Here is a 57671-nt window from a genome sequence, read left to right as displayed (position 1 = left end):
TTACGCCCAACGATATGCAGCATGCCGCTGGCCCTGAAGCGTATGGTGACGTTCTCGTCCGGCTCAGGTAGACGCACATTGCCCGAATGGCTTAACGCAACGACACCGGCATTCAACGGTAGCGTTAATGCTTTTTCCGGCGACGGCCAGTCAAGCACAACGTCAGCCAGCGACGGCACAGATTTCACCCACCAGAGTTGCTCTTTATAGCGCCTGACGTCATAACCATTCAGGTGTATACACGGTGCGGCATCTTCCCGCGCCTGTGCAACTTCTTCCCAGATACGGTTGAGCATCGCCCGGGACGGCATAACCGCACGGTGGGAAGCCAGCCAGCGACGAATCAGAGCAGCCCGACGCACGGGGTTCATCACTTTCAACGGCGCAATGTTCAGGGCACCGTCAGCGGTAATCAGCGTATTCAGCTCCCCGCTCAGCAACTCATCCAGCAAGCTTTCCTGTTCAGCACAAAGCATGGCACTTCTGGCCACCGCTTCGGAAAAATGGGCCCAGCGCTCACTCAGCAGCGGTAAGACGCGCAGGCGCAGGAAGTTACGGTCGTAACTGTCGTCCTGATTGCTTTCGTCTTCAATCCAGCGCAGATGATGTTGCTGCGCCCAGGCTTCCAGTGATGCGCGCGTCTCACCCAGTAGCGGGCGGATGAGCTCTGTTTCAGCAAAACCAGCACGCTCAGGCATGGCGGATAAACCCGCAGGCCCGCTGCCCCGCTTGAGCGCCAGTAAAAACGTCTCGCACTGGTCGTCCAGATGCTGCGCGGTGACCAACGCTTCTCCAGGCTGTAACGCGCCGGAAAACGCGGCGTAGCGGGCTTTGCGCGCCTGCGCCTCAATACCCAGCCCTTCATCCTCAAGCGTGACGCGTTCAACGATTAGCGGGATCGCCCACCCTGAGCACACCGCTTCGCAGTGCGCCACCCACTCGTCGGCATGGGGGCTTAAGCCGTGATGGATATGCATCGCCCGCAGCTGGACGTCAGGCTCACGGTCGCGCCAGAGCTTAAGACGGTGCAGCAAAACGGTGGAATCCAGGCCACCGCTGAACCCCACCAGCAGCTGGCGGTAGGGTGAAACGGCGTGCGCGATAGCGGGTAAGGTCATAGGAAATTACACATAAAAAATGCCCGAACTGAACGGGCATTATCACACATGACGGCGATTACTGCTGATAAAGCTCCAGCGGCAGACCGTCCGGATCGTTGAAAAAAGTGAAACGTTTATCGGTGAAGGGATCGATGCGAATTGCTTCACAGGCCACGCCGTGGGCTTCCAGATGCTTTACCGCGCTGGCCAGGTTATCGACGCTGAAGGCCAGGTGGCGCAGGCCGCAGGCTTCCGGGCGCGAAGGACGCGCTGGCGGGAAAGGAAAAGAGAACAGTTCAATCACATATTGTCCGTTTAACGCCAGATCGCCTTTCCAGGAATCGCGCTCCTCGCGGTAGGCCTCGCTCAACAGCGTAAAGCCGAGAATGTCGCAGTAAAAGGCCTTACTTTTCGCGTAATCGGTGGCAATGATCGCAATATGATGAACAGCTTTTAAACCCAGCATAGTTTCTCCTTTTTATGGTGCCCTGAACGTTACAACCGACAACCCGGCCCTGGCAAGCGGCCCCTTTTATTTTAGGACTCTCACCCAGTACACACCGTTATCATCGCGTTTCGCACCGTGAATATCCGTCTCAAAGCCCGGATAGTGGCGCCCTATCGAACAGAGCATCAGCAGGAAATCGAGCACCGCCCGGCTCTCCTCGGTGATCATCTCGCCCGGCATCAGCAGCGGTACGCCCGGCGGATAAGGCAGGATCATGTTGGCTGATACCCGCCCGACCAGGTTCTCCAGTTCAATGGTTTCAACCTCCCCTTTCACCTGGCGTTGCCACGCCCTGTGCGGCGTGAGCTTCATTTCAGGCAGAACATCAAATGCCTGCAGCATCAGGCGCGGCAGATCGTGCTGGCGGATCAGCCTGTGGATCCCCTGGGCCAGATCCTGAATACGCATATTGCGGTAGAAGTCAGGATCTTCCGCGTAGAGATCCGGCAGCATGTTCTTCACCCGCAGGTTAAGATCGTATGCGCGCTTAAACTCCATCAGTCCGCGCAGCAGCCCCATCGCGCGGGTTTTATCGATCCCGATACTGAACAGGAACAGCAAATTATAGGGGCCGGTTTTCTCCACCACCACGCCGCGTTCATCAAGGAACTTCGCCACCAGCGCAGCCGGGATCCCTTCCTCACCCATCACACCCTGCTCATCCATACCCGGCGTCAGGATCGTCACCTTAACCGGATCGAGGAACATGTGGTCCGCATCAGCATCACGAAAACCGTGCCAGCTCTCCCCCGGCGCGACGGGCCAGCATTCTGCTTCATCAATCTCTTCCGGCTGCCAGATATCAAAGAACCAGCCGTCCGCTTCATCTTTAAGTCGCTGAACCTCTTTTCGGAAATGCAGCGCCCGCTCCACCGATCGGTTGATCAGGCGTTTACCCGGATTACCGCGCAGCATCGCCGCCGCCGTTTCGATGGACGCCACCAGCGGGTAGCTGGGCGACGTGGTCGTGTGCATCATGAAGGCTTCGTTGAAGGTGTCCTCGTCGTATTCGCCCTTGATGTGAATGAGAGACGCCTGGGAAAACGCGGCCAGCATTTTGTGCGTCGACTGCGTCTCGAAGAACACCTTGCCCGGCACCCGCTCGCCGCTCATCCCACTTTTACCCGAGTAAATCGGGTGGAAATTGGTGTAAGGCACCCACGCGGAGTCAAAGTGAATCGACGGCACGTCCAGCGTCTGCTTGATCCAGTTCGTGTTGTAAAGCAGCCCGTCATAGGTGGAGTTGGTGATCACCGCATGCACAGGCCAGCTTGCCTCGGGGATCGCCGCGATCTTATTTTCAATGGCTTCATGCGCGAACTCACGGCGAGGAATGCCGCCGAGGATCCCCAGCGCATTACGCGTGGGAGACAGCCAGAGCGGCACGACGTCACTCATCATCAGCAAATGCGCCAGTGATTTATGGCAGTTTCGGTCAATCAGCAACGTGCTACCGGCAGGCGCGGCATACATCCCGACGATCTTGTTCGACGTCGAGGTTCCGTTGGTCACCATGTAGCTCTGCTCGGCACCAAAGGTCCGGGCGATGTACTCTTCGGCTTCCAGATGCGGGCCGGTATGATCCAGCAGCGAGCCCAGCTCGGTCACTGAAATCGACACGTCCGCCTTCAGCGTATTGCCGCCAAAGAAATCGTAGAACAGGCACCCTACCGGGCTTTTTTGATAGGCCGTTCCCGCCATGTGGCCTGGCGTACAGAAGGTGTACTTCCCTTCATTCACATAGGTGAACAGCGCACGCGTAAACGGCGGGGTGATGTTATCCAGATATTCACCGGTGTACTGCTGAATGCGGGTCGCAATGTCCTCAGCCACGCCGAGCGCGTATTCGAAGAACCACAGCGCCATACGCATATCATGGGCGCTGACGTCCATGGTCGAGTGAGTGTTGATAAAGGCGTACAGCGGAAGATATTCGTTGAGCTTATTGATCTCGCTGCACAACTCCATGTCGTATTCGTCCCAGTCGAATATCACGCCACAGATGCGCGGATTGTGTTCGATGAATTTCAGCAGGTCGGCGCTGTTTTGCGGCCAGATTAGCTGATATCCGCGTGCTTTAAGGGCTTGCTCCAGCTCCTTGATGGGTTCGTCTTTATAAAAGACGCCGTGTGGCCCCATGATGGCAATGATGTTCATGGTTTACCTCCTTGAAAAACATCAGATAAGCATAGTTAAGGTAAACGGCAGGTATAAAAAAAGCCGCAACAATGTGCGGCTTTTAGGATAATTGTGAGGCTTACGCGTAACCGTAGGTCATCAGACGCTGATAACGACGGTTGAGCAGATCTTCTGTGCTCAGCACGTCCAGATCCGCCAGATCTGCCAGCAGCTGCGCTTTCAGGGAAGCAGCCATCACTTCCGGCTTACGGTGCGCGCCACCCAGCGGTTCAGGGATAACGGTGTCGATCAGCTTCAGCTCTTTCAGACGTGGGGCAATGATGCCCATCGCTTCCGCAGCCAGCGGCGCTTTATCGGCACTTTTCCACAGAATGGAGGCACAGCCTTCCGGAGAGATAACGGAATAGGTGCTGTACTGCAGCATATTCACTTTATCGCCCACGCCAATTGCCAGCGCACCGCCGGAACCACCTTCACCGATAACGGTACAGATGACCGGCACTTTCAGGCGAGACATCTCACGCAGGTTGCGTGCGATGGCTTCAGACTGACCGCGCTCTTCTGCGCCAACACCCGGGTAAGCACCCGGTGTGTCGATGAAGGTGATGATTGGCATATTGAAACGCTCAGCCATCTCCATCAGACGCAGGGCCTTACGGTAGCCTTCTGGTGCTGGCATACCGAAGTTACGACGGATCTTCTCTTTGGTTTCACGGCCTTTCTGGTGACCAATGATCATCACCGGACGTCCATCCAGACGCGCGATACCGCCGACGATAGCTTTATCGTCAGCGTATGCGCGGTCGCCTGCCAGTTCGTCAAATTCGTCAAACGCCAGGCGGACATAATCCAGGGTGTACGGACGCTGTGGATGACGCGCCAGCTGGGCGATCTGCCATGCGCCGAGATCGGCAAAGATTTTGCGCGTCAGTTCTACGCTTTTTTCACGCAGACGATGCACTTCTTCGTCGATGTTAATATCCAGTTTTTCATCCTGACGGCTTACGGCTGTCAGAGAATCGATTTTCGCTTCCAGCTCTGCAATCGGCTGTTCGAAATCAAGGAAATTCAGACTCATAGTATTCCTGTATTAGTCAAACTCCAGTTCCACCTGCTCCGAACCAATGAGGCCACGGAGATCGTTCAGTAAACGATCGCTCGGAGAGACACGCCACGTTGCACCAAAGCGCAACCGCGCACGTGCATCCGCCCTCTGATAGTAGAGATGTACTGGAATGGTCCCCGAGCGGTGGGGTTCCAGAGACTGACGGAGTCGGTTTAAAAGCTGGTCATCAATTTGCCTGTCCGTCAGCGAGATAGCAAGCCCGCGAGCATATTTTTCCCGGGCTTCGTCAATGTCCATCACTTCGCGGGCGGTCATTTTAAGCCCCCCGCTGAAGTCATCAAAGCTGACCTGTCCGCTGACGATAAGTATGCGGTCTTTTTCCAGCAATTGCTGGTATTTATCCAGCGCGTCGGTGAACAACATCACCTCCAGACGCCCGGAACGGTCATCCAGGGTACAGATGCCGATACGATTGCCGCGCTTGGTGACCATTACCCTTGCAGCAATCACGAGCCCCGCAGCCGTGGTGATTTTACCACGTTCTGTCGGATGCATGTCTTTAAGCCTGTGGCCGCCGACATAGCGCTCAATTTCTTTCAGATACTGGTTGATCGGGTGTCCCGTCAGGTACAGGCCTAACGTCTCACGCTCCCCATCCAGCACCACCTGTTCTGGCCACGGCTGGCAGTTGGAATAGGACTGCTCGATCTGCTCTGGCTCTTCCGCCAGCACGCCGAACATATCCGCCTGGCCAATGGCTTCCGCTTTAGCATGCTGATCGGCCGCTTTCAGCGCATCGCCGAGCGAGTTCATCAGCGCGGCGCGGTGTGGCCCCAGCCGGTCAAACGCACCGGACATGATCAGTTTTTCCAGCACGCGGCGGTTCAGTTTTTTGGTATCGGTGCGGGCGCACAGGTCGAACAGCTCGCGGAAATAGCCGCCGTTGTTACGCGCTTCGATGATCGCCTCGATCGGCCCCTCACCCACGCCCTTGATCGCGCCGATCCCATAGACGATTTCCCCGTCATCGTTGACGTGGAAATGGTACAGGCCAGAGTTAATATCCGGCGGCAGGATCTTCAGCCCCATGCGCCAGCACTCGTCCACCAGGCCAACCACCTTTTCGGTGTTGTCCATATCGGCGGTCATTACCGCCGCCATAAACTCAGCGGGATAGTGGGCCTTGAGCCACAGCGTTTGATACGACACCAAAGCATAAGCGGCGGAGTGGGATTTGTTAAATCCGTACCCGGCGAATTTCTCCACCAGGTCGAAGATTTTCATCGCCAGTTCGCCATCGACGCCGTTTTTCTTCGCCCCATCTTCAAAGATAGAACGCTGCTTGGCCATCTCTTCCGGCTTTTTCTTACCCATCGCACGACGCAACATATCTGCGCCGCCAAGGGTGTAACCAGAAAGCACCTGGGCGATCTGCATGACCTGTTCCTGATACAGGATGATGCCGTAGGTTGGCTCCAGTACCGGCTTCAGGCTTTCATGCTGCCACTGCACATCCGGATAGGAAATCTCTTCGCGCCCGTGCTTACGGTCGATAAAGTTATCTACCATCCCCGACTGCAACGGGCCCGGACGGAACAGGGCCACCAGCGCGATCATATCTTCGAAGCAGTCTGGTTGCAGACGCTTTATCAAATCTTTCATGCCGCGGGATTCAAGCTGGAAGACGGCTGTCGTCTCGGAGCGTTGCAGCATGTCGAAACTTTTCTTGTCATCAAGCGGGATAGCCGCAATATCCAGCGGCGGCTCGCCGTTCTTCTCACGGCGGGCGTTGATCATCTCCAGCGCCCAGTTGATGATGGTCAGCGTACGCAAACCAAGGAAGTCGAACTTCACAAGCCCGGCGTATTCAACGTCGTTCTTGTCGAACTGGGTGACCGGATGCTGGCCCGCTTCATCGCAGTACAGCGGCGCGAAGTCGGTGATTTTGGTCGGGGCAATAACCACGCCCCCCGCATGCTTACCGGCGTTACGCGTGACGCCCTCCAGCTTGCGCGCCATGTCGATCAGCGCTTTCACCTCTTCGTCGGCTTCGTAGATTTCCGGCAGCTGAGGTTCAGCTTCAAAGGCTTTCGCCAGAGTCATGCCCGGATCGGGCGGCACCAGCTTAGAGATTCGATCGACAAAACCGTAGGGGTGGCCCAGAACGCGGCCCACGTCGCGGATAACCGCTTTCGCCGCCATCGTACCGAAGGTAATGATCTGTGAAACCGCATCACGACCGTACATATCGGCCACGTGCTCAATCACCTGGTCGCGTTTTTCCATGCAGAAGTCGACGTCGAAGTCGGGCATGGAGACACGTTCCGGGTTAAGGAAACGTTCGAACAGCAGGTCGAATTCCAGCGGATCGAGGTCGGTGATTTTCAGCGCATACGCCACCAGCGAGCCGGCACCTGAACCACGGCCCGGGCCAACCGGTACGCCGTTATCCTTCGACCACTGGATGAACTCCATTACGATCAGGAAGTAGCCAGGGAACCCCATCTGGTTGATCACCTGGAGTTCAATATCCAGACGCTCGTCATATTCAGGACGCTTCTCTTTACGGACCGCTTCATCCGGGAAGAGGAATTCCAGACGCTCTTCAAGGCCCTCTTTCGATTTCATGACCAGGAAATCTTCCGTGGTCATGTCGCCCGTCGGGAACTGCGGCAGGAAATATTCGCCGAGACGCACGGTGACGTTGCAGCGCTTGGCAATCTCTACGCTATTTTCCAGCGCTTCCGGGATGTCGGAGAAGAGCTCACACATTTCCTCTTCGCTGCGCATGTACTGCTGCGATGAGTAGTTGCGAGGACGTTTCGGATCGTCGAGGGTGAAGCCGTCGTGGATAGCGACGCGAATTTCATGCGCGTCAAAATCGCCCGGCTCAAGAAAGCGCACATCGTTGGTGGCCACTACAGGCAGGCCACGCGCTTCCGCCAGGGCGACGGCCGCATGCAGATAGCTCTCTTCATCCGCACGCCCGGTACGGATTAGCTCCAGGTAATAGCGATCCGGGAAATGCTCTTCGTAGAACGAGACGCACTGATCCACCAGCGCGTTGTTCCCGCGCAGCAGACATTTGCCGACATCCCCCATACGACCACCGGAGATCAGCAGCAGACCTTCGTTCAGCTCCGCCAGCCAGTCGCGGTCAATCCATGGACCCAGCGCGCCGTAGCCGCGCTGGTAGGCTTTTGAGATCAGCAGAGTGAGGTTCTGATAGCCCGTGTTATTCATGGCTAACACGGAAATTTGCGTCATCTCATCGCCGAGCAGGTCGCTCTGCACGTGGAAATCCGCGCCGACGATGGGCTTTAATCCTGCGCCATGCGCCGTTCCGTAGAACTTCACCAGGCCACACAGGTTGGTAAAATCGGTGATCGCCAGCGCAGGCATGCCAAGCGAGGCCGCCTTCTTTACCAGCGGCCCGGTCTTTGCCAGCCCATCGATCATGGAGTAGTCGCTATGCACCCGCAGGTGTACGAAACGTGGTTCAGCCATCTTCAGATCCCGCGTTACTTAATTGCTTGCGTCTTGATTCAGGACACCAGTCCCAGCGCGCGTTTCACCGGGCCAAAGCTGCGCCGATGATGTTCAGTTGCGCCATGTTCAGCCAGCTTTTCCAGATGGAAAGCCGTTGGATATCCCTTGTGCTGGGCGAAACCATACGCGGGATAAGTGAGGTCCAGCGCGGCCATTTCGGCATCGCGCGTCACTTTGGCAATGATTGACGCCGCACTGATTTCTGCGACGCGGCTATCGCCTTTAACAACAGCCATTGATGGCATCGGCAGCGTCGGGCAACGGTTACCGTCGATCAGCACATACTCAGGCACAATCTTCAGGCCCGCAACGGCACGCTGCATCGCCAGCATGGTGGCGTGCAGAATGTTCAGATTGTCGATCTCATCCGGCTCTGCGCGCCCGAGACTCCAGGCCAGCGCCTTCTCTTTAATTTCATCGAACAGCGCCAGGCGGCGCTTTTCGCTCAGTTTTTTCGAGTCGTTCAGGCCAGGGATCGGGCGGGCTGGATCGAGGATCACTGCCGCGGTCACAACGGCACCCACTAACGGACCACGACCGACTTCATCCACACCGGCAACGAGGTGGGTATGGGGATAAATAAATTCCATCATTGTGCTAACTCCAGCACCGCATCGGCCGCCTGCTCATCAGCATTACAGCGGATCAGTTGATGCAGTTCACGGAAAGTATCATGCATCTGGTGGCTGGTTTTACCGTTGGCCAGCAGCGGCAGTAATGCATCAGCCAGTGCCTGCGGCTGGCATTCATCCTGCAAGAGTTCTTTCACCAGCTCGCGACCTGCAAGCAGGTTTGGCAGGGATACGTAGTCTGTTTTTACCAGACGTTTTGCCAGCCAGAAGGTAAACGGTTTCATGCGATAACCGACCACCATTGGGCATTTTGCCAGCATACACTCCAGCGCAGCCGTGCCGGAAGCCAGCAGTGCGGCATCGCTCGCAAACATAGCTTGCCGCCCTTTCCCGTCCAGCAGGCGGACGTGAAGATCCGGGGCAACCTCGGCTTTGATACGCTCAAACTGCTCGCGGCGTTTGGCATTCACCAGCGGCACGACCACTTCAAGGTCTGGGTACGTCTTGCGGAGAATTTGCGCCGTTTTCAGGAAATCGGCACTTAGCATTTCAACTTCCGCACCCCGGCTCCCTGGCAGCAGCGCCAGACAGTGCACATCATGCGGGATGCCCAGTTCGTCACGCGCCGCATTTTTATCAGGGTCCAGCGGCATGGCATCCGCCATGGTATGACCGATAAAACGGCACGGGACATTAAACCTGTCGTAAAACGCTTTTTCGAAAGGCAGAAAAGCCAGCACCAGATTGGTCGACCGTCCGATTTTGAAAACGCGTTTCTGTCGCCACGCCCACACGGACGGGCTGACGTAATGGATAGTTTTGATCCCCTGCTTTTTCAGGTTCCCTTCAAGGGTAATATTGAAATCAGGTGCATCAATGCCGACAAAGACATCGGGCTTGAGGTCGGTAAAGCGGCGGGTAAGATCGGCGCGAATATGCAGCAGGCGACGCAGGCGGCCCAGCACCTCGACGATGCCCATCACAGCCAGCTCTTCCATTTCATACCAGGCTTCACAGCCTTCGGCCTGCATCAGCGGCCCAGCCACGCCCACAAAGCGGGCATTGGGTACACGGGCTTTAAGCGCGCGGATAAGACCTGCACCAAGAATATCGCCGGAGGTTTCTCCGGCGACCAGGGCGATAGTAAGCGGACGACTGTCGACCATTAACGAATCAGACCACGGGTTGAACGTTCAAAGAATTCCATGAACGTTTTCACTTCAGGGTGCTTATTCGCCAGCTCGGCAATTTCCGGCTTCGCCTCTTCCAGCGTTTTACCGCTACGGTACAGCAATTTGTACGCATTGCGGATCGCGGTAATCGCTTCGCGGCTAAAGCCACGACGCTTAAGGCCTTCAATGTTCACGCCAAACGGCGTGGCATGGTTGCCCTGCGCAATCACAAACGGTGGGACGTCCTGCGCCACACCGGAGCACCCGCCGACCATCACGTGTGCACCGATGATGCAGAACTGATGGACTGCGGTCATGCCGCCAATAATTGCGAAATCATCGACCGATACGTGCCCCGCCAGCGTTGCGTTGTTGGCGAGAATACAGCGGCTACCCACGGTACAGTCGTGCGCAATATGCGCATTAACCATAAACAGGTTGTCGCTGCCCACCTTCGTCAATCCACCGCCTTGCGTTGTACCACGATGAATGGTGACGCTTTCGCGAATGCGGTTACGATCGCCGATTTCCACGCGGGTCGGTTCGCCAGCATACTTAAGATCCTGGTTAACTTCGCCGATGGAGGCGAACTGATAGATCTCATTGTTGCAGCCAATGGTGGTATGACCATTCACGACAACGTGAGATTTCAGTACTGTACCCTCACCAATTTCGACATGGGGTCCAACAATACAAAACGGGCCAATGTGGACGTTTGCGCCAATGATGGCACCCGTTTCCACAATGGCGGTAGGATGAATAAAGGCGGATTTATCAATCACGTATCAGGCCTCCCGGCTACGCGCACACATCATTGTCGCTTCGCAAACAACTTTGCCGTCAACCATAGCTACGCCTTTGAAGCGAGTCAGGCCGCGACGCGTTTTTTCAAAAGTGACTTCCATGATCATTTGATCACCAGGCACGACCGGACGCTTGAAGCGCGCTTCATCGATACCCGCGAAGTAATAGAGTTCACCCGGCTCCAGTTTACCTACGCTTTTAAACGCCAGAATACCGGTAGCCTGTGCCATCGCTTCCAGGATCAACACACCCGGGAAGATAGGTTTACCAGGGAAGTGCCCCTGGAAGAATGGCTCGTTAACGGAGACATTTTTCACTGCGCGCAGAAAACGACCTTCTTCAAAATCCAGCACACGGTCTACCAGTAAAAACGGGTAGCGGTGCGGCAGAAGTTCTAAAATCTCTTCAATATGCAGAGTATGAGTGTCAGTAGTCAAAATACTCTTCCTGTCAAATGTACTAAGTAGCAATAATAACACGGCCTGCCGGTTTATAAACAAAGCCGACAGGCCGGGAAATTTAGCGTTAAACGGATGAACGCTTAGTCTTGTTGATCGATTTTGCGCTCAATCGCTTTGAGTCGCTTGCTCATATCATCAATATTCATCACCAGTGCAGCTGTTTTACGCCATACCTTGTTCGGTTGCAGCGGGATACCGGAGGAATAAACGCCGGGCTCAGTGATGGGACGCATCACCATACCCATCCCCGTCACCGTGACTTTGTCGCATATTTCCATATGGCCATTGATCACGCTGGCACCGCCTATCATGCAGTAACGGCCTATTTTCAGGCTGCCTGCCATGATAACACCACCCGCAACTGCGGTATTGTCGCCAATCACAACGTTATGTGCAATCTGGCACTGGTTGTCTATGATAACACCGTTACCAATAATGGTGTCGTCAAGTGCACCACGGTCAATGGTTGTGCAAGCGCCGATCTCAACGCGATCGCCGATAATCACGCGACCCAGCTGCGGGATCTTAACCCAGTTACCCCGATCGTTGGCGTAACCGAATCCGTCAGAACCAATCACCGTGCTGGACTGTACGAGGCAATTCTCGCCAATCTCAACCTCATGGTAGACAGAAACATTGGCCCACAGACGAGTCCCTGCGCCAATTTTCGTATTTTTTCCAACAAAGCAGCCTGGCCCAATCACCACGTTATCACCCAGCACAACGCCGGATTCGATAACGGCGTTTGCGCCGACTGCCACGTTGTTACCCAGCTGAGCCGTTGGATCAATCGCAGCGCTGGCTGCAATGTTCTGCGCCGGCTGCGGCGTGGTATCAAGAATTTGGGCCATGCGTGCATAGGTCAGGTAGGGATTTTTCACTACCAGTGCAGCGTTAGTGGCAAACGGAAGATCGTCCTGCGTCAGAACAACGGCAGACGCCTGGCACTGAGCCAGGTGTTCACGGTACTTAGGGCTTACCATGAAGGTAATAGTGCCTGCTTTAGCAGATTGCATGGACGCAACAGCGGTGATGACGATATCGCCATCACCGTGTAATTCTGCATCCAACTGCTGAGCTAAATCAGCCAGTCGAATTGAAGGCATTACTTATTTAACCTGTTTCAGAACATCAGCGGTGATGTCTTTAACATCGCTGCTGTTGAATGCAACGGCGTTCGCATCAACAACCAGATCGATGCTCTGATCGGCTGCTACTGCTTTAACGGCAGACTGAATACGCGTCACCAGCTTGCCACGCTCTTCGTTAGAACGACGCTGACGATCCTGCTCGAAAGCCTGCGCTTTCTGAGAGAAGGTCTGGCGCTGAGACATGACGTCTTTTTCCAGTTTGCTGCGCTCGCTCGCTTTCATGGTAGAACCATCACGCTGTAAACGCTGCATCTTGGACTGAAGATCACCTTCCATACGTTGCAGTTCGCTCGCACGGCCTTTGAATTCGTTTTCCAGCGTTGCAGAAACGCCCGTTTTCTGTGCAACCTGCTGGAACAAATTACCCATGTTGACGATTGCAATTTTGTCCGCTGCCTGAGCAGAAGTTGCCATCGCTAAACCGAGACCTGCAGCTAATAACCACTTTTTCACAATTAACTCCTTACCATCCCATTGGCACCCGAGGGGTGCCGTTCTTTGCGTGGCAAGGCGACCGTTTTACCGATCGCCGGTTGTCAGCGCTACACTGCCAACGCATTCCATTGCAGCGGATTATTACCAGGTTTTACCAATGTTAAACTGGAACTGCTCCGCTTTGTCTCCATCGTATTTCTTGAACGGCTGGGCGTAGGAGAAGACCAACGGCCCCAGCGGTGACATCCATTGTAATGCGATACCTGCGGACATGCGAATGTTGCCCGGATCGCTGTAGTCCGGAACGCCCGCTGCACGCATCTGGGCGGTATTCTCCCAGTTGGTATCCCACACCGTACCTGCATCCATAAAGAAGGAGGTACGGACAGAGTTCGCGTACTTATCACTGATAAACGGCGTCGGCGTGATGAACTCGAGGCTCGCCACGGCCATGGCGTTACCGCCTACCGCATCATCAGAGCTACAGACTTGTTTTGAATCGCGGCTTGCGCAGTTATCTTCGTCATTACCGCCGTAGTAAACCGCTTTCGGACCAATGTTATTGGACTGGAAGCCACGAACGGTGCTTGAACCACCGGCGTAGAAGTTCTCATAGAACGGCAGCTCTTTGCTTCCGATACCGTCACCATAGCCCCAGCGGGTACGACCCAGTACGACCCACTTGTGGTCGTCATCAATTGGGAAGTAGGACGCCGTATCCAGCGTGACCTTGTAGAACTCGTTATCCGATCCCGGGATCGTCACCTTACCGTTCAGGTTAACGCGTGAACCTTCCGTCGGGAAGTAGCCACGGTCAAGACGGTTGTAGGTCCAACCGTAGTTGAAGGTGAAGTCATCCGCGGCGAAACCGTTGTCATCGCTGGACGTACTTGCAGACTGACCGATGGAGTCCAGGTAACGCCACATCGCCACCTGCGGTTGCATGTTAGACAGGTCGTTATGCACGTACCCTAAACCTGCACGCAGGGTGTTGTATTCGTTAACCGGGAAGCCGAGCGTACCATCCAGACCGTAACTCTTGTTGGTATACGAGGAGAGGTCCGCGTCGTCCGCTTTAAAGTCGTTATAGAAGATACGACCACCCAGGCTTACACCGTCCACGGTGAAGTATGGGTTGGTAACGGAGAACTCAGAGTAGGTCTGGTAGTCGTTTTTCGTCCCGTTGATACCGACAGAGTAACCCGTACCCAGCCAGTTATCCTGCTGAACGCCGACCTGGAAGCTCACGCCACTTTCAGTACCGTAACCAATACCGAAGTTGAAACTACCGGTATTACGTTCTTTAACTTTATAAACAACATCCACCTGATCTGGACGACCTGGTACACGCTGAGTATCGGTATCGACCGTTTCGAAGTAGCCCAGACGGTTCAGACGCTCTTTACCCTGGTCGACCAGATCGCTTCCCAGCCATGCCCCTTCCATCTGGCGCATTTCACGGCGCAGAACGGAGTCTTTAGAGGTATCGTTACCCTCGAAGCGGATTTTACGCACGTAGAAACGGTTGCCCGCATCAACGTTAACGTGAAGCTTAACAGTCTTATCCGCGTCGTTAATTTCCGGCTGCGTTTGCACACGCGGATACGCATAACCATAACGGCCGAGCAGCTTCTTAATGCTGTCTTCCATTTTGGTGACTTTAGATCCGCTATACAGATCGCCCGGCTGAATTTTGGTCAGAGATTCAATTTCAGCAGAATGTCCTGCCAGGTTGCCGCTGACTTCAACACCTGAAAGCGTGTATTTATCGCCTTCTGTGATGTTAACGGTAATGTAGATACCTTTCTTGTCCGGAGTCAGACTCACCTGAGTTGAATCGATGTTGAAACGGGCGTAACCGCGATCCAGATAGTAGCTGCGCAGGGTTTCAAGGTCACCCGCCAGTTTCTGTTTCTGGTATTTACGATCGCCTACCACGTTCCACCACGGCACTTCGTCACGCAGCTGGAAGTTGGAGATCAATTCGTCGGTGCTGAACGCGTGGTTACCCACGATGTTGATCTGCTGGATCTTCGCAGAAACACCTTCCTGGAAGACCAGTTTCAGGTCAACACGGTTACGTGGCAGCGGTGTAACAACCGCTTTAACGCTCGCGCTGTATTTACCGACGCTGTAATAGAAATCTTCCAGACCTTTTTCAATGTCTGCAAGGGTTGTGCGGTCCAGAGATTCCCCCACACGAACACCCGATGCCTCAAGGTTCTGCTTGAGCATGTCATCTTTCACCGACTTGTTGCCGGAGAAAGTGATGCTGGCAATCGTTGGACGTTCTTTTACCTGAACCACCAGCGTATCACCATCGCGCAGGACGCGGACGTCCTCAAAGTTGCCAGTGGCAAACAGAGCACGGATGGTGTTACTGATATCTTCATCATTAACCGTATCGCCGGGGCGCACAGGCATACTGAGGAGGGCCGCACCAACGGCGACACGCTGAAGGCCTTCGAAATGAATATCTTTCACTACGAACCCGTCAGCACCGTATACGGTCGCGCTGCTAAACAGCAGCGACGCTATGAGCAACTTTTTCATCGCCATCGTTATTATGCGTTCTTCCTAACTAACTCTCTTACAACCGAGAGAAATCATTGAAAAGTGCAAGCCCCATTAACAGCACCAGCAAAATCGAGCCAATGCGATAACTAAAGTCTTGAACTCGCTCGGATACCGGTCCGCCTTTTAGCTTTTCAATCGCTAAAAACAGCAGATGGCCCCCATCTAATACGGGAAGCGGGAACAGGTTGATTATCCCCAGGTTCACGCTAATCAGCGCAAGGAACATGAGATAGTAAATCACCCCGAACTCCGCTGACATCCCAGCCCCCTGAGCAATCGAAATTGGCCCACTGAGGTTGTTCAGTTTCACATCACCGGTTATCAATTTCCCCAACATGTTGACCGTAAGCTTCATCAGCTGCCATGTTTTATCCGTGGCCTCAACGATGGCGCTAAACGGCCCATACTGGCGTATTGTCTTGTACTCATCTGGCAGTGGGATCACTTTCGGCACAACGCCGGCAAACCCTTCCGCCTTACCGCCGCCCGATTTGGTATCCGGGGTGAGGGTCAGTGAGAGCGAACTCCCCTGCCTTTCCACTTCCAGCGCGAGCGGCTTGCCTGGATTATCGCGCACCAGAGTAACAAAGGTCATCCATTGTGTTAATGGCTGACCATCGACTTTAACGATCCTGTCACCCGCTTGTAAACCTGCTTTACTCGCTGCCGAATTAGACTGTACTTCGGCTAACACCGGCTCGATCTGCGCGCTGCGCGGGCGAATCCCCAATGTAGCGACTGGATCCTCTTTGTCTGGCTCAAAGCGCCAGGGGCGTAAATCCAGCACTTTTTCCTGCCGCTGGTCGGAACCAAAAGGCGATACGCTGACGGTTGTCTGCTCATCACCGATTTTCGCAACCAGTTGTAACCTCACGGCATCCCAATCAGGGGTTTCGATACCATCAATCGCTTTAAGTTCCATTCCCGGTGTAATTTGCGCCGTTGCCGCAATGGAACCCGTGGTGATTTCACCCACAACCGGGCGTACGCCAGGCACGCCGATAATAAACACCAGCCAGTAGGCGAAGATAGCGAAGATGAAATTGGCTACCGGTCCGGCAGCGATGATGGCAGCACGTTGGCCAACAGTTTTATTGTTGAACGCGCTATGTCGAAGTTCCGGGGCGACAGGCTCAACGCGTTCGTCGAGCATTTTGACATAGCCGCCCAGGGGGATCAGAGCAATGACAAACTCGGTGCCATGCTTATCGGTGCGCTTCCAGAGCGATTTGCCAAAGCCAATCGAGAATCGCTCTACCCGCACACCACAGCGCCGGGCAACCCAGAAATGGCCAAATTCATGCACGGTAATCAGTACACCCAATGCAACAATGAACGCCGCCAGATTCCAGAGAATGCTCAGCATAAAACCTTCCGTTATATCGTCCCAAACACCAGTAAAAGCAGGCAAGCAAATACGGGAACAGCCGCGGTAAGGCTGTCAATGCGATCCAGTATTCCGCCATGTCCTGGAATCAGGTGACCACTGTCCTTAATCCCTGCTTCACGCTTAAACATGCTCTCGGTTAAATCACCCAGTACCGATGCCAGCGCCGCGAAAATCGAACATATCAGCAGCGTGGAGGGGGCAACCTCAAGATTCGCCCAGACGCCATAGCCCCAGGAGATAATCGCTGCCGTAAACAGGCCGCCGATGAAACCTTGCCAGGTTTTGCCCGGAGAAACCTTTGGCGCCAGTTTATGTTTGCCAAACAGTTTACCAAACATATAGGCTCCGGAGTCAGCCCCCCAGACGAGAATCATCACATAAAGCAGCCATATTGCGCCGCTGTAGTGGTTTTCGTCATAGTGCCAGGCGCGCAGCGCAACCATACCCCAGAAGAACGGAACAATCGTGAGCAGACCAAAAATAAGGCGCAACACTTTAGAGTTACGCCAGATCGCCGCAGAGCCCGGGTAGAAAAGCACTAAAACAAGCGCAGCAATCCACCAGGCCAGCGATATCCATAAGGATCCGGCAACCAGCGGCTGGTGAACATCGTGATGATATTCAGGCAAGGTATACAGCATCAGGGCCAGTAAAAAACCACAGAGTACCGCCAGCCATACCCGCTGAGTGCGCGAGGTAAAGCCGCTAAGCTGCCCCCATTCCCACGCGGCGAGCATACACACCACCAACGTAACAATAGCGAATCCCACCGGAGGCAGTAAAAACAGCGCTGCGATAACGACGGGTATTAATACAAAAGCGGAAATCAGGCGATACTTCAGCAAAAGCTACCCCCATCAGGCGTTATCGCCACCAGGCTCGGTGCCGCCGAAACGACGCTCTCGATTGGCAAAGGCATGCAGCGCACCTTCAAAGTCTTGTTCATCAAAATCTGGCCAAAGAACATCCGTAAAGTAAAGTTCAGCGTAGGCAATTTGCCACAGCAAAAAGTTACTTATGCGATGCTCCCCCCCTGTCCTTATAACCAAATCCACGGGAGCCAGTTCATTCATGCAGATTTGCTGACTCAGCGCCTCTTCATCAATCTGGTCGGGTCTTAACAGCCCTTCCTGAACCTGCTCAGCCAAATGCCGAACCCCCTGGATAATATCCCAGCGTCCGCCGTAATTCGCCGCGATATTGAGCGTCAGGCCGGTATTATTTTCCGTCAGCGCTTCAGCTTTGCGAATCCGTTCCTGCAAACGTGAGTTAAAACGACTGGTTTCGCCAATAATACGCAAGCGGACGTTGTGGCGGTGCAGGCTTTTTACTTCACTATCGAGCGCCCACACGAACAGTTCCATCAACGCAGTCACTTCTTGCGCAGGTCGATTCCAGTTTTCACTGCTAAAAGCATAGAGCGTTAACGCATCAATGCCGTTATTGGCGGCAAAAGAAACGGCGCGGCGAACAGATTTCGCCCCGGCTTTATGCCCAAAGGCTCGTATCTTCCCTTGTCTTTTCGCCCAGCGGCCATTGCCATCCATGATGATTGCAACATGGCGACAGCCATGTGCTGGCAAGTTTTCGCTTATTGGTTGATTCGCAGACAACATAACGCGTTTTTAGTCCCTGAAAGGATTTAACGGTACACAGGAATACTGAAGCCTATACATAAAAAAGCCGTGTCATACCACGGCTTACCTGACCACTTAAAGCCAAATACCTGCGATCAGGTGGCGCAGACTATATCACTGAAGCCCAACGCTAACAAATAGCACGACGACTAGTGCTTGCTTTATCACCAGCTTGCGAGACGTGTCACCTGTTTACGCGCAACAATACGTGCCTGTTCATCCACGGCCAGCACCTCTTCCACACTCTGCGGCTCACGCAAATCCATCATCTCCAGCACGGATAAATTCAACGCGGCGATATCAGTAAAGCGGATCTGCTGATTCAGGAATGCTTCAACGGTCACTTCATTGGCGGCATTAAGCGCCGTTGTCGCCGCCTGCCCCTGATCGAAGGCCGTCATCGCCAGTTTCAGGCAGGGATAACGGTCGTAATCAGGCTCGCTAAACGTCAGTGAACTCAGCTTGCAAAAATCGAGAGGCTTAACGCCCGATTTTACGCGGTTTGGCCACGCCATCGTATGAGCAATAGGCGTACGCATATCCGGCTCGCCCAACTGGGCCAGCACGCTGCCGTCCTGATAGCGCACCATAGAGTGAATCACCGACTGCGGGTGGATCAGCACTTCCATCTGTTTCGCCGACGCATTGAACAGCCAGCGAGCTTCAATGTATTCCAGACCTTTATTCATCATGGTGGCCGAATCGACGGAGATCTTACGCCCCATTGACCAATTCGGATGACGACACGCCTGATCCGGCGTCATTGCGCTCAATTCAGACAGTGGCGTTTCACGGAACGGGCCACCAGACCCGGTAAGCAGAATCGACACAACGCCATTCTGCTCCAGGTCAGCGTACCCCAGGTTTTGTTGAAAAGGTTGGGGTAAACTCTGAAAAATCGCGTTGTGCTCGCTATCGACCGGCAAAAGACGCGCCCCACGCTGTTTTACCGCCTCCATAAAGAGGCGTCCGCAGGTGACCAGCGACTCTTTATTTGCAAGCAGAACATCTTTTCCCGCATCAATAGCGGCAAGCGTCGGCAGAAGACCCGCCGCCCCGACGATTGCCGCCATTACCTGATCAACTTCATCAAGCGAGGCTATATCGCAAGCCGCCTGTTGCCCGCTGAGCACTTCGGTACGACAGCCCTTCTCCTGCAACAGCGCTTTCACCTGGCGGGCGCTCTCTTCATCATCCATCACCGCAAAACGAGGGGTAAACTCCATGCACTGTTCGACCATTCGCTGCACGTTTTTTCCGGCCACAAGTGCGGTCACGGTGTAGCTGTCGGGATTATGACGTACGACGTCGAGAGTGCTGCAACCGATAGAGCCGGTCGAGCCGAGGAGAGTGAGATGCTTCATGAGATGCCCAAAAGTTAGACCAGATAAAAGCAAAACGCCGCCAGCAAGACTCAATGTCCTTCTGAACGGCGTTTATCAGTGTATAGCGAAAATCAGAACTGCATCAGTTCCGCTTCTTTTTCTGCCAGCGCCGCATCAATTTTCTTGATCGCCGCGTCGGTCATTTTCTGAATATCGTCCTGAGAACGACGATCGTCGTCTTCGCTGATCTCTTTTTCTTTCAGCAGGGCTTTCACTTTATCGTTCGCATCGCGACGCACGTTACGCACGGAAACGCGACCCTGCTCTGCTTCACCGCGAACGACTTTGATCAGGTCTTTACGACGCTCTTCCGTCAGCGGAGGCAGTGGAACACGAATATCCGCGCCCGCTGAGCTTGGGTTCAGGCCCAGGTCAGAAGCCATGATCGCTTTTTCAACGGCCGGGCTCATTGAGCGATCGAACACGTTGATTTTCAGGGTACGGGTATCTTCTACCGTCACGCTCGCCAGTTGACGCAGTGGCGTAGGCGTACCGTAGTATTCTACGATGATGCCATCCAGCAGGCTTGGGGAAGCACGGCCAGTACGGATTTTGCTGATTTGGTTTTTGAACGCTTCTACGCATTTGTCCATGCGTACTTCAGCATCTTTTCTGATGTCGTTAATCACGATACGAATCCTTGAAAACTTGTCTCAGGCAGACTATCCGCCAGCACAGCGCTACAGGTGTGCTAAGTATAGTCGCGTTTAATTCATGACAGCGCCAAAGGCGCGTCCAGGTAAGATACCACTACAAAGTAAAGCGGAATCTTACCTGTATTTATCGCCGACGGAAATTATTCCGTGATCAAAGTGCCTTCTTTTTCGCCCATCACGACGCGACGCAGCGCGCCAGGCTTGTTCATGTTGAAAACACGGATCGGCAGTTTATGGTCGCGAGCCAGCGTGAAGGCGGCAAGATCCATCACTTTCAGCTCTTTATCCAGCACTTCGCTGTAGCTCAGCTGATCGTACATGGTCGCGGAAGGATCTTTTGCCGGGTCGGCAGTAAACACGCCATCTACTTTGGTCGCTTTCAGCACCACATCGGCTTCGATTTCGATACCGCGCAGGCAGGCTGCGGAATCGGTGGTAAAGAACGGGTTACCCGTACCGGCGGAGAGGATCACCACGCGGTTGTTGCGCAGCAGGCTGATAGCCTCTGCCCAGCTGTAGTTATCGCATACGCCATTCAAAGGAATAGCGGACATCAGGCGAGCGTTCACATAGGCGCGATGAAGCGCATCACGCATCGCCAGGCCATTCATCACGGTTGCCAGCATCCCCATGTGGTCGCCCACTACGCGGTTCATCCCCGCTTTCGCCAGACCAGCACCACGGAAAAGGTTGCCACCGCCAATGACCACGCCAACCTGAATACCCAGTTCGACCAGTTCTTTGATTTCCTGTGCCATGCGATCAAGGATGCTTGCGTCAATACCGAAGCCTTCCGATCCTTGCAGCGCTTCGCCACTCAGCTTAAGCAGAATGCGTTTGTACACGGGTTTTGCATTGGTAGCCATGTTTCTTTCCTGAGACTGTCAACGATTAAGATGGGGTTAATTCTGGCGACATGATATGTCGCAAATCAGCACAGCGATACTGGAGCCTGTCTGATTTCGTGAGACGGGTGACAAAAAGAAGCCGCCCTCAGGCGGCTCCTTTTCAATCATTAAGACTGCTTGGACATGGCAGCAACTTCTGCTGCGAAGTCAGTCTCAACTTTCTCGATGCCTTCACCCACTTCGAAGCGGATGAAGCCAGTCACGTCAGCGTTGTGCTCTTTCAGCAGCTGAGCAACAGACTTGCTTGGATCCATTACGAAAGGCTGGCCAGTCAGAGAAACTTCGCCGGTGAATTTCTTCATGCGGCCTTCAACCATTTTCTCTGCGATTTCTTTTGGCTTACCAGACTGCATCGCGATGTCCAGCTGAACCTGGTACTCTTTCTCTACCACTTCAGCAGACACGTCTTCTGGCTTAACGAATTCTGGTTTGCTTGCAGCGATGTGCATTGCCAGCTGTTTAACCAGCTCTTCGTCAGCGCCTTTAGCCGCAACCAGAACACCGATACGCGCGCCGTGCTGGTAAGAGCCCAGAACATCGCCTTCCAGGGAAGAAACGCGACGGATGTTGATGTTCTCACCGATTTTAGCAACCAGCGCAACACGCTCTTCTTCGAACTGTGCTTTCAGCACTTCAACGTCAGTGATTTTGCCTGCAACCGCTGCGTCCAGAACTTTGTTAGCAAATGCCTGGAAACCAGCATCTTTAGCAACGAAGTCAGTCTGGCAGTTAACTTCCAGAATGATGCCGTAGTTGCCGTCGATTTTGGTGATGATCACGCCGTCAGCAGCAACGTTGCCTGCTTTCTTAGCTGCTTTGATCGCACCGGATTTACGCATGTTTTCGATTGCCAGCTCGATGTCGCCGTTCGCTTCGGTCAGCGCTTTTTTGCAATCCATCATGCCTGCGCCAGTACGCTCACGCAGCTCTTTTACCAGGGATGCGGTAATTTCAGCCATTCTTAAATCCTCGGGAGATGTGAACTGCCCGGCCGGGAGCCAAACAGTATAAATTGAAAAAAGGGGCCGATAATGGGCCCCTATTCATACACGGTACTAATAAGGGGTAAAACCTTATTATTCAGCTTCTACGAAGCTTTCTTCCGCCTGAGAAGCCAGATCCTGGGAACGGCCTTCACGAACGGTAGCAGCTACAGCGCTCAGGTACAGGCTAACAGCACGGATTGCGTCGTCGTTACCCGGGATAACGAAGTCAACACCGTCCGGATCGGAGTTGGTATCAACGATAGCGAATACCGGGATACCCAGGTTGTTAGCTTCTTTGATTGCGATGTGCTCGTGGTCTGCATCGATTACGAACAGCGCGTCTGGCAGGCCGCCCATATCTTTGATACCGCCCAGGCTGTTTTCCAGCTTGTCCAGTTCACGAGTGCGCATCAGCGCTTCTTTTTTAGTCAGCTTATCGAAAGTACCGTCCTGAGACTGGGTTTCCAGATCTTTCAGGCGCTTGATGGACTGACGAACAGTTTTCCAGTTGGTCAGCATGCCGCCCAACCAGCGATGGTTCACGAAGAACTGGTCGCAGCTGTTAGCAGCATCTTTCACAGCTTCGCTTGCAGCGCGCTTAGTACCAACGAACAGAATCTTACCTTTACGGGAAGAGATCTTGCTCAGCTCAGCCAGGGCTTCGTTGAACATTGGTACAGTCTTCTCAAGGTTGATGATGTGAACTTTGTTACGTGCGCCGAAGATGAAAGGCTTCATTTTCGGGTTCCAGTAACGGGTCTGGTGACCGAAGTGAACACCAGCCTTGAGCATGTCGCGCATGGAAACAGTTGCCATGTTTAAAACCTCTATATTGAAAGTTGGGGTTATGCCTCCACGTATCCCATATTACCGACCCCGAAGGGCACCCCGGAATATGTGCCGATACGTGTGTGTTGTTACACAAAGTGAGATTTGTCGCTCCCGTCCAGCCTGTGTATCTGAGATGGATCGGAAGTCCGGCGCGCTTTATATCACAAAACACGGCCAGAAACCAATAATTGTTGGCGGAGTGTGCTGTTAATGATTCTCAATTTGGCACGGGGTGCGCCTGACTGATACCATTGACAACACTTACACTAGTATTGTCGAAAAAATCGACACCGATGGACAGATTACATGGCTATCTCTATTAAGACACCTGAAGAAATTGAAAAGATGCGCGTCGCCGGTCGTCTGGCCGCTGACGTGCTGGAAATGATCGAACCGTTTGTGAAACCGGGCGTCAGCACTGGCGAACTGGATCGCATCTGTAACGACTATATCGTCAACGAGCAGCACGCGGTCTCCGCCTGCCTTGGCTATCACGGTTTTCCAAAATCCGTCTGCATCTCTATTAATGAAGTGGTTTGCCACGGCATTCCGGATGACGAGAAGCTGCTGAAAGATGGCGACATCGTCAACATCGACGTGACCGTCATTAAAGACGACTACCACGGTGACACCTCTAAGATGTTCATCGTTGGCAAGCCAACGATTCTGGGCGAGCGCCTGTGTAAAGTCACCCAGGACAGCCTCTACCTGGCGCTGAAAATGGTGAAGCCAGGCATCCGCCTGCGCACCATCGGCGCCGCAATCCAGAAGTTTGTGGAAGCGGAAGGTTTCTCCGTGGTGCGTGAATATTGCGGTCACGGTATTGGTCGTGTGTTCCATGAAGAACCGCAAGTTCTGCACTATGATGCAGACGACGGTGGCGTAGTGCTGCAAAAGGGCATGACCTTCACTATTGAGCCAATGGTCAACGCGGGCGATTACCGCATCCGTACCATGAAAGATGGCTGGACGGTAAAAACCAAAGACAGAAGCTTGTCTGCCCAGTACGAGCATACTATTGTGGTTACAGACAACGGCTGCGAAATTATGACGTTGCGCAAGGATGACACCATCCCGGCGATACTGACGAACATTGAGTGATAAGAAGCCGGCGAATGCCGGCTTTTTTAATGGCGATAGCTTTTTCTTATGGGTGGCGCACGATGAGTAATCTCTTACCCGAACAGTATGCTAACACAGCACTTCCCACCCTCCCCGACCAGCCTGATAACCCGGGCGTCTGGCCACCGCATGAGCTGACCTGCGCACATATCAAATCCCATATGGCGGTTTTCCATCGCTGGCTGGGTAGCGCATTTGATGCAGGCGTCTCAGCCGAACAGCTCATTGAAGCGCGCACCGAATTTATCGACCAGCTCCTGCAACGTCTGTGGATCGACTACGGTTTCGGGCAGGTGAGCGACGTCGCGCTGGTTGCTGTCGGCGGATATGGCCGGGGTGAACTGCATCCGCTCTCTGATATCGACCTGCTAATCTTAAGCCGTAAAAAACTGCCGGACGATCGGGCGCAGAAAATCGGTGAGCTGTTGACCCTGCTCTGGGACGTGAAGCTGGAAGTGGGTCACAGCGTGCGCACGCTGGAAGAGTGTCTGCTGGAAGGGTTATCTGACCTGACCGTCGCTACCAATTTAATTGAAACCCGCCTGCTGATTGGCGACGTGGCGCTGTTCCTCGAACTGCAAAAGCACATCTTTAGCGACGGCTTCTGGCCTTCAGAAAAATTCTTCGCCGCGAAAGTCGAAGAACAAAACCAGCGCCACCAGCGCTATCACGGCACCAGCTATAATCTCGAACCGGATATTAAAAGCAGCCCCGGTGGCCTGCGCGATATCCACACGCTGCAATGGGTCGCCCGTCGCCATTTTGGGGCCACCTCGCTGGACGAAATGGTCGGTTTTGGTTTTCTGACCGAAGCCGAACGTAACGAACTCAACGAGTGCCTGCATCTGCTCTGGCGCATCCGTTTTGCGCTGCACCTGGAGGTCACCCGCTACGATAACCGCCTGCTGTTTGACCGGCAGCTTAGCGTGGCGCAGCGCCTGAATTACCAGGGCGAGGGCAACGAGCCGGTCGAGCAAATGATGAAGGATTTCTTCCGCGTCACTCGCCGCGTCTCTGAGCTGAACCAGATGCTGTTACAGCTGTTCGATGAGGCGATCCTCGCGCTGCCGGCAGACGAAAAACCGCGTCCGATTGATGACGAATTTCAGCTGCGCGGCACGCTGATCGATCTTCGCGACGAAACGCTGTTCATCCGCGAGCCGGAAGCGATCCTGCGAATGTTCTATACCATGGTGCGCAACAGCACGATCACCGGGATCTACTCCACTACCCTTCGCCATTTACGCCATGCGCGGCGTCATCTGAAGCAGCCGCTGTGTTACATCCCGGAGGCGCGCTCGCTATTCCTGAGCATGCTTCGTCATCCGGGCGCCGTCAGCCGCGGTCTGCTGCCGATGCACCGACACAGCGTATTGTGGGCCTATATGCCACAGTGGTCGCATATTGTCGGGCAGATGCAGTTCGACCTGTTTCACGCCTATACGGTGGATGAGCACACGATCCGCGTCATGCTCAAGCTGGAAAGTTTTGCCAGAGAAGAGACGCGATCCCGCCATCCGCTGTGCGTTGATTTGTGGCCGCGCCTCTCTCACCCGGAACTGATCCTGATCGCCGCCCTGTTCCATGATATCGCCAAAGGTCGCGGCGGCGACCACTCCGTACTCGGTGCCCAGGACGTGCTGAAATTTGCCGAGCTGCACGGCCTGAACTCACGTGAGACGCAGCTTATTGCCTGGCTGGTTCGCCATCATCTGCTGATGTCGGTTACCGCTCAGCGTCGTGATATTCAGGACCCGGAAGTGATCAAGCAGTTCGCCGAGGAAGTGCAAACGGAGAACCGCCTGCGCTACCTGGTCTGCCTGACGGTAGCCGATATCTGCGCTACCAACGAAACCCTGTGGAACAGCTGGAAGCAGAGCCTGCTGCGCGAACTGTACTTCGCCACCGAAAAACAGCTGCGTCGCGGGATGCAGAACACCCCGGATATGCGCGAGCGCGTGCGCCACCACCAGTTGCAGGCGCTTGCCCTGTTGCGCATGGATAACATTAACGAAGAGGCACTACATCAGATTTGGGCGCGCTGTCGCGCCAACTACTTTGTGCGCCACAGCCCAAACCAGCTTGCCTGGCACGCCCGGCATCTGCTGAAGCACGACCTGACGAAACCAATGATTCTGCTCAGCCCGCAGGCCACGCGTGGCGGAACGGAGATCTTTATCTGGAGCCCGGACCGGCCTTATTTGTTTGCGGCGGTCTGCGCCGAACTGGACAGGCGTAACCTGAGCGTTCACGACGCGCAGATTTTTACCACCCGCGACGGCATGGCGATGGACACCTTTATTGTACTGGAGCCGGATGGCAGCCCGCTGTCGTCGGACAGGCATGAGGGGATACGCTTTGGCCTCGAGCAGGCGATTACGCAGCGCAGCTGGCAACCTCCGCAGCCGCGACGTCAGCCAGCAAAACTGCGCCACTTTACCGTCGATACCGAGGTCAATTTCCTGCCGACCCATACCGACCGTAAATCGTTCCTTGAGCTGATTGCGCTCGACCAGCCAGGGCTGCTCGCCCGCGTCGGCCAGGTATTTGCCGATCTGGGAATTTCGCTTCACGGCGCCCGAATTACAACCATTGGCGAACGAGTAGAAGATTTATTTATAATCGCGACGGCCGACCGGCGTGCCCTTAATAATGACCTGCAACTTGAAGTGCAACAACGGTTGACAGCAGCCCTCAATCCAAACGATAAAGGGTGACGTGTTTTTTAGTGAAATGGAAAGAGTAAACAATGCAGCAGTTACAGAACGTTATTGAGTCCGCTTTTGAGCGTCGCGCCGACATCACTCCGGCAAATGTGGATACCGTGACCCGTGAAGCGGTAAACCAGGTTATTTCCCTGCTGGATTCCGGCGCGCTGCGCGTGGCAGAAAAAATCGACGGTCAGTGGGTTACTCATCAATGGCTGAAGAAAGCTGTGCTGCTCTCTTTCCGTATCAACGATAACCAGGTTATCGACGGAGCAGAAAGCCGCTACTTCGATAAAGTGCCAATGAAATTTGCGGATTACGACGAAGCGCGCTTCCAGAAAGAGGGCTTCCGCGTAGTACCACCGGCAGCCGTTCGTCAGGGGGCATTCATCGCACGCAACACCGTGCTGATGCCATCCTACGTGAACATCGGCGCCTACGTTGACGAAGGCACCATGGTGGACACCTGGGCTACCGTCGGCTCCTGCGCGCAGATCGGTAAAAATGTTCACCTGTCCGGCGGCGTCGGCATTGGTGGCGTTCTGGAGCCACTTCAGGCTAACCCAACCATCATCGAAGACAACTGCTTCATCGGCGCACGTTCCGAAGTGGTTGAAGGCGTGATCGTCGAAGAAGGTTCTGTGATCTCCATGGGCGTGTACATTGGCCAGAGCACCCGTATTTACGATCGCGAAACCGGTGAAATTCACTACGGCCGCGTTCCAGCCGGTTCCGTTGTGGTTTCCGGCAACCTGCCGTCTAAAGATGGCAAATACAGCCTGTACTGCGCGGTCATCGTGAAAAAAGTGGATGCGAAAACGCGCGGTAAAGTGGGCATCAATGAACTGCTGCGCACCATCGATTAATCGGGTATAACAAAAAGCGGGGGCAACCCCGCTTTTTTTATATCCGAAGGTGGCGAAAATAGATTTTTTCGTTAATTATTCATAGGTTATGTTGAGATCAAGGGTACCGCTATGTACGATAATCTGAAAAGTCTGGGCATTACCAATCCTGATGAAATTGATCGTTATAGTCTCCGCCAGGAAGCCAATAACGATATTTTGAAAATCTATTTTCACAAGGACAAAGGAGAGTTCTTCGCCAAAAGCGTGAAATTTAAATACCCACGCCAGCGTAAGACCGTTGTCGCTGACGGTATCGGTCAGGGATATAAAGAAGTACAGGAAATCAGCCCTAACCTGCGCTACGTTATCGACGAACTCGATCAAATCTGCCAGCGCGATCGCAGCGAAGTCGATCTGAAACGTAAGATCCTTGACGACCTGCGTCACCTGGAAAGTGTTGTTACCCATAAGATCAGCGAAATTGAAGCTGATCTTGAGAAATTGACGCGTAACAAATGAGCCGTTTTATTGCCCGGTGGCGCTTCGCTTCCCGGGCCTACGAACGCATGTAGTCAGGGTAAAGCGAAGCCGCCACCCGGCAAACAGCATCATCTTTGTTCATCCAGCTGCAACGCCACATACAGCAGTAGCCGGTCGTCAAAATTCCCTAAATCCAGCCCCGTCAGTTCCGAGATCCGGTTTAACCTATACTCCAGCGTATTACGGTGAATAAACAGCGCTTTTGACGTTGCCAGCGGCTGCACGTTATGCCGGAACCACGCCTGCAACGTGCGGCGCAGCAGCCCGTTGTTGTCCATCGCTTTCAGACGCACAAGCGGGCGCGCCAGCTCGTTGGCCTGCCAGCCACCGCGCAAACTGTCGAGCAGGACCGGCAGCATCAGATCCTGATAGAAATAACTGCGGCTCTCCGGCATGCGCTGTTTACCCACCATCATGGTGGTGCGCGCCGTTCGCCATGAACGGGCGATACTTCCCGGCCCGGTAAAGTAATTTCCCAGCGCGACGCGAAAACGGAGCTGTCCGTTCTCCTTCATGCGCTCGATGAGCAGCTCAACGCGGCGACGATGATCTTCCGCGTCCCAGCGACCAAACTGATTAAGCGCAGGCTTGAGCACCACCATTTCCGTCAAAGAGACGATTGCCACCAGGTTGTTACGCTCCGGCGTCGCCAGCATATTTTGCAGCTGCTGTAGCTCCACCATGGCGCTGTCCACGCCAAGCTGGCCGCTATCCACCTCAATAACGGCGACCACGCGCGGCTGATTCAGGTCGATACCCAGACGCTGCGCCCACTCACCCAGGGCAGGCGTGTGCTCCTCCGCCTGGATCAAATTCATCACCAGCTCTTCACGCAGGCGGCTGTCCTGGGCGAGCAGATGCATCAGACGCGACTGCTCCAGCATCATCTCCGCCGTCATGCAGACCAGCTCGCCGTATTTACGCAGCGATTCAGGATCGCCGGTCAGACCGATAACGCCAACAATCTCTCCTTCCAGACGCAGCGGCAGGTTGATCCCCTGACGGACCCCGTGCAGATGTTTCGCCACGGCGTCATCAATGTCGACCACGCGCCCCTGAGAGAGCACCAGCAACGCCCCTTCGTGCAATTCACCAATACGCTCACGATCGCCGCTGCCGATAATGCGCCCTCGGGCGTCCATTACGTTGATATTGGTATCGATGATTCGCATGGTGCGCGCCACGATATCCTGCGCCATTTTGGTATCAAGATGCCAGCCAGCCATATAACCCTCCCGTGAGCAGAGCTCAAGCATAGGGAAGTTCAGCTAAGGCTGCATTGTGCAGATGCCCAAAGGCAGAGAGAGATGTATGGAGTTGTGGGAAAGGTCACAGAAAAGAGAAAGCCCCTGCGTACAGGGGCTTAAGAAGATTACTGCATCAGGAGATAAATAGAGGTATCACCACGCTGAATATTCAGTGCCAGCACGGACGGCTTGCTGTCGAGAATTTTGCGCAGTTCAGCGATGTTTTTCACCGGCTGCTGGTTAGCGCCCATGATCACATCACCTTTTTTCAGGCCGATACGGGCAGCAGGTGAGTTCGCTTTCACGTTGTTCACCACCACGCCTTTATCTGCCCCTTTGTTGCTCATCTCAGCACCTTCAATACCGCTGAAGATGGTGCTGGAATCCACCTGATTCTGACTGCTCTGTTGCAGTTCCAGGCTCACGTTAACTGGCTTACCTTCACGCAGCAGGCCGAGGGTCACTTTACTGCCGATTGGCATAGAACCCACTTCCGCACGCAGGGCGGCAAAGCTGCTGATCGGTTTACCGTTCAGAGAGGTGATCACGTCACCCGCTTTAATGCCGGCTTTCGCCGCTGAAGAGTTCGGCATGACCTGGCTTACGAATGCGCCGCGCTGAGCGTCCACTTTCATTGCTTTCGCCAGCTCGGAGTTCAGCTCGGTCCCCATGATACCCAGCTCACCACGTTTCACCTGTCCATATTGCACCATCTGCGCAGTCAGGTTTTTCACCATGTTGCTCGGGATAGCAAAGCCGATACCGATGTTGCCACCGTCCGGTGCCAGGATAGCGGTGTTGATACCGATCAGTTCACCGTTCAGGTTAACCAGCGCACCGCCGGAGTTACCGCGGTTAATGGCCGCATCCGTCTGGATGAAGTTTTCATAGTTTTCCGCATTCAGGCCGCTACGTCCCAGCGCGGAGACGATACCCGAGGTCACGGTTTCGCCCAGACCAAACGGGTTACCGATGGCGACAGTGTAGTCACCCACGCGCAGCGCGTCAGAGTCGGCAAGCTTAATCGCCGTCAGGTTCTTCGGATCCTGAATTTGAATCAGTGCGATATCGGAGCGCGGGTCTTTACCGACCACTTTGGCATCGAATTTACGGCCATCGCTCATCTGAACCTTAATGGTGTTAGCATTATCTACCACGTGGTTATTGGTCACCACGTAGCCTTTCGCTGCATCAATAATAACGCCCGAGCCGAGTGCCATGAATTTCTGCTGCTGGCCGCCGCCCTGACCGTCATCCCCTGCGCCGCCCTGACAGAACGGGGAGCTCTGGAATGGCGAACCGTCCTGGCAGAATGGCGAATTGTCACCGAAGAACTGCTGGAAATTACGCGGCATACGCGGCGTATTGACGGTTGTGCTGCCCTCAACGTTAATACTCACCACCGATGGCATCACTTTTTCGAGCATCGGGGCCAGGCTTGGCATCTGCTGCGCAGTTGCTGCCGAGGAAGCTGTCTCGGCCGCCGTCGCCAGAGGGGACAACGCTAAACCTAAACTCAGAGCCAGTGCACTCATTGCTAATGTGGTTTTTTTCATGTTTCTCAATCTCGATTTACCAGATAACGCAAAATTGCTGTGTAACTCAGATTCGTTTTATACCGCTTAGTTCCGGGATTAAGTTTATGGAAAAAGTAAAAATTTATTGGTCGTCTTTACAAAACTCATGGCTTATTCAACGGCCATAAGCTTGCGGTATTCATCCCAGGCATACAAATCTGTCATCCCGCTGATATAGTCCTGGATAAGACGACAGCGATAATAATATTCCATGACTGGCCATTGGGAAGAATGACGATCTATTTTACTGACGGCCTCAATGTATGCCAGCCGGTGACGGGTTGAAAGCTTCTGATAGAGACGAGATTCAATCGGCAGGCGGCGAACACGTTCATTTTCGACCAGCTCGCAAAACTCATCGACCATCAGCTGGAGCAGCGGGCCATAAATTTCCAGCAAACCGCTGATAACCCGGTATCCTTGCAGCTCCAGCTGTTCGACATCCGGGTGGCTGAAAACATGGCGAACAGCCACGTTTTTATATAATTCAAGCAGCTGACTAAAACTGCTCTCATCTTCCAGCAGGGCGTGATTAAATTCCCCGCTAAATATCATCGGCAAATTATCAATGAAACGGGCGGCCGCATACGGCACCAGTTTATTCAGCGTATTGACCCGCAAATACATAAAGAACTGATCTTCGGTACTGCGGCTCAGCGAATTTGAACGCGATTTATCCCAGGCATTCTCGACGACCTGTGCAAACAGAGAACCTTTTTCATGCTCTCCCCAGGCATCGTGAAGATGCTGATACAGCTCCTCGACGCTGAATATTCTTTTTTCCACTGCGTCTTCCAGATCGGCCACGCAATAAGAAATGTCATCAGCCGCTTCCATAATCCACGTCAATGGAAAACGGCCATTCGGCGTTAGCGAAAGTTCTTTACGCAACCGTTCAATGTACGCTTCTTCCGACAGGTAATAGCCCGGTTTTTTCATCAGGTAGCTATGGGTGGCAGGCGTTTCCCCCATCCACCACGCGGGACGCGTGTATTTGAGAATACAGCCCACCTGCGCCCAGGTCAGATTCATGCGCATCAGGGAGTGCACCAGACGGATCCCCTGCGCGTTACCTTCGAAATGACACAGATCCTGACGCACCTTGCGGCGCAGATCGTTCAGGCTATCTTCGCCCTCACGCAGGCGTAAATCGCGTACCACACAGCGGTCATCGCTGAGCGGCTGGCTTATGGCGTCAGAGGGAAAAAGCCGCTGTTTAAACCAGTCATTGATGGCGGCCTCGCCGAAATGACCAAAGGGAGGATTGCCGATATCGTGCATCAGGCAGGCCATCTCAACGATGCTTTCGAACGGCCCGGTCAGTTCATCCAGCCCGTAGGTTTCCAGCAGACGTTGCTCTTTAAGACGGCTGAGGATCTCTTTTGCAATGTAGCGCCCCACCTGCTGCACTTCCATGGAGTGCGTTAACCGCGTACGCACCGCGGCGTTACGCTCCAGCGGGAACACCTGGGTTTTTTGCTGTAACCGGCGGATGGCGGGCGAATTGATGATGCGTCCGCGATCGCTTTCAAAAATGCGCAGGATCTCATGTTCGCTCTTATCGCCCTGTGGCGAACGGAAACGTCGGTGCCAGTTAATTTTGGTGCGAAAATCGATTGGTGCCATGTGCTCCCCCGCGTGAGAATGCGTTTCCCCTTAACCGCATGATAGACTATGCATCTTAACAAGGCACATCGCGAGTAAATCTATGAAAATCGGCATTATTGGTGCAATGGAAGAAGAAGTTACGCTGCTGCGTGACAAAATTGAGAACCGTCAGACCCTCTCCCTTGGTGGCTGTGAGATCTACACCGGCCAGCTGAACGGCGTTGACGTGGCTCTGCTGAAATCAGGCATCGGTAAAGTTGCAGCGGCACTGGGCGCGACCCTGCTGCTTGAGCGCTGCAAGCCTGACGTTATCATTAATACAGGTTCGGCGGGCGGTCTGGCGCCGACGCTGAAAGTGGGCGATATCGTGGTTTCCGACGAAGCGCGTTACCACGATGCAGATGTCACCGCATTCGGCTACGAATATGGTCAGCTTCCGGGCTGCCCGGCCGGGTTTAAAGCGGATGATAAGCTGATTGCCGCCGCTGAAAGCTGCATTAACGAGCTGAACCTCAATGCGGTGCGTGGCCTGATCGTCAGCGGCGATGCCTTTATCAACGGCTCTGTTGGTCTGGCGAAAATCCGTCATAACTTCCCGCAGGCTGTGGCCGTTGAGATGGAAGCCACGGCCATTGCGCACGTGTGTCATAACTTCAGCGTGCCGTTCGTGGTCGTTCGCGCGATCTCTGACGTGGCGGACCAGCAGTCCCACATCAGCTTCGACGAGTTCCTGGCCGTTGCGGCCAAACAGTCCACCGTGATGGTGGAAACCCTGGTGCAGAAACTGGCGCGTGGGTAAGGTGTCATTCAGGGCGCTGGTCGCCCTGCTTCTGCTCGCCCCGGCCTGGCTCATCGCCGCGCCGCGGGTGATCACACTCTCCCCTGCCAATACGGAACTGGCGTTTGCCGCCGGGATTACGCCCGTTGCGGTGAGCAGCTTTTCCGATTATCCACCCCAGGCCGCCCAAATCGAACAGGTTGCCACCTGGCAGGGAATGAACCTGGAACGCATCGTGGCGCTGAAGCCCGATCTGGTTCTTGCCTGGCGCGGTGGTAATGCCGAACGACAGGTGAACCAGCTCTCTTCGCTGGGAATAACGGTAAAATGGGTAGATGCGGTGAGCATCGAACAGGTGGCGCAAACCCTCCGTGACCTCGCGCCCTTCAGCCCTACCCCCCAACGCGCCGAGCACGCTGCACAGCAGATGCTCAACGACTATGCTGCGCTAAAAACCCGATACGGCACGCAACCGAAACAACGCGTTTTTCTGCAATTTGGCAGCCAGCCGCTGTTCACTACCGGGAAAGGTTCGATCCAGAACCAGGTGCTTGAGATCTGTGGAGGTGAAAATATCTTTGCCGAAAGCCGGGTCCCCTGGCCGCAGGTCAGTCGTGAGCAGGTTCTGGCGCGGCAACCGCAGGCCATTGTGGTGGTCGGAAATGCGAGCCAGATTCCTAAAATAGAACAATTCTGGCATCGGCAGCTTAAAATTCCGGTCCTCGCACTCAACAGCGACTGGTTTGAACGCGCCAGCCCGCGTATTATCCTCGCCGCAAAACAACTCTGCGCCGAACTGGCAGAGAGTCACTCAAACAGATAAATACCCTATTCGAGGATTTAACGATGCTCGTGTATTGGCTGGATATTCTTGGCACAGCCGTTTTTGCTATCTCCGGCGTTTTGCTTGCCGGAAAACTACGCATGGATCCTTTTGGCGTACTGGTGCTCGGCGTCGTTACGGCGGTAGGCGGCGGAACGATTCGCGATATGGCGCTAGCAAACGGCCCGGTATTCTGGGTAAAAGATCCAACGGATCTGGTGGTGGCGATGGTCACCTGCCTGTTAACCATCGTGCTGGTTCGTCAGCCTCGCAGACTACCAAAATGGATATTGCCAGTGCTGGATGCCGTCGGTCTGGCGGTCTTTGTGGGAATAGGCGTGAATAAAGCCTTTATTGCCGGGACTGGCCCGCTGGTGGCGATCTGTATGGGCGTGTTGACCGGCGTGGGCGGAGGGATTATTCGCGACATTCTGGCGCGAGAAGTCCCGATGATCCTGCGAACGGAAATCTACGCGACGGCCTGTATCATCGGGGGGATTGTTCACGCCACGGCGTATTACACCTTTGCTGTCCCGCTGGAAAACGCGGCGATGCTGGGGATGGTGGTAACGCTGGTGATCCGTTTAGCGGCGATACGCTGGCACCTGAAGCTGCCGACGTTTGCACTGGATGAAAATTCAAGATAGGTATCGTTTATAAGCCCGGTGGCGCTTCGCTTACCGGGCCTACAATTTGCATTCAGGTTAAATACTGAATGAAGAACCACACCCGCAGGTGCTGGTCGCATTCGGGTTAGTCACCACAAAGCGCGAACCTTCCAGACCTTCAGTGTAGTCCACTGAACCGCCCACCAGATATTGCAGGCTCATCGGATCAACCACCAGCGCGACGCCCTGTTTCTCGATAGTCATATCACCATCGTTAACCTGGTCGTCAAAGGTAAAACCATACTGGAAGCCACTACAGCCGCCGCCGGTAATATAAACACGCAGTTTCAGATCCGGATTGTCCTCGTCGGCAATCAGGGTTTTCACTTTTTTCGCTGCTGCTTCGGTAAATTCCAGCGGCAACGCTACGTCATCACTCATCTTATGCTCCCATGAATACTGCGACTGCTATTGGGTAAAAATCACCCAATTCTTTTTGTCATTATCTAATACCCTGGTAATTCATTCAAGTATTCTGCTTCAGGGCCTGTTCAGCTTCCTGTTTCGCCAGGGTACGGGCAAGAATGGTGGAGTATAGCGGTTTTCCACCCAGGAATTGGGCTAATAGTGTCGCGCCGAGGCAGGTAATGATCATTGGCAAAATGAGCTGGTAATTGTCGGTCATTTCCAGCACCAGCACGATCCCGGTCAGCGGCGCACGCAGGGAGGCCGCCAGCAGCGCCCCCATTCCCGCAACCGCAAACGTTCCCGCATCCAGATGGTAGGCCGGGAAGCCTGCCGCCGCCGCCATCCCGAACGCCGTACCCAGCAGCGTCCCCAGCGCCAGCATCGGGGCGAAAATGCCGCCCGGGGCACCAGAGGAGAAGCACAATACCGTGGTGATGACGCGTGAAATAAACATAAACAGCAGCAGGCCTACGCTGAAATTCCCCGCCGCGGCAATGGGAATCAGACCGAAACCGCCGCCCGCCGCATTCGGTTCGATAAAACCGAGGATCCCGCACACGCCACCAAGCAGGCCCCCCACCAGCACCCATTTCGTGGTATTTCCGCCATGGATGCGCTGAAACATATCCTGCGCCCGTAAAATCAGGGTGTTAAAAAGCGGGCCAACGACGCCAAAAATCATCCCAAGAATCAGATACAGCCACAAAGTATTGACCGGCGCATTAGTTAGCTTGCCAACTTCAATCACCGCCCCTTCGCCGTTAAAGACGCGAAAGACAATGCTCGACATAATCACGCCGGTAAACACCGCTTTAATGGAGATCAGGTTGTAGCGGAACTGGGCGCGCATCTCTTCAATGATAAACAGGATACCTGCCAGCGGCGCGTTAAACGCGGCAGACAGCCCGGCCGCCGCCCCCGTTGCCAGCAGCGTATGGCGCGCTTCGGCGCTGCGCATACGGAACAGATCGCCGACCATGCGCCCGACGTTACCGCCCAGCTGTACCGTTGGTCCTTCCCGACCGAGCACCATGCCCGCTCCGAGCGTTCCCATCCCGCCGATAAATTTCACAGGAAGCACGCGCCACCAGCGAACCGGGCGTAGCTCTTCCAGCGCCCCCTCAATTTCAGGGATCCCCGAGCCACCTGCTTCAGGTGCGAATTTACGCACCAGAAAATAGCCCACCATGGCAAACAGCGCCGAAAGGCCAAAGGCCCACACCCAGACCAGCCATTCACGATCCGCGAAGCTGGCGACGGTACCTATGCGCCAGTTGAGCACCGCATTGACGGCTTTCTCAAACGCGACGCCTACCAGCCCGGCCAGCGTGCCCACAACGGCGGCTGCCACCAGAATGGCTAACGGGGTTTTGTCACGGTTGAGCAGCCGCCGGATACTGACCCGGTGCTTCGCGCGCGTAAACTGTTGTTGTTCAAAAGAAGGCGTGTTCTCGTTCATTACCTGTTCTGTTTCGTCATACAAAAGGCCGCAGGGATTCTACCAGAGACAATCCCCTCGTCCCCTGAAAAATACTTAACAATTGTTAAGCCTTCTATGGGGCAAAAATTTTATAACCTCTTCCGAATCACTTAGAATAGTTGCCTTAACTCATTTCTACGAACCAGGAACGACGCCATGAGCAAGTCTGAAAACCTCTACAGCGCAGCCCGCGAGCTAATCCCAGGCGGCGTGAACTCACCCGTGCGCGCCTTTACCGGCGTGGGTGGCACCCCGCTGTTTATCGAACGTGCGGATGGCGCATATCTGTATGATGTGGATGGTAAAGCCTATGTCGATTACGTCGGCTCCTGGGGCCCGATGGTACTGGGCCACAACCACCCGGCGATCCGCAATGCGGTGATTGAAGCCGCTCAGCGCGGCCTGAGCTTCGGTGCGCCAACCGAGATGGAAGTCAAAATGGCGGAGCTGGTCACCGAACTGGTGCCAACGATGGACATGGTGCGTATGGTGAACTCCGGTACCGAAGCGACCATGAGCGCTATCCGTCTGGCGCGCGGTTTTACCGGCCGTGACAAGATCATCAAGTTCGAAGGTTGTTATCACGGCCATGCCGACTGTCTGCTGGTGAAAGCTGGTTCCGGCGCGCTGACCCTCGGCCAGCCGAACTCTCCGGGGGTGCCGGCTGATTTCGCGAAACACACGTTGACCTGCACCTATAACGACCTGAGCACCGTTCGCGCCGCGTTCGAGCAGTATCCGCAGGAGATCGCCTGCATCATCGTTGAGCCAGTTGCGGGCAACATGAACTGTATCCCACCGCAGCCTGACTTCCTGCCGGGCCTGCGCGCCCTGTGCGATGAGTTCGGCGCGCTGCTGATCATCGACGAAGTGATGACCGGCTTCCGCGTCGCGCTGGCGGGGGCGCAGTCATACTACGGCGTGGAGCCGGATCTGACCTGCCTCGGCAAAATCATTGGCGGCGGCATGCCTGTCGGCGCGTTCGGTGGACGTAAGGACGTCATGGACGCGCTGGCGCCAACCGGTCCGGTTTACCAGGCGGGTACGCTCTCCGGTAACCCGATTGCGATGGCGGCGGGCTTTGCCTGTCTGACCGAAGTGGCGCAGCCGGGTATCCACGAAACCTTGACGGACCGGACGACGCAACTGGCAAACGGTTTGCTGGAAGCCGCAGAAGATGCGGGTATTCCACTGGTGGTGAACCACGTGGGCGGGATGTTCGGGATTTTCTTCACCGATGCGAAAACCGTGACCTGCTATCAGGACGTGGTGAAATGCGACGTGGAACGCTTCAAACGCTTCTTCCACCTGATGCTGGAAGAAGGCGTGTATCTTGCCCCGTCAGCGTTTGAAGCGGGCTTTATGTCCGTGGCGCACAGCGAAGAAGATATCAATAACACCATCGACGCAGCGCGTAAGGTATTTGCGAAGCTGTAAAATGTGCGGCTTGATGCCCTCACCCCAACCCTCAGCCCACAGGGAGAGGGAGCAAACACTAAAACGGCAATCTAAGGATTGCCGTTTACTTTTATTACCGACTCTGCTTTCTCAACAGATAAATAAAGTAAGGCGCGCCGATAAAGGTCGACAGGAGGCCCGCCGGGATCTGATACGGGAACAGCACCATCCTTCCGCACCAGTCAGCAAAGACCAGGATCGCCCCGCCCGTCAGCGCAGAGATCACGATATGCGGCAAAGTCCTGCGGAAACCCATCATACGGGCGATATGCGGCGCCATTAATCCGACAAAACTGAGCGGGCCGATAGTCATGGTGGCCGTCGCCGTCAGGCACGCGGCCAGCAGCAACAGCGCAATGCGCGTTGGCGTCAGCGCCACCCCGACCGCGCGGGCGGTATCCCCACCCAGCGGCAGAATGGTCATCCAGCGGCGGCACAGCGGCACAATCGCCAGCAGCACGATCATCACAATCCCGGTATGCACCACCTGACTGCCGGTGGCGTTGTATGTTGAACCGGAAATCCATGTCAGGATCTGCGCCATGCGCGGATCGCCGCTCGCCTGCAACATCATCAGCAGCATAGTAAACGCGGTGCTGAGCGCCATCCCGGCCAGCAGCATGCGGTGAGGTGAGAAACCACCTCGCCCGGAGGCGATCAGGATAATCATCAGCGTGACTGCCGCACCGATACTCCCGGCAGGCATCAGCCAGCCGAACGCATTTCCCGGTACGAGGAACAACATCAACACTACGCCAAACGCGGCCCCGGAGCTGATCCCTAATACTTCCGGGCTTGCCATCGGGTTGCCGGTGAGACGCTGGATAATACAGCCCGCCACCGCCAGCATGACGCCCGCAATCAGCGCGGAGAAAATCCGCGGCCAGCGCCACTGCATGAGTTCATGCAGCAAATCCCCCGTTGCCCAGTGCCAGCCCGTGGCGTCGCGTCCCAGCGAGAGTGCGGCAAACGAGGCGATAACCAGCACTGCCAGCCCGGCAAGGCTGAACCACACCACCGACTGACGCTCGGCATGCACTTTATCGCCGGCATCCATCGCCGGAGCGCTAATGCTGCGCAGGCGCGGCAGCAGCCACAGCAGCAGCGGCGCGCCGATCAGGGCCGTCACCGAGCCCGTGGAAACTTCCATCCAGACGCGCGCCAGCCAGAGAATGAGCTGATCGGAAAGCCAGAGTATCAGCGCACCAATCAGCGGCGCCAGCATCAGACGCGCCAGCAGACGGCGCGCGCCGAGCATTTTTGCCAGCAATGGCGCAAACAGGCCGATAAACCCGATGATGCCGACGGCGTTAACCAGTAACGCGCTCAGCACAATCGCCAGGGTCAGGGCCGCCAGACGGGCCAGCGACAGCGCCAGCCCGAGATTGCGCGCCACGCCGTCATCGAGGCCCATCAGCGTGAGCGGACGCAGCAGCAGCAGCGTCAGCACCACGCCGCCAAACAGCTGCGGCCACAGGCGCTGGACGATACTCCAGTCGGTCTGGGTGAGCGTGCCGGTACTCCACATAAACATGCTTTGCAGCTGGTCGTGGTGAAACAGCACCAGCAGCTGGTTGATCGCCCCACAGTAGAGGCTGACGACCAGCCCCGCGAGGATCAGCGTGACCGGTGAGAGACGTTTTCCCCAGGCTACGCCAAAGACCAGCGCACCGACCACGCATGCGCCTGCCAGCGCGGCAAACTGCGAGGTTAACGCTCCCGGCAGGGTCCAGAGCGTGGTGATGGTGATCCCCAGCTGAGCCCCCGTCGCCACGCCCAGCGTGGTTGGCTCCGCCAGCGGGTTACGTAGCACCTGCTGAAACAGTACACCCACCAGTCCCAGTCCCGCCCCGACCAGCAGGGAGATAGCCAGACGCGGCAGCAGGCTGTAGTGAAACAGCATTTGCTGAATATTGTCGATATCCGGTGCGGCAAACGCGGCTGCCCACTGATCGCGCGGTAATGCCGTGGTCAGGTTAAAGCCGGTTAATGCCAGGGCAGCCAGAAAAATGAGCGCTAACAGTAACATCGGGAAACGGGCCATACGCGTGCTCATGCCTTGCCTCCCAGTGCATTGTCCAGCACGCGGGCAAAATGCATGGCCGACAGCGTCGCGCCGTAGAACCATACCGCTGGCGCGCGCAGGAAGCGCTGCTCGCGGACGAACGGCATTGCCTGCCAGAGCGGAGTCGCCATCAGGGTTTGCATTTCGCGCTCATTGCCGTGGTCAAAGCACAGCACGTCCACATCACGAAACGCCGCCAGACGGTCAATACCCACGGCGGTACTGCCCCAGAATGTCATCTCGCCTTCCCAGGCATTGCGAATGCCAAAGCTGTCGAGTACTTCCTGGAACAGACAGTTATTTCCAAAGACCAGCATATGGCGGGCATCCAGCAGGGTCACCATCAGCAAAGGCCGATCGCCACGGTGGGCAAAGCGCGGCTTGAGGGAATCAATCAGCGCATCAAATTCATCGAGATGTTTTTTCGCCTCAGCCTCACGGTTGAGGAACTGCGCCATCTCGTGGATGGAATTTTTTGCCATGGTCAGCGGCTTTTTACCGTCGCTAAAGGAAAAGCCCCGTCCGGGCGCAATCTTCGCCATGATCTCTTCCGACGGGCCATACCCCGCAGACCAGAATAAATAAGACGGTTTCATCTGGGTGAGAAGCTCAAGGTTCGGCTCCGTACGCAGACCGATGTCGATGACGGAGTCCGGCAGTTTTGGCTCATTCACCCACAGGGTGTAGTTGGGAATATCGGCCACGCCGTAAGGCGTCACGCCCAGCGCCATCATCAGTTCGACGGGCAACCACTCCAGCGCCACGATGCGGTGCGGATCGACTGCGGCAGCGCGGGCCGGGCCCATCTTTAACAGCAGCGTTGAGAGTGCCATGGCCGTCAGCAGGCGACGGCGGCTAATTAATGTTGGATCCAGCATCAGTAGACAAAGCTCACGGGTGCAGCCCCGGCCGGGTGAGGCAGAATGCCCATAGGAATACCGTAGATATGTTCCAGCGTTTCGCTGCGCATCAGTTCGGCAGGCGTACCCTGAGCGATCATTTCACCGCCGCGCAGCGCTACCAGATAGTCGCAGTAGCGTGCCGCCATGTTGATATCATGCAGAACGGCAATCACAGTCAGGCCGCGCTGCTGGCTTAAGCGATGCACCAGCGCCAGGACGTCAACCTGATGAGCAATATCCAGCGCTGAAGTGGGTTCGTCGAGCAGCAGGCAGCGGCTGTCCTGCGCTACCAGCATCGCGATCCATGCGCGCTGACGCTCGCCACCGGACAGGCTATCCACCAGACGGTGCGCCAGCGGTTTTAACCCAACCAGCGCGATCGCCTCTTCCACTTTCTCTCTGTCAGCAACGCCAAAACGCCCGAGCGCACCGTGCCACGGATAACGTCCAATCGCCACCAGCTCGCGCACCGTCATCCCCTCCGCCTGCGGCAACTGCTGCGGCAGATAGGCCACCTTGCGGGCAAAGGCCTTACTGCTCCAGCTCGCCAGCGGCTGGTCATCCAGCAGAATGTCGCCCTCGGACGGCGGCTGATGACGGCCCAGCATCTTCAGCAGCGTCGATTTACCGGAACCATTGTGCCCGATTAAACCGGTCACTTTACCTGCGGGAAACGTCAAAGAGAGCGGATGCAGCAAGGTGCGCCCGGGTACGCGAAAGGAGAGATTGTTGAGCGTGAAGGTGGAGTCGGATTGCGTTTTAGTATCCTGCATGTCAGCCAACTTAAATAAAAAGGGCACGGCGAACCGTGCCCATAAAGAGGTTAGAAGCGGAAGGTCGCCGTGGCAACAACCTGGCGTTCAGCACCCCAGAAGCAACCGTAGGTGTTGAAGCAGCTTGCAACGTACTCACGATCGAACAGGTTGTTCACGTGAAGCGCGACGTTTGAGCCGGCCATGCCTACACGCGCCAGATCGTATCTGACCAGTGCATCAACCAGCGTATAGCTTCCAACAGTGAAGCTATTCGCCGGGTCACCTTTGCTGGAGCTGGTGTAACGCACACCAGTACCCAGCGTCAGGCCAGACAGCGGGCCATCAAACATCGTGTAATCACCCCACACGGATGCCATATGTTTTGGCACCTGCGCCGGTGTGTTGCCTTTGTAGTTAGTGTCGGTGGTGTATTCAGCATCGGTATAGGTATAAGAACCTACAACGTTAACGCTTGCAGAGAGCGCCGCTTTCGCTTCCAGCTCTACGCCACGGGCGCGGATCTCACCGCCTTCAACGGAGAAGAATGAGCCCGCCGGGTCAGCCATCAGGTTGTTGGTTTTGGTCAGCTGATACACTGCACCGGTGATCACGATCGGACGATCGTTCGGCACGTATTTCACGCCCGCTTCGTACTGCTTGCCTTTAGACGGTGAGAACAGTTTACCCTGAGCATCGGTCTGTGAAGCCGGTTCAAAGGATTCGCTGTAGCTGAAGTAAGGGGTTACGCCGTTATCGAACAGATAGTTAACGCCGCCACGCCAGGTAAACTGGGTATCATCACGTTTGGAGGTGGTATTCAATACACGGTTGTAGGACTCCTGATCGGCCCAGTCGTAACGGCCGCCTAGAGTAACCAGTACTTTATCCCACTGCGCCTGATCCTGAACATACAAACCGGTCTGTTTCTGACGGTTGAGGATCTGATATGCACCGGAGGTTGCAGGATCTTTTGAGCCAAAATCGAAATCGCTGCTTACCGGATTGTAGAGATCCAGCAACGGTACCGAGTCGTCATAGCCAAACCAGGAGTTGATATCATTGCGCATACGCATAAAGTCAACACCAGTCAGCAGGATATGGTCTACCTGCCCGGTCGCAAATTTGCTCTGCAACTGAGTATCAACGGTGAAGTTTTGCAGTTTTTCATTATCAACAACATATTTACGTGCCAGATAATGACCTTTATCGGCAGGAGCTAACGCAGCACACTGTTTGCTGCCGCTATTTGCCGGATCGGTACATACACCGTAGCCGTAAACGCTGTTTTGCGAGGTTTTATTCTCGGCAAAACGCAGGTTCTGACGCACGGTATAGGTGTCGTTAAATTCGTGGTCGAAGCTATACCCAACCATTTTCTGGTTACGGGAATAGGTATTGTTCTTCGCACCTTCGTTGAAGTCCGTCGACAGACGATCACCGTTTGGCAGCGGATCGACCGTTCCCTCTTTTGGCAGCCAGCCGTAATAGCCTGTTTCAGGCTCGTTCTGGAAGTAGGAAAGGAAAGTGAAAGTCGTTTTATCATCCGGACGCCAGGAGAAAGATGGCGCGATGGCATAACGCTGCTCGCCTTTATTTTCCTGCTGTGCGTTGTTAGAACGCGCAACCCCCGTCAGGCGGTAGGAGTAAACGCCGTCATCGTCGATGGCATCGCTGAAGTCAAAGCCGGTCTGGAACAGGCTGTCAGTACCAGCTTTAAACTGGATCTCTTTCAGCGGCTCTGTTGTTGGACGCTTACTCACCATGTTCAGCAGGCCACCAGGGCTGCTTTTTCCGTACAGAACGGAAACCGGACCGCGCATGATTTCAGCGCGCTCCAGCATATAAGGATCAATCACCGCGTCGTTATAGAAGTTGCCCTGCATCTTCATACCGTCGAGGTAGTTGTTCTGGCTCTGACCATCGGCCGCGAAACCGCGAATAACCAGGTAGTCGTAAGTATTAGAAGCACCACGGGTGCCTACCGCAACGCCCGGGGTATAGCTCAGAGCTTCTTTAACGGAACGTGGCTGATGCAACGCCATCTCTTCGGAAGTTACCACAGAAATAGACTGTGGAACCTTTTGAATTGGCGTGTCTGTTTTGGTTCCAGTCGCAGAATGGCGAGCAGCGATAGTCGCAGCAGGACCCCAGGCACTTTCCTGTGCAGCCGGTGCGGCAGTCACGGTGATGGTTTCTTCTTTCTTGGGGGTTTCAGCGGCTTGTGCATAAGCAGACATGCCGGCAACCGCTGTGGCTACGACGGCTGCGATTTTACGCAGCGACGTGTTAATTGGCTGAGCAGTATTGGAAAGCGCCATGATGGATCTCTGATGAAAAAGGTGAATGATAACGTAAACGAGAATTATTATTATGACCGCAGAATAATATGCGAAACGCTGACGGCATAGCAAGCGATATGCGGCCCTACAAGAATTGAGGGTTTAAGAAATAATCAACGGAAAACGGGTCGTTAATAAGGATTGAAAACAGGGTTAAGGAAATGAGTTGCTGAGGTGAAAAAATACCCCCTTCCAGGGAAGGGGGTGTCATAAGGGCTAGTTGCCGCCGAACATATCCTTGATCCAGCCGGCGACGCCGTCGCTGTCTTTCTTCTCTTCTTGCTGCTGCGGCTGTTGCTGCTGCGGCTGCTGAGGTTGAGAAGACTGATCGAACGGGTTACCTGTCGGTTCTTCTGGCTGGCTTTGCTGGCACAGCGCATCCGGGTTGGTCGTCCAGACCGGCAGCGAACGCACGCCGCCGCCACAGATGAAGTTACCCGAGCTGTCCACGCCCATATCGACGATATCTTCCGGGGCAACGAGGTTCAGCGGCACCGGAGACTGATTTGCCAGATAACGCTGGTAAATCGACATCGCGCCGCTCGCACCATACAGTTTGGTCGGCTGGTTGTTATCGCGACCCACCCAGGTGATCACCACTTCACGACCATCAATACCGGCGAACCAGGTATCGACGTTGTTGTTGGTAGTCCCGGTTTTACCCGCCAGATGCAGACCAGGATACTTCGCCCCCAGCTGACGCCCGGTACCGCGCTGGACCACCTGCTGCATGGTCCACAGCGTCATATAGGCCGCCTGCGCCGGAACAGCGCGCTCCGCCTGCGGGAAGCTCTGATACAGCACGGAGCCATCTTCGGCAATCACCGAACGCAGGGCGGAGAGCGGAGCACGGTTACCGCCGCTGGCGATGGTCTGGAACGCCTGGGCCACTTCGATTGGCGTCAGGTTAAGCGCCCCCAGGATCATCGCTGGCACAGGGTGCAGCTGATCTTTCGGTACGCCCAGCTTCTGCCAGGTGTCGGTGATGGCGGGGAGGCCCAGCGCCATGCCGAGGTTAACAGTCGGCACGTTCATCGAGCGGGTTAACGCATCCACCAGCATCACCTGGCCGCTGAACTGCTTATCATCGTTCTGCGGAGACCACACCTGGCCGTTAGGCTGGCGCAGGGAGATTGGCGCATCGGCAATCCAGGTGTTCAGTCGATAGAGATTCGGCTGGCTCAGCGCGGTCAGGTAGGTTGCCGGTTTTGCCAGAGAACCAATCGAACGACGCGCCTGCATCGCGCGGTTATAGCCCGCATACTGCGGCTCGGCGCCGCCCACCATGGCGCGAACTTCGCCGGTGTTGCGATCAACTACCACCATCGCGGTTTCCAGATCGCTCAGCTTACGCTGCTTCTTCAGAACCGGAATACCTTCAACCGCCGCTTTTTCTGCCGCATCCTGCGCCACGGAGTCAAAGGTGGTGAAGATCTTCACCCCGGAGAGATCTTTCACTTTATCTCCGAGCTTAGACTGCAACTCCTGACGTACCATCTGCATAAAGGCAGGCTGCGGAGAGATCACCCCACCGCGCGGCTGAACGCCCAGCGGACGCGCGCTCAGCATGTCGTACAGCTCCTGGTCAATCACCTGCTGTTGTTGCAGCAGACGCAGCACCAGGTTACGACGCTCCAGCGCCAGTTTCGGGTTACGCCACGGGTTGTAGATCGACGCGCCTTTTACCATGCCCACCAGCAGCGCCTGCTGGTCAAGGCTCAGCTCTTCTACCGGACGGCCAAAGTAGTACAGGCTCGCCAGCGGGAAGCCGCGGATCTCGTTATCGCCGCTCTGACCGAGGTACACCTCGTTCATGTACAGCTCAAGAATACGATCCTTGCTGTAGCGCGCATCCATCAGCACGGCCATGTACGCTTCGTTGGCTTTACGCCAGTAAGAGCGCTCGCTGGAGAGGAACAGGTTTTTCACCAGCTGCTGGGTCAGGGTACTCGCCCCCTGCACCGTACGCCCCGCGGTCAGGTTCGCCAGTACCGCACGACCAATGGAGTAAAGGCTAATACCGTCGTGCTCGTAGAAGTGGCGGTCTTCGGTTGCCAGCAGGGTATCCACCAGCAGATCCGGGAAGCCGTTACGCGCCACGAACAGGCGCTGTTCGCCGTTTGCGGACGACAGCATGGTGATGAGACGTGGATCGAGACGGAAGAAACCGAACTGGCGATCGTTATCCATGTTCTCAATGGTTTCCAGGCGATCGCCGTCAAAGGTCAGACGCGCGCGCACCTGCCCCTCTTTACTGTCCGGGAAGTCGAACGGACGGCGGATCATCTCAATGCTTTTCGCCTGGACGGTAAATTCACCCGGACGGGTCATTTTCGTGACCTGACGATACTGCGTGGCTTGCAGCAGCTTCACCATCTCATTCTTGCTGATGGACATGTCCGGCTCAAGGTTCACCATGCGGCCGTACACTGCCGCAGGCAATTGCCAGACTTTCCCGTCGATACGGCTGCGGATCTTCTGATCCAGATAAACGCCGTAAATCGCGATCAGGACAACAAAAACAATAAACAGCTTCAGCAGCAGCCAGAACCAGCCGCGCTTACCACGAGGCTTACGCCCTTTGCCTTTCCCTTTACGCGGCATCGGTTCTTCATCCTCATAATCGTCTTCATAGTCATCGTCATACTCCTCATCTCTGAGGCGACGACGGCTTACCTTTTCTTTCGCCGGACGCGTCGGCTTTCCCTTACGTCCTATTGGCTCGCGGTCATTCCCCGCCATGCTTTTTCTCCGCAACATTCAGGCGCAAAGGCCAGATTTTCTTATCTTGCACAGGTCAGTGAAAGAAGAAATCTCTCAAAATAAACAGCAAGACTTTCCTGACAGGAAAGTCTTTAGTGTTTTCTCCCTCTCCCTGTGGGAGAGGGCCGGGGTGAGGGCATCAGGCCGCACTTTCCCTTTCAGGCCGCACTCCCCCATTACGAATATTTCTTCGTGCGCCGTGTCGGCGCGGTATTCGCCGGATCGTCCGGCCAGACGTGTTTGGGATATCGCCCCTTCATCTCTTTCTGCACTTCACGATAGCTCCCCGCCCAGAACGCCCTCAGATCGCGGGTGATCTGCAAGGGACGATGCGCAGGCGAAAGCAGCTCAAGCACTAACGGCACGCGCCCTTCAGCGATGGACGGCGTGGTGGCCTCACCAAACATCTCCTGCATCCGAACCGCCAGCGCTGGCGGATTATCCTCATGATAACGAATGGCAATCCGACTCCCGGTTGGCACAGTGTAATGCCCAGGCAGTTCACTATCCAGACGTTGACGTAACGACCAGTCCAGTAAATTCTGTAACGCTGCCTTAACATCAAGCGCCTTAAGGGCGCGCAGGGAGTGTACGCCGCTCATCTGCGGCAACAACCACTGTTCAAGCGTCGCGAGCAGCGTCTCATCATCCACCGCTGGCCACCCCTGTTCCGGCAGCCACTTCGCGGCGCAGTGCAGACGTATACGATATTGTTCAGCCTCAGGCGTCCAGTTCAATCCGCTCAGCCCTTTTTCCCGAATGCCGTTCAGCATCGCCTGGTGTAACTCTTCCTCCGACGGCTTAGCCAGCGGTTTTGTCCCGAGCGTCAGTTTGCCAATCTGGCTACGACGGAACGCCTTCAGCGTGCCCTGGGCATCATCCCATTCGACGATGTCAGATTGCTGAAGCAGCTGCGGGCAGGCACGCGTCAGGGCGTCAATATCTACGGCAACCGCCTGCAAGATGCGCGCATCCGGGGAGTGACTGCCCTGGAGTAAGAGCGGCGCGATCAGCCATTCATGACGCGTCAGAGCATCATCGCTGTCCAGCATCGCGCCCATCCCATTTGCCAGTTGATAACGACCATCAAGCCCGCGACGGCGCGCGATTCTGTCCGGGAAGGCCTGGGCCAGAAGAGGGATAACTTTATCGCTGTCAGGCGATCCTCCCCGGCTCTTCAGACGGTGACACAACTGCTGCGCGCGCTGTTGCCAGTTTCCCTGCTGGCGTGAAAAGGCCTGTCCCAGATCGCTGCTGCCACCGCGCGGCGGCTCCTCAAGAATAGCCGCCAGTTTTGCCGCCGTGGCAATTTCATCGTCGCCCTGTGCTGCCACCAGCATCGTAGCCAGACGCGGATCATTGCCCAGCGCCGCCATTTTCTGGCCGCGCGCCGTCAGTCGCTCGCCTTCCAGCGCGCCAAGCTGGGTCAGCAGGCTGCGCGCGGCGGAAAGGTTCACAACAGGCGGAGGATTAAGCCATGTGAGCTGGTCAGGGTCCGGGCAGCCCCACTGCATCAGATCCATTACCAGCCCGGAGAGATCGCTTTGTAAAATCTCAGGCGTACTCTGCAATGCCGCACGCTCCGCCTGCTCGGCGCTGGTTAAATGCAGGCAAATACCCGGCTCAAGACGCCCTGCTCGGCCTGCGCGCTGCACCATTGAGGCCTGGCTGATGCGCTGCGTCAGTAGCCTGGTCAGCCCGGTACGCGGATCAAAACTGGCCACCCTCTCCTGCGTACTGTCCACCACCAGGCGAATGCCTTCGATGGTCAAACTGGTTTCGGCGATATTGGTCGCCAGTACCACTTTGCGCTGCCCCGCCGGTGCGGGAAGGATCGCCTTACGCTGGTCAGCCAAATGCAGCGCGCCGTAGAGCGGGCACAGCATAACGTCACTGCTCACCCTGGATGCCAGTTGCTCCTGTACGCGCTGGATTTCGCCTACGCCGGGTAAAAACAGCAGCAGCGAGCCGGGTTCCTGACGGAGCAATTCGGCGGTGGCGATGGCAACGGCTTCGTCAAAACGCTGATGGGCAGGCAGCGGCTGATAGCGGCGCTCGACCGGGAACGCACGCCCTTCAGAGGAGATCATCGGCGCGTCAGGGAGCGTCTGCCGGAGCCGCTCGTTATCCAGCGTCGCCGACATAATCAGCAGCCGAAGGTCGTCGCGCAGCCCCTGCTGAACGTCGAGCAGCAGCGCAAGGGCCAGATCGGCCTGGAGGCTGCGCTCGTGAAATTCATCAAGGATCACCAGCCCGACGCCGCTCAGCTCCGGATCGTTTTGCAGCATACGGGTGAGAATGCCTTCAGTGACCACCTCCAGCCGCGTAGACGGGCCAATGCAGGTTTCGGCGCGCATCCGGTACCCTACCGTCTCGCCCGGTTTTTCATTCAGCAGTTCCGCCAGGCGCTGCGCCACATTGCGCGCCGCCAGCCTGCGCGGTTCCAGCAGGATAATTTTCCCGCTGATGCTCCCCTCGCGCAGAATTTGCAGGGGCAGCCAGGTGGATTTACCCGCTCCGGTGGGCGCGCTGAGCAAAACCTGTGGCGCATGTTCTAAGGCTGCGAGAAGCTCAGGAAGGACGACGGCGACGGGCAAAGAGGACACTTACGGCTCCAGAGGGTTAACATTAATCGGCGTACATTGTAGCATCGGCGCATATCATTACCGAGTCTTGCGCATGTCTGAGTCAAAACGGCTATTCTTCGCCATTGAATTACCCACCACGCTTCAACGGCAAATTGTTCGCTGGCGCGCCAGCCACTTCCCCGCGGAAGCGGGCCGCCCTGTCGTCGCCGCCAATATGCACCTGACGTTAGCTTTTCTTGGCGAGGTGAGCGCAGAAAAGCAGCGCGCGTTAAGCGCAATGGCCGGACGCATTTCTCAGCCGGGTTTTACGCTGCATCTTGACGATGCCGGGCAATGGCTGCGCTCTCGGGTGGTCTGGCTGGGGACGCGGCAGCCCCCCCGCGGACTGCTCCAGCTCGCCAACATGCTGCGGGCGCAGGCCGCGCGCAGCGGCTGTTATCAGAGCCCGCAGCCGTTTCATCCCCACATTACCCTGCTGCGCGATGCGGGTCAGGCTGTTGCCATCCCGCCACCGGGCTTTCACTGGTCCTTTCAGGTGAATGAATTTGCCCTATACGAATCTGCCTTTGTACAAGGACGCACCCGCTACACTCCGCTCCAGCGCTGGTCGCTGGGCGACACGTTAAGGAATCCTGATGAAGTTTAGCCCTGCACTCCAGCCCGCCACGCTGATCCAGCGTTACAAACGCTTTCTCGCTGACGTGATCACGCCTGAGGGCGAAACGCTCACGCTGCATTGTCCTAACACCGGCGCCATGACCGGTTGCGCCACGCCGGGTGACACGGTCTGGTATTCCACATCAGAAAATACTAAACGCAAATATCCTCATACCTGGGAAATGACCGAGACGCAAAGCGGGGCATTTATTTGCGTTAATACCCTGCGCGCAAATCAGCTGGTTAAGGAAGCCCTGACAAATGGAATCCTTCCTGAACTGGTGGGTTACGGCACGCAAAAAAGCGAAGTGAAATATGGCGATGAAGGCAGCAGAATTGATTTTATGTTACAGGCGGAAGACCGCCCTGAGTGCTATATTGAAGTGAAATCAGTGACGTTAGCGGAAGAGGAAAACGGCTTCTTTCCGGATGCGGTAACGCTACGTGGCCAGAAGCATCTGCGGGAGCTAATGAGTGTAGCGGCGGCGGGCAAGCGCGCCGTGTTGCTGTTTGCGGTTCTGCATTCAGCCATTGAACGGTTTTCCCCGGCCCGTCATATTGATCCTAAATACGCGCAATTGTTGAATGAGGCACAAAAGCAGGGGGTAGAGATTTTCGCTTATAAAGCGGAACTTTCTGCCGATAATATGACTCTGAGATCCTCTCTTCCCATTGTCCTATAAGGGATTAGACGATTGACTAATAAGTGTTCTGGCCGCGTGCGCAAATACGCTTTTCCTCACAGGGTTGTCAAGTGTTACGTTTAGATAATTGCCATACGGAAAAGCATCTGCTATTTATAGCGACCTGATTTTTCCCCCAACACGGGGATCGATAGTGCGTGTTAAGGAGAAGCAACATGCAAGAAGGGCAAAACCGTAAAACATCGTCCCTGAGTATTCTCGCCATCGCTGGGGTGGAGCCGTATCAAGAGAAGCCGGGCGAAGAGTATATGAACGAAGCCCAGCTGTCGCACTTCAAGCGTATTCTTGAAGCATGGCGTAATCAACTCAGGGATGAAGTCGATCGCACCGTTACACATATGCAGGATGAAGCTGCTAACTTCCCGGATCCGGTCGACCGTGCCGCTCAGGAAGAAGAGTTCAGCCTCGAACTGCGTAACCGTGACCGCGAGCGCAAACTGATCAAAAAGATCGAGAAAACGCTGAAAAAGGTCGAGGACGAAGATTTTGGCTACTGCGAATCCTGCGGTGTTGAAATCGGTATTCGTCGTCTGGAAGCGCGTCCAACAGCCGATCTGTGCATCGACTGTAAAACGCTGGCAGAAATCCGCGAAAAACAGATGGCTGGCTAACGCCTTCCCTCTCACTACTCTGCTAAGGCGGGAGTTTCTCCCGCCTTGTTACCGTTGCTATGTCTGAATCTCACTATATCGGGCGCTTTGCGCCATCTCCCTCCGGTGAATTACACTTCGGCTCATTAATTGCCGCGCTCGGCAGCTACCTACAGGCTCGCGCCCGTCAGGGTAAATGGCTGGTTCGCATTGAAGATATCGATCCTCCGCGTGAAGTTCCCGGTGCGGCAGAAACTATTCTGCGTCAGCTGGAACATTACGGTCTTCACTGGGACGGCGACGTACTCTGGCAGTCTCAACGCCATGATGCCTACCGTGAACGTCTGGCGTGGCTTGCTGAACAGGGCCTTTCCTATAACTGCACCTGCACGCGTGCGCGAATTCAGAGCGTGGGTGGCGTTTACGACGGCCACTGCCGTACGCGGCACAACGGCCCTGAGAATGCCGCCGTACGGCTGATACAGCGCGCTCCGGTGACGCAGTTTACCGATGCCCTCTCAGGAACCATTCAGGCGGATGATCGTCTGGCGCGTGAAGATTTTATTATTCACCGTCGCGATGGCTTGTTTGCCTATAACCTGGCGGTGGTTGTCGATGACCATTTCCAGGGCGTCACGGAAATCGTGCGTGGGGCGGATTTGGTTGAGCCTACCGTGCGGCAAATATCGCTTTACCAGCAGTTTGGCTGGACGGTGCCGGATTACATCCATCTGCCGCTGGCGGTCAATGAACAGGGGAGTAAGCTGTCAAAACAGAATCATGCCCCGGCGCTGCCTGACGGCGATCCGCGCCCGGTATTGATCGACGCGCTGCGATTTCTCAACCAGAATGTAACGCAGGAATGGCAGGATCTGAGTCTGGATGAATTGCTGAAAACGGCCATTGCTGACTGGACGCTTATGGCCGTGCCAAAAATCCAGCATTCTCAAATGCGTTGCGCTGAGCTATGATTAGCCGCTTTTTTGATAACAAAACACACTACGAGGTGTACTATTTTTACCCGAGTCGCTAATTTTTGCCGTAAAGTGCTGAGCCGCGAAGAGAGCATGGCGAATGATGCTATTGCACAGCCACACATGTCGGTCATTCCGCGTGAGCAGCACAATATTTCCCGCAAAGATATCAGTGAAAATGCCCTCAAGGTGCTCTATCGTCTGAATAAAGCAGGCTACGAGGCCTATCTCGTCGGCGGCGGGGTGCGCGATTTACTGCTGGGCAAAAAACCAAAAGATTTCGACGTGACGACCAGCGCCACGCCTGAACAGGTGCGTAAATTATTCCGCAACTGCCGTCTGGTTGGCCGCCGTTTCCGTCTGGCGCACGTGATGTTTGGGCCGGAAATTATTGAAGTGGCGACCTTCCGCGGTCACCACGAAGCGGGCATCAACGATCGCACAACTTCCCAGCGCGGCCAAAACGGCATGCTGCTGCGCGACAACATCTTTGGCTCTATTGAAGAAGATGCTCAGCGTCGCGATTTCACCATCAACAGCCTTTACTACAGCGTGGCGGATTTTACCGTGCGCGATTACGTCGGCGGTATGCAGGATCTGAAAGACGGCCTGATTCGCCTGATCGGCACGCCGGAAACGCGCTATCGCGAAGATCCGGTCCGGATGCTGCGCGCCGTGCGTTTTGCCGCCAAGCTAAACATGCGTATCAGCCCGGAAACCGCAGAGCCGATCCCGCGCCTGGCGACGCTGATTAACGACGTCCCCCCTGCCCGTCTGTTTGAGGAGTCGTTAAAGCTGCTCCAGGCAGGCTACGGGTTTGAAACCTACAATTTGCTGCGTGAATACAACCTGTTCCAGCCGCTGTTCCCGACCATTACCCGGTACTTCACCGAAAACGGTGACAGCGCAATGGAGCGGATGATTGCACAGGTGCTGAAGAACACGGATACCCGTATTCATAACGATATGCGCGTGAATCCGGCGTTCCTGTTCGCGGCCATGTTCTGGTATCCGCTGCTGGAAACGGCGCAGCGCATTACCCAGGAGAGCGGCCTCGCCTATTATGATGCGTTCGCGCTGGCGGCAAACGACGTGCTGGACGAAGGCTGTCGCACGCTGGCGATCCCGAAACGTATTACCACGCTGGTGCGTGATATCTGGCAGCTTCAGCTGCGTATGTCCCGCCGTCAGGGTAAACGTGCCTGGAAACTGATGGAGCATCCTAAGTTCCGCGCCGCGTTCGATTTGCTCTCTCTGCGTGCTGAAGTCGAAAGAAACCAGGAGCTACAGCGCCTGGCGCAGTGGTGGGGAGAATTTCAGGTCTCTGCACCACCGGAGCAAAAAGATATGCTCACGGATCTCGATGACGAGCCGGCACCGCGCCGTCGTCACCGTCGCCCGCGCAAGCGCGCGCCGCGTCGTGAAGGCACAGCATGACCCTTGCGTATATTGCCATCGGCAGCAATCTGGCCTCTCCGCTTGAGCAGGTTAACGCTGCCGTTCAGGCGCTGGGGGAGATCCCGCAAAGCCGTATCGTGGCGGTCTCCTCCTTTTACCGTACGCCCCCGCTCGGCCCGCAGGATCAGCCTGATTATCTGAACGCCGCCGTGGTGCTGGAAACAGCCCTTGACGCAGAAACGCTGCTGGATAATACCCAGCGTATTGAGCTACAGCAGGGTCGCGTACGTAAAGCCGAACGCTGGGGACCGCGCACGCTCGACCTCGATATTATGCTTTTCGGCCACAAGGTGATTAACACCGAGCGCCTCACCGTTCCGCACTATGACATGAAAAACCGTGCGTTTATGCTCTGGCCACTGTTTGAAGTCGCCCCCGATCTCACCTTCCCTGACGGCACCTCGCTGAACGCCGTTCTGCAAAGCCTCAACGCGGAAAAACCGGTCCGCTGGTAATCCCGTGTCACCCCCGATTAGCCATGTGTCAAATATGGTTAATCGATTGCCTAAAATCATTGTTCCCTCGAATGTTACTGTTAGAATGCGCAAAGATCCGCTTTTGGGCCATCAGGAAACAGTATGAAACCAACTACCATCTCCTTATTGCAGAAATGCAAACAGGAAAAGAAACGCTTCGCCACTATCACCGCGTATGACTACAGCTTCGCAAAACTGTTTGCCGAAGAAGGGATCAACGTCATGCTGGTCGGAGACTCGTTAGGGATGACGGTACAAGGACATGATTCTACTCTGCCGGTCACGGTCGAGGATATTGCTTACCATACCCGCGCCGTGCGCCGGGGTGCGCCCGCCTGCCTGCTACTTTCCGATCTGCCGTTTATGGCGTATGCCACCCCGGAACAGGCCTTTGAAAATGCGGCAACTGTGATGCGCGCCGGCGCCAATATGGTCAAAATCGAAGGCGGCGACTGGCTGGTCGATACGGTGAAAATGCTCACCGAACGGGCCGTGCCAGTTTGCGGGCACTTAGGGCTGACGCCGCAATCCGTGAATATCTTTGGCGGTTATAAAGTTCAGGGGCGTGGCGATGCGGCGCAGACGCTGTTTGATGATGCCCTGGCGCTGGAAGCCGCTGGTGCACAGCTGCTGGTGCTGGAGTGTGTGCCGGTTGAGCTGGCTAAGCGTATCACTGAGGCGCTCTCGATTCCGGTGATCGGCATCGGCGCGGGCAACGTCACCGATGGCCAGATTCTGGTCATGCACGACGCCTTCGGGATCACCGGCGGTCACATTCCAAAATTTGCTAAAAATTTCCTGACAGAAGCAGGCGACATGCGTGCTGCTGTGCGGCAGTATATTGCCGAGGTTGAGTCCGGCGTTTATCCGGGCGAAGAACACAGTTTCCATTAAGGAGTCCAGGTGTGCTAATCATAGAAACTCTGCCGCTGCTGCGCCAGCATATCCGCCGTGCACGTCAGGAAGGTAAACGTATCGCCCTCGTCCCGACCATGGGCAATCTGCACGACGGCCATATGAAGCTGGTCGATGAAGCGAGAGCCCGTGCAGATATCGTGGTAGTCAGTATCTTCGTTAACCCGATGCAGTTCGATCGCGAAGACGATCTGGCGCGCTATCCACGTACCTTGCAGGAAGATTGCGAGAAGCTCAAAAAACGTCATGCGGATATCGTCTTCGCACCGGCCCCCGCAGATGTTTATCCTCAGGGTACCACTGAAGCGACCTACGTTGACGTACCGGGTATTTCGACCATGCTGGAGGGTGCCAGCCGTCCGGGCCATTTCCGCGGCGTTTCCACCATCGTCAGCAAGCTGTTTAACCTGGTGCAGCCGGACATCGCCTGCTTTGGCGAGAAAGATTTCCAGCAGCTGGCGCTGATCCGCAAAATGGTTGCCGATATGGGCTACGACATAGAGATTGTCGGCGTGCCGATTGTACGTGCGAAAGATGGCCTGGCGCTTAGCTCCCGTAACGGCTATCTGACTGCGGAACAGCGTAAAATTGCGCCAGGCTTAAGCAAAGTCATGAATACCATGGCAGAGCAACTGCTGGCAAAAGAATTAACCGCAGAAGAAATCATCGCTCTGGCTGAACAGGCGCTGAACGAGAAAGGTCTTCGTGCTGACGACGTTCAAATTCGGGATGCCGATACGCTTCTGGAACTCTCAGATACCAGCAAACGTGCGGTAATTCTGGTGGCGGCTTGGCTCGGCCAGGCCCGCCTTATCGACAACAAAGTGGTTGAACTGGCGTAGTTTTACTACCCGGAAGTGAAAGGTAAACGTAATGATTCGCAAAATGCTACAAGGTAAGCTTCACCGTGTGAAAGTCACCCAGGCCGACCTGCACTATGAAGGCTCCTGCGCGATCGACCAGGATTTTCTCGACGCGGCGGGTATTCTCGAAAACGAAGCTATTGATATCTGGAACGTTAATAACGGCAAACGCTTTTCAACGTACGCGATTGCCGCTGAACGCGGGTCTAAAATCATCTCCGTTAATGGGGCAGCGGCGCACTGCGCGGACGTGGGTGATATCGTCATTATTGCCAGCTTTGTGATGATGTCTGACGAAGAGGCACGTCGCTGGCAGCCAAAAGTGGCATACTTTGAAGGCGATAATGAAATGAAACGTATTGCGAAGGCAATTCCGGTTCAGATTGCCTAAGCCAATAGTACTGTTATAAATTACCCGACAAATAGGTTGGGTAATTTATACATAATTAAAATGAATAGCGTTCTTTTTATATATTTTTATTAATATATTCAAGTCACCCTGCCGAACACCTGCTCATCAAAATGATGAACAATTATTATCATTCACTATTAAATAATCATATTGACTTAAAGATCGTTTAAGTATTTCTAACGCCTAACGGCTTCTCACAACCATTACTCATCACTTAGAATCCTTTTCCCGAAGCATCTGTTCGGAACGAACATAAGCCTTGCTTATGTTCACTTTTCTAGCATTTAAATATGGATATAAAAAATGTCTTTTAATAAATTAGGTCTGGCAACTGTAGTAGCAATGGTTCTGAGTGCGGGTTCTGCAATGGCAGCTGATATTCCTTCAGATACAGGCACTATTACTTTCCACGGTATGGTTTCTAATAACACCTGTAAAGTATCCCTGGATCAGAAGATTGACCAGGATGGTAATGATTTTGACGTTAACCTGGATACCGTGTTTGTAAAAGACTTCGCTAATGCGCTGGGTACCACCAGCACCCTGGGAGAAAAGAAATTCTCCCTCACCCTGACAGGTTGTGATTCTGCTACCGTCAACCAGGCATCTGCTCAGTTT

49 protein-coding genes (2 of these 49 running past the window's edge) are annotated in these 57671 nt (G+C 55.2%); 18 read left to right on the top strand and 31 right to left on the bottom strand.

Annotated features, from left to right (window positions below):
• The 20 genes from tilS to rpsB all read right to left on the bottom strand — a co-directional run.
• Positions 1 to 1118, bottom strand: the 5' portion of a protein-coding gene (gene tilS / locus L350_RS08385) for a tRNA lysidine(34) synthetase TilS (RefSeq protein WP_032625579.1). The gene continues 169 nt to the left of window position 1, outside the view; only the first 1118 of its 1287 coding nucleotides appear in the window; it begins with the start codon at positions 1116 to 1118; the stop codon falls past the left edge of the window.
• A 58-nt stretch (positions 1119 to 1176) separates the two neighbouring features.
• On the bottom strand, positions 1177 to 1566 hold the full coding sequence (locus tag L350_RS08390; protein ID WP_032625577.1) for a VOC family protein: 390 nt from the start codon (positions 1564 to 1566) through the stop codon (positions 1177 to 1179).
• 66 nt (positions 1567 to 1632) lie between these two features.
• Entirely contained in the window at positions 1633 to 3765 is a 2133-nt protein-coding gene (locus L350_RS08395; RefSeq protein ID WP_022647114.1) for a lysine decarboxylase LdcC, read from the bottom strand.
• A gap of 100 nt (positions 3766 to 3865) precedes the next feature.
• Positions 3866 to 4825, bottom strand: a complete 960-nt coding sequence (gene accA, locus L350_RS08400; protein ID WP_003856154.1) for an acetyl-CoA carboxylase carboxyl transferase subunit alpha — start codon at positions 4823 to 4825, stop codon at positions 3866 to 3868.
• 12 nt (positions 4826 to 4837) lie between these two features.
• The gene (dnaE, locus tag L350_RS08405; RefSeq protein ID WP_022647113.1) at positions 4838 to 8320 is read right to left on the bottom strand and encodes a DNA polymerase III subunit alpha; all 3483 of its coding nucleotides are present in this window, start codon (positions 8318 to 8320) and stop codon (positions 4838 to 4840) included.
• Positions 8321 to 8358: 38 nt separating this feature from the next.
• On the bottom strand, positions 8359 to 8955 hold the full coding sequence (gene rnhB, locus L350_RS08410; RefSeq protein WP_032625574.1) for a ribonuclease HII: 597 nt from the start codon (positions 8953 to 8955) through the stop codon (positions 8359 to 8361).
• A complete protein-coding gene (lpxB, locus tag L350_RS08415; RefSeq protein ID WP_023305467.1) occupies positions 8952 to 10100 on the bottom strand; it encodes a lipid-A-disaccharide synthase in 1149 nt (382 codons plus the stop codon). The genes rnhB and lpxB overlap by 4 nt, the downstream gene beginning before the upstream one ends.
• Positions 10100 to 10888 carry an acyl-ACP--UDP-N-acetylglucosamine O-acyltransferase gene (gene lpxA / locus L350_RS08420; protein ID WP_003856164.1) on the bottom strand — a complete coding sequence of 263 codons (789 nt, stop codon included), beginning with the start codon at positions 10886 to 10888 and terminating at the stop codon, positions 10100 to 10102. The genes lpxB and lpxA overlap by 1 nt, the downstream gene beginning before the upstream one ends.
• Positions 10889 to 10891: 3 nt before the next feature.
• Positions 10892 to 11347: a 3-hydroxyacyl-ACP dehydratase FabZ gene (gene fabZ / locus L350_RS08425; protein WP_003856165.1), complete on the bottom strand. Its 456-nt coding sequence runs from the start codon at positions 11345 to 11347 to the stop codon at positions 10892 to 10894.
• Positions 11348 to 11451: 104 nt separating this feature from the next.
• A complete protein-coding gene (gene lpxD, locus L350_RS08430; RefSeq protein WP_022647110.1) occupies positions 11452 to 12477 on the bottom strand; it encodes a UDP-3-O-(3-hydroxymyristoyl)glucosamine N-acyltransferase in 1026 nt (341 codons plus the stop codon).
• Positions 12478 to 12480: 3 nt separating this feature from the next.
• Positions 12481 to 12975, bottom strand: a complete 495-nt coding sequence (skp, locus tag L350_RS08435; RefSeq protein ID WP_006810039.1) for a molecular chaperone Skp — start codon at positions 12973 to 12975, stop codon at positions 12481 to 12483.
• Between the two features lie 123 nt (positions 12976 to 13098).
• The gene (gene bamA, locus L350_RS08440) at positions 13099 to 15516 is read right to left on the bottom strand and encodes an outer membrane protein assembly factor BamA (protein WP_022647109.1); all 2418 of its coding nucleotides are present in this window, start codon (positions 15514 to 15516) and stop codon (positions 13099 to 13101) included.
• 31 nt (positions 15517 to 15547) lie between these two features.
• A complete protein-coding gene (rseP, locus tag L350_RS08445) occupies positions 15548 to 16900 on the bottom strand; it encodes a sigma E protease regulator RseP (RefSeq protein WP_032625572.1) in 1353 nt (450 codons plus the stop codon).
• An 11-nt stretch (positions 16901 to 16911) separates the two neighbouring features.
• Complete coding sequence (gene cdsA, locus L350_RS08450; protein WP_023299368.1) at positions 16912 to 17769, bottom strand: phosphatidate cytidylyltransferase; 858 nt, start codon at positions 17767 to 17769, stop codon at positions 16912 to 16914.
• 12 nt (positions 17770 to 17781) lie between these two features.
• Entirely contained in the window at positions 17782 to 18540 is a 759-nt protein-coding gene (ispU, locus tag L350_RS08455) for a (2E,6E)-farnesyl-diphosphate-specific ditrans,polycis-undecaprenyl-diphosphate synthase (RefSeq protein WP_003856176.1), read from the bottom strand.
• 185 nt (positions 18541 to 18725) lie between these two features.
• Positions 18726 to 19925, bottom strand: a complete 1200-nt coding sequence (gene ispC / locus L350_RS08460) for a 1-deoxy-D-xylulose-5-phosphate reductoisomerase (protein WP_032625570.1) — start codon at positions 19923 to 19925, stop codon at positions 18726 to 18728.
• Positions 19926 to 20017: 92 nt separating this feature from the next.
• Positions 20018 to 20575, bottom strand: a complete 558-nt coding sequence (gene frr / locus L350_RS08465) for a ribosome recycling factor (protein WP_003856180.1) — start codon at positions 20573 to 20575, stop codon at positions 20018 to 20020.
• 167 nt (positions 20576 to 20742) lie between these two features.
• The gene (pyrH, locus tag L350_RS08470; RefSeq protein ID WP_008501910.1) at positions 20743 to 21468 is read right to left on the bottom strand and encodes a UMP kinase; all 726 of its coding nucleotides are present in this window, start codon (positions 21466 to 21468) and stop codon (positions 20743 to 20745) included.
• Between the two features lie 149 nt (positions 21469 to 21617).
• Positions 21618 to 22469 (bottom strand): translation elongation factor Ts, encoded by an 852-nt coding sequence (tsf, locus tag L350_RS08475; RefSeq protein WP_015572722.1) that lies wholly within the window; start codon positions 22467 to 22469, stop codon positions 21618 to 21620.
• A gap of 117 nt (positions 22470 to 22586) precedes the next feature.
• Positions 22587 to 23312: a 30S ribosomal protein S2 gene (gene rpsB, locus L350_RS08480; RefSeq protein ID WP_022647105.1), complete on the bottom strand. Its 726-nt coding sequence runs from the start codon at positions 23310 to 23312 to the stop codon at positions 22587 to 22589.
• Positions 23313 to 23633: 321 nt separating this feature from the next.
• On the opposite strand from rpsB, the gene map reads away from it, so the two are divergent.
• The 4 genes from map to L350_RS08500 all read left to right on the top strand — a co-directional run bounded on the left by map (position 23634) and on the right by L350_RS08500 (position 28524).
• Entirely contained in the window at positions 23634 to 24428 is a 795-nt protein-coding gene (gene map, locus L350_RS08485) for a type I methionyl aminopeptidase (RefSeq protein WP_022647104.1), read from the top strand.
• 62 nt (positions 24429 to 24490) lie between these two features.
• Positions 24491 to 27166: a bifunctional uridylyltransferase/uridylyl-removing protein GlnD gene (glnD, locus tag L350_RS08490; protein WP_032625600.1), complete on the top strand. Its 2676-nt coding sequence runs from the start codon at positions 24491 to 24493 to the stop codon at positions 27164 to 27166.
• Positions 27167 to 27198: 32 nt separating this feature from the next.
• A complete protein-coding gene (dapD, locus tag L350_RS08495) occupies positions 27199 to 28023 on the top strand; it encodes a 2,3,4,5-tetrahydropyridine-2,6-dicarboxylate N-succinyltransferase (protein ID WP_003856214.1) in 825 nt (274 codons plus the stop codon).
• Positions 28024 to 28134: 111 nt separating this feature from the next.
• Positions 28135 to 28524, top strand: coding sequence for a DUF3461 family protein (locus L350_RS08500; protein WP_022647102.1), 390 nt, complete (start codon positions 28135 to 28137; stop codon positions 28522 to 28524).
• 89 nt (positions 28525 to 28613) lie between these two features.
• Here the strand turns inward: L350_RS08500 and L350_RS08505 are convergent, their stop codons facing one another.
• The 3 genes from L350_RS08505 to dgt form a co-directional block, all read right to left on the bottom strand.
• Positions 28614 to 29771: a CdaR family transcriptional regulator gene (locus tag L350_RS08505; RefSeq protein ID WP_032625567.1), complete on the bottom strand. Its 1158-nt coding sequence runs from the start codon at positions 29769 to 29771 to the stop codon at positions 28614 to 28616.
• 146 nt (positions 29772 to 29917) lie between these two features.
• Positions 29918 to 31348, bottom strand: a complete 1431-nt coding sequence (gene degP, locus L350_RS08510; RefSeq protein ID WP_023299364.1) for a serine endoprotease DegP — start codon at positions 31346 to 31348, stop codon at positions 29918 to 29920.
• 132 nt (positions 31349 to 31480) lie between these two features.
• A complete protein-coding gene (dgt, locus tag L350_RS08515) occupies positions 31481 to 32995 on the bottom strand; it encodes a dGTPase (RefSeq protein ID WP_032625565.1) in 1515 nt (504 codons plus the stop codon).
• Positions 32996 to 33077: 82 nt separating this feature from the next.
• On the opposite strand from dgt, the gene mtnN reads away from it, so the two are divergent.
• From mtnN to L350_RS08530, 3 genes are read left to right on the top strand one after another with little or no spacing between them, the layout of a single operon-like run.
• The gene (mtnN, locus tag L350_RS08520) at positions 33078 to 33776 is read left to right on the top strand and encodes a 5'-methylthioadenosine/S-adenosylhomocysteine nucleosidase (protein WP_003856223.1); all 699 of its coding nucleotides are present in this window, start codon (positions 33078 to 33080) and stop codon (positions 33774 to 33776) included.
• A complete protein-coding gene (gene btuF / locus L350_RS08525) occupies positions 33769 to 34578 on the top strand; it encodes a vitamin B12 ABC transporter substrate-binding protein BtuF (RefSeq protein WP_032625562.1) in 810 nt (269 codons plus the stop codon). The genes mtnN and btuF overlap by 8 nt, the downstream gene beginning before the upstream one ends.
• Before the next feature lie 23 nt (positions 34579 to 34601).
• Complete coding sequence (locus L350_RS08530) at positions 34602 to 35225, top strand: TRIC cation channel family protein (RefSeq protein ID WP_003856227.1); 624 nt, start codon at positions 34602 to 34604, stop codon at positions 35223 to 35225.
• A gap of 57 nt (positions 35226 to 35282) precedes the next feature.
• Here L350_RS08530 and erpA read toward each other — a convergent pair whose 3' ends face one another.
• The gene (gene erpA / locus L350_RS08535; protein WP_003856230.1) at positions 35283 to 35627 is read right to left on the bottom strand and encodes an iron-sulfur cluster insertion protein ErpA; all 345 of its coding nucleotides are present in this window, start codon (positions 35625 to 35627) and stop codon (positions 35283 to 35285) included.
• Positions 35628 to 35712: 85 nt separating this feature from the next.
• Positions 35713 to 37113 (bottom strand): H(+)/Cl(-) exchange transporter ClcA, encoded by a 1401-nt coding sequence (gene clcA, locus L350_RS08540; RefSeq protein ID WP_022647097.1) that lies wholly within the window; start codon positions 37111 to 37113, stop codon positions 35713 to 35715.
• Positions 37114 to 37290: 177 nt separating this feature from the next.
• Here clcA and hemL point away from each other — a divergent pair, with 177 nt between their 5' ends.
• A complete protein-coding gene (hemL, locus tag L350_RS08545; protein WP_022647096.1) occupies positions 37291 to 38571 on the top strand; it encodes a glutamate-1-semialdehyde 2,1-aminomutase in 1281 nt (426 codons plus the stop codon).
• 94 nt (positions 38572 to 38665) lie between these two features.
• Here the strand turns inward: hemL and fhuB are convergent, their stop codons facing one another.
• The 6 genes from fhuB to hrpB form a co-directional block, all read right to left on the bottom strand.
• On the bottom strand, positions 38666 to 40648 hold the full coding sequence (gene fhuB, locus L350_RS08550) for a Fe(3+)-hydroxamate ABC transporter permease FhuB (protein ID WP_032625558.1): 1983 nt from the start codon (positions 40646 to 40648) through the stop codon (positions 38666 to 38668).
• Positions 40645 to 41535, bottom strand: coding sequence for a Fe(3+)-hydroxamate ABC transporter substrate-binding protein FhuD (fhuD, locus tag L350_RS08555; RefSeq protein WP_032625556.1), 891 nt, complete (start codon positions 41533 to 41535; stop codon positions 40645 to 40647). Before fhuD ends, fhuB begins: the two co-directional genes overlap by 4 nt.
• Entirely contained in the window at positions 41535 to 42332 is a 798-nt protein-coding gene (gene fhuC, locus L350_RS08560) for a Fe3+-hydroxamate ABC transporter ATP-binding protein FhuC (RefSeq protein WP_022647093.1), read from the bottom strand. Before fhuC ends, fhuD begins: the two co-directional genes overlap by 1 nt.
• A 50-nt stretch (positions 42333 to 42382) precedes the next feature.
• On the bottom strand, positions 42383 to 44632 hold the full coding sequence (gene fhuA / locus L350_RS08565) for a ferrichrome porin FhuA (RefSeq protein ID WP_022647092.1): 2250 nt from the start codon (positions 44630 to 44632) through the stop codon (positions 42383 to 42385).
• Positions 44633 to 44869: 237 nt separating this feature from the next.
• Positions 44870 to 47395: a bifunctional glycosyl transferase/transpeptidase gene (gene mrcB / locus L350_RS08570; protein ID WP_023305460.1), complete on the bottom strand. Its 2526-nt coding sequence runs from the start codon at positions 47393 to 47395 to the stop codon at positions 44870 to 44872.
• A gap of 197 nt (positions 47396 to 47592) precedes the next feature.
• Positions 47593 to 50022 carry an ATP-dependent helicase HrpB gene (hrpB, locus tag L350_RS08575; protein ID WP_032625554.1) on the bottom strand — a complete coding sequence of 810 codons (2430 nt, stop codon included), beginning with the start codon at positions 50020 to 50022 and terminating at the stop codon, positions 47593 to 47595.
• A gap of 73 nt (positions 50023 to 50095) precedes the next feature.
• Here hrpB and thpR point away from each other — a divergent pair, with 73 nt between their 5' ends.
• The 10 genes from thpR to L350_RS08625 all read left to right on the top strand — a co-directional run.
• Positions 50096 to 50650, top strand: a complete 555-nt coding sequence (thpR, locus tag L350_RS08580) for an RNA 2',3'-cyclic phosphodiesterase (protein WP_032625550.1) — start codon at positions 50096 to 50098, stop codon at positions 50648 to 50650.
• Complete coding sequence (gene sfsA / locus L350_RS08585; protein ID WP_032625548.1) at positions 50640 to 51344, top strand: DNA/RNA nuclease SfsA; 705 nt, start codon at positions 50640 to 50642, stop codon at positions 51342 to 51344. The genes thpR and sfsA overlap by 11 nt, the downstream gene beginning before the upstream one ends.
• A gap of 176 nt (positions 51345 to 51520) precedes the next feature.
• Positions 51521 to 51976: an RNA polymerase-binding protein DksA gene (gene dksA / locus L350_RS08590; protein ID WP_001155232.1), complete on the top strand. Its 456-nt coding sequence runs from the start codon at positions 51521 to 51523 to the stop codon at positions 51974 to 51976.
• Positions 51977 to 52035: 59 nt separating this feature from the next.
• Positions 52036 to 52926, top strand: coding sequence for a tRNA glutamyl-Q(34) synthetase GluQRS (gluQRS, locus tag L350_RS08595; protein ID WP_032625546.1), 891 nt, complete (start codon positions 52036 to 52038; stop codon positions 52924 to 52926).
• Between the two features lie 42 nt (positions 52927 to 52968).
• Positions 52969 to 54366 carry a polynucleotide adenylyltransferase PcnB gene (gene pcnB, locus L350_RS08600; protein ID WP_071892880.1) on the top strand — a complete coding sequence of 466 codons (1398 nt, stop codon included), beginning with the start codon at positions 52969 to 52971 and terminating at the stop codon, positions 54364 to 54366.
• Entirely contained in the window at positions 54363 to 54842 is a 480-nt protein-coding gene (folK, locus tag L350_RS08605; RefSeq protein ID WP_032625542.1) for a 2-amino-4-hydroxy-6-hydroxymethyldihydropteridine diphosphokinase, read from the top strand. Before pcnB ends, folK begins: the two co-directional genes overlap by 4 nt.
• A gap of 123 nt (positions 54843 to 54965) precedes the next feature.
• Positions 54966 to 55757, top strand: a complete 792-nt coding sequence (panB, locus tag L350_RS08610; protein WP_022647086.1) for a 3-methyl-2-oxobutanoate hydroxymethyltransferase — start codon at positions 54966 to 54968, stop codon at positions 55755 to 55757.
• An 11-nt stretch (positions 55758 to 55768) separates the two neighbouring features.
• Complete coding sequence (gene panC, locus L350_RS08615) at positions 55769 to 56620, top strand: pantoate--beta-alanine ligase (RefSeq protein WP_022647085.1); 852 nt, start codon at positions 55769 to 55771, stop codon at positions 56618 to 56620.
• 31 nt (positions 56621 to 56651) lie between these two features.
• Positions 56652 to 57032: an aspartate 1-decarboxylase gene (panD, locus tag L350_RS08620; RefSeq protein ID WP_032625538.1), complete on the top strand. Its 381-nt coding sequence runs from the start codon at positions 56652 to 56654 to the stop codon at positions 57030 to 57032.
• Positions 57033 to 57356: 324 nt separating this feature from the next.
• Positions 57357 to 57671, top strand: the 5' portion of a protein-coding gene (locus L350_RS08625; protein WP_023299349.1) for a fimbrial protein. It continues 297 nt past the right edge of the window; only the first 315 of its 612 coding nucleotides appear in the window; its start codon is at positions 57357 to 57359; its stop codon lies beyond the right edge, outside the window.

The organism is Enterobacter sp. MGH 4, from assembly GCF_000534735.1.
In the GTDB taxonomy this organism is placed as follows: Bacteria; Pseudomonadota; Gammaproteobacteria; order Enterobacterales; family Enterobacteriaceae; genus Enterobacter; species Enterobacter intestinihominis.
Note: the sequence above shows the minus strand (reverse complement) of the source record. Positions and strands in the feature narration are given on the sequence as shown.

Excerpts from the sequence above, each read along its gene's own strand:
- L350_RS08505 (WP_032625567.1), bottom strand. The coding sequence starts at position 29,771 with ATGGCTGGCTGGCATCTTGATACCAAAATGGCGCAGGATATCGTGGCG.
- map (WP_022647104.1), top strand. The coding sequence starts at position 23,634 with ATGGCTATCTCTATTAAGACACCTGAAGAAATTGAAAAGATGCGCGTC.
- bamA (WP_022647109.1), bottom strand. The coding sequence starts at position 15,516 with ATGGCGATGAAAAAGTTGCTCATAGCGTCGCTGCTGTTTAGCAGCGCG.
- L350_RS08500 (WP_022647102.1), top strand. The coding sequence starts at position 28,135 with ATGTACGATAATCTGAAAAGTCTGGGCATTACCAATCCTGATGAAATT.
- L350_RS08395 (WP_022647114.1), bottom strand. The coding sequence starts at position 3,765 with ATGAACATCATTGCCATCATGGGGCCACACGGCGTCTTTTATAAAGAC.
- rnhB (WP_032625574.1), bottom strand. The coding sequence starts at position 8,955 with ATGATGGAATTTATTTATCCCCATACCCACCTCGTTGCCGGTGTGGAT.
- ispC (WP_032625570.1), bottom strand. The coding sequence starts at position 19,925 with ATGAAGCATCTCACTCTCCTCGGCTCGACCGGCTCTATCGGTTGCAGC.
- mrcB (WP_023305460.1), bottom strand. The coding sequence starts at position 47,395 with ATGGCGGGGAATGACCGCGAGCCAATAGGACGTAAGGGAAAGCCGACG.
- L350_RS08530 (WP_003856227.1), top strand. The coding sequence starts at position 34,602 with ATGCTCGTGTATTGGCTGGATATTCTTGGCACAGCCGTTTTTGCTATC.
- panB (WP_022647086.1), top strand. The coding sequence starts at position 54,966 with ATGAAACCAACTACCATCTCCTTATTGCAGAAATGCAAACAGGAAAAG.
- folK (WP_032625542.1), top strand. The coding sequence starts at position 54,363 with ATGACCCTTGCGTATATTGCCATCGGCAGCAATCTGGCCTCTCCGCTT.
- fhuC (WP_022647093.1), bottom strand. The coding sequence starts at position 42,332 with ATGCAGGATACTAAAACGCAATCCGACTCCACCTTCACGCTCAACAAT.
- fhuD (WP_032625556.1), bottom strand. The coding sequence starts at position 41,535 with ATGCTGGATCCAACATTAATTAGCCGCCGTCGCCTGCTGACGGCCATG.
- dnaE (WP_022647113.1), bottom strand. The coding sequence starts at position 8,320 with ATGGCTGAACCACGTTTCGTACACCTGCGGGTGCATAGCGACTACTCC.
- dgt (WP_032625565.1), bottom strand. The coding sequence starts at position 32,995 with ATGGCACCAATCGATTTTCGCACCAAAATTAACTGGCACCGACGTTTC.
- lpxB (WP_023305467.1), bottom strand. The coding sequence starts at position 10,100 with ATGGTCGACAGTCGTCCGCTTACTATCGCCCTGGTCGCCGGAGAAACC.
- fhuA (WP_022647092.1), bottom strand. The coding sequence starts at position 44,632 with ATGGCGCTTTCCAATACTGCTCAGCCAATTAACACGTCGCTGCGTAAA.
- hemL (WP_022647096.1), top strand. The coding sequence starts at position 37,291 with ATGAGCAAGTCTGAAAACCTCTACAGCGCAGCCCGCGAGCTAATCCCA.
- rpsB (WP_022647105.1), bottom strand. The coding sequence starts at position 23,312 with ATGGCAACTGTTTCCATGCGCGACATGCTCAAGGCTGGTGTTCACTTC.
- sfsA (WP_032625548.1), top strand. The coding sequence starts at position 50,640 with ATGAAGTTTAGCCCTGCACTCCAGCCCGCCACGCTGATCCAGCGTTAC.
- lpxD (WP_022647110.1), bottom strand. The coding sequence starts at position 12,477 with ATGCCTTCAATTCGACTGGCTGATTTAGCTCAGCAGTTGGATGCAGAA.
- thpR (WP_032625550.1), top strand. The coding sequence starts at position 50,096 with ATGTCTGAGTCAAAACGGCTATTCTTCGCCATTGAATTACCCACCACG.
- accA (WP_003856154.1), bottom strand. The coding sequence starts at position 4,825 with ATGAGTCTGAATTTCCTTGATTTCGAACAGCCGATTGCAGAGCTGGAA.
- pyrH (WP_008501910.1), bottom strand. The coding sequence starts at position 21,468 with ATGGCTACCAATGCAAAACCCGTGTACAAACGCATTCTGCTTAAGCTG.
- panD (WP_032625538.1), top strand. The coding sequence starts at position 56,652 with ATGATTCGCAAAATGCTACAAGGTAAGCTTCACCGTGTGAAAGTCACC.
- dapD (WP_003856214.1), top strand. The coding sequence starts at position 27,199 with ATGCAGCAGTTACAGAACGTTATTGAGTCCGCTTTTGAGCGTCGCGCC.
- rseP (WP_032625572.1), bottom strand. The coding sequence starts at position 16,900 with ATGCTGAGCATTCTCTGGAATCTGGCGGCGTTCATTGTTGCATTGGGT.
- erpA (WP_003856230.1), bottom strand. The coding sequence starts at position 35,627 with ATGAGTGATGACGTAGCGTTGCCGCTGGAATTTACCGAAGCAGCAGCG.
- clcA (WP_022647097.1), bottom strand. The coding sequence starts at position 37,113 with ATGAACGAGAACACGCCTTCTTTTGAACAACAACAGTTTACGCGCGCG.
- glnD (WP_032625600.1), top strand. The coding sequence starts at position 24,491 with ATGAGTAATCTCTTACCCGAACAGTATGCTAACACAGCACTTCCCACC.
- degP (WP_023299364.1), bottom strand. The coding sequence starts at position 31,348 with ATGAAAAAAACCACATTAGCAATGAGTGCACTGGCTCTGAGTTTAGGT.
- ispU (WP_003856176.1), bottom strand. The coding sequence starts at position 18,540 with ATGTTGTCTGCGAATCAACCAATAAGCGAAAACTTGCCAGCACATGGC.
- dksA (WP_001155232.1), top strand. The coding sequence starts at position 51,521 with ATGCAAGAAGGGCAAAACCGTAAAACATCGTCCCTGAGTATTCTCGCC.
- mtnN (WP_003856223.1), top strand. The coding sequence starts at position 33,078 with ATGAAAATCGGCATTATTGGTGCAATGGAAGAAGAAGTTACGCTGCTG.
- gluQRS (WP_032625546.1), top strand. The coding sequence starts at position 52,036 with ATGTCTGAATCTCACTATATCGGGCGCTTTGCGCCATCTCCCTCCGGT.
- fhuB (WP_032625558.1), bottom strand. The coding sequence starts at position 40,648 with ATGAGCACGCGTATGGCCCGTTTCCCGATGTTACTGTTAGCGCTCATT.
- L350_RS08390 (WP_032625577.1), bottom strand. The coding sequence starts at position 1,566 with ATGCTGGGTTTAAAAGCTGTTCATCATATTGCGATCATTGCCACCGAT.
- tsf (WP_015572722.1), bottom strand. The coding sequence starts at position 22,469 with ATGGCTGAAATTACCGCATCCCTGGTAAAAGAGCTGCGTGAGCGTACT.